Below are 57,671 nucleotides of genomic sequence, written 5' to 3' on the forward strand. Positions count from 1 at the left end.
GAAAAAGACATTTGTAATGGTGATCATAGCTTTGGTTGCCGTAAGTTTTTCATCCATGGCACAACGAGTGGATCGGACAAATTTTAAAGCAGGAGTTCATTTAGGGATTCCATTTGGAGATATTTCTGATCTTTCAAATTTTGAACTGGGCCTGGATTTAGGATATCATTGGGGAGTTTCGGAACTCATTGATGCAGGTATCGCCACAGGATTTATGAATGCCTTTATAAACAACGATACGGCAGATTTTGGCCCTGTGGTGGTGGAGGGTAACTTTCCCAATATCCAATATGTTCCTGTAGCGGGTGCTTTTAGAATATACCCCACCTACGATTTTAAGATCGGTGCCGATGTAGGATATGCTGTTGGAATAAATGATGGTAATACAGGAGGGCTTTATGTAAGGCCCATTATTGGTGCCAATCTGAATAGCACCACCGAAATAAACATTTCTTACGTAAAAATAAGTGATGATTACGATTTCTCGATGGCGGCATTGGGAATTTTGTTTTTGTTTTAAAAAGAAAAAGTAACTGTTTTAACCCCAAATCTTGCAGTTTAAACTATGAATATTAACCACTAATTACACTTAACAAATGAAAAAATTACTTTTAGTTTTTGCATTATTTATGCTTGGTAACCTGGCCGTTAAGGCCCAAACAAATTACAGGGCTGCCTTGGGGTTGGGCATTGACCTTTATGATGAGGCTACCTTTTTTGGAGCTACCGGGAAATATTTTTTTTCCGATAATCATGTAGGCCAAGCGGATTTGGGTTTCGAGGACAATGCCACCATTGCCACCTTTCTGTATTCTTTCCACAAAGGATTTTTTAGGGCACCCGGCTTACGCTGGTATGCAGGGGTTGGACCGAGTATTATTTTTATTAAAAACTCGGACAACATTTTTGCGCTACGCCCTCATTTGGGACTCGATTTTAAGATAGATGGAGTTCCTTTTGTGCTTAATTTTGATTGGCGGCCATCGGTTGTACTCAGTAATGTAGGTGAAAATGAAGTCGCAGCTTTTGGTTTTGGGCTTCAATTTGCCATTGAATGATGATTTCTTGAAAAAACACCTAATTAAATAAACATTTTATTTTTTTAAGCTGAAAAAATGACATTGCTATATTTGTAACCTTAACTAAAATTAAACCTTTAATTATGAAAAAAGTATTTGTATTAACAGTTCTTTTTGTTGGTCTTGCTATTATGAACTCCTATGGACAGGAAGGTTTTGCAGCTAAAGCAGGATTCAATAACGTATCTATGAGTTTTGACTCAGGTGATGAGTTTTTTGGAGATGTAAGCGACAGTGAATTGGGATTTTATCTCGGAGGAGGCTATAATTTCTACCTCTCTGAAGAATTCGACATTGAACCTTCTTTGCTTTTGAGTTTTGTAAATGATTTGACATCATTATATGTTCCCGTAATGTTCAAATATAAGGTTGCCGACAAGTTTAACATTCAAGCAGGTCCGCAAATCAATTATTTGTTGGAAGACGTGCCAGACGGTGAATTTGGACTTGACGTAGCTTTTGGAGGTGGTTATCAAATCGATGACAATTGGTTTGTTGAAGCCAGATACGGCCTTCAAATAAGCAGAGGCGGTGATTTTGGGGATGTTGTAGATATCAACACCCTTACAGTCGGTGCTGGATACAGGTTCAACTAATTATCTGGATAACCAAAAATATAAAAAGCGAAAGGGATGCCCTTTCGCTTTTTTTTGTGCTTGAAAAAATACCATATTTTTACAGCTATGAAACTAATGATCATTAACGGCCCCAACCTTAATCTTTTGGGAAAGCGTGAACCCGAGGTTTATGGGAGCACCTCATTTGAAGACTACTTTGAACAACTTCAAGAAAAATTTCCACAAGTGGAATTGGAATACTATCAATCCAATATCGAAGGGGAACTGATTGGTAAAATACAGGAAGTGGGTTTTAATTATGACGGTATTATTCTAAATGCAGCTGCCTATACGCATACTTCTGTAGGCATTGGTGATGCGGTGAAAGCTGTGGAAACTCCGGTAATCGAAGTACATATCTCCAATACGCACCAGCGTGAGGAATATCGGCATGTGTCTTACATATCACCAGGAGCCAAAGGTGTTATCCTAGGATTTGGGCTCCAAAGCTATGATTTGGCCATCCAGAGTTTTCTAGGCTAAATTCTTCAAGTATTTTTTATCGGCGTAAAAGGTGCCGAAGGGCAGGAGCGATGCTACAAAAAGAATAATGAACCTTTTCAATTTCCATTTTCTTTCCCAGCAAAAAACTATGGCCACCACTACATATAGAATAAACAATATTCCATGTGCCATTCCAACAACTTGGTTTGGTTCAGGAATATCTGCCCAATGCTTTAACGGCATGGTCATTCCGAAAAGGAGTAGATAGGAAATACCTTCTAAAATAGCAGTGGCCCTAAAAATTTTAAGCATAGTTTATAGGTGGATTACTTCATCATAAGCATCGGCAACGGCTTCCATTACCGCTTCGCTCATGGTGGGATGCGGGTGTACCGCTTTAAGTACTTCGTGACCTGTGGTCTCCAATTTTCTGGCAACTACGGCCTCAGCGATCATATCGGTTACACCAACACCGATCATGTGGCAACCTAGCCACTCACCGTATTTGGCATCAAAAATAACCTTTACAAAACCATCTGGAGTGCCTGCAGCTTTTGCTTTGCCACTTGCGGAGAAAGGAAACTTGCCAATTTTAAGGTCGTATCCTTTTTCTTTGGCCTGTTTTTCCGTCATTCCAACAGAGGCTACCTCTGGGATACAGTAAGTACAGCCTGGAATGTTTCCGTAATCCAAGGCTTCTACATGCATTCCGGCCAATTTTTCTACACAAAGGATTCCTTCTGCGGAGGCAACGTGAGCCAAGGCTTGGCCTGGAGTAACATCACCAATGGCATAGTAACCCGGAATGTTGGTCTGGTAGTAATCGTTCACCAATATTTTATCTCTGTCCGTTGCAATTCCAACATCTTCCAGACCGATGTTTTCAATGTTGGTTTTGATTCCAACAGCGGAAAGAACAATATCGGCCTCGATAACTTCTTCCCCTTTTTTGGTTTTTACGGTGGCTTTTACACCATCACCAGATGTATCAACTTTGGTGACCTCGGCAGAGGTTTTGATTTTTACGCCTGATTTTTTGAAGCTACGCTCCAATTGCTTGGAAATATCTTCGTCCTCAACAGGAACAACGTTCGGCATATATTCCACAACAGTAACTTCTGTGCCCATGGAGTGATAGAAATAAGCGAACTCCATACCAATGGCACCACTGCCCACCACGATCATTTTCTTGGGTTGCTTTTTCAAGGACATAGCCTCGCGATAACCGATTACCTTTTCACCATCCTGTGGAAGACTTGGTAGCTCACGGCTACGCGCTCCTGTTGCGATTATGATATTATCGGCAGAATATTCGGTAGTTTCTCCGTTTTCGGCCTTTACTTCCACTTTTTTGCCCGGTTTTACCTTTCCAAATCCATTAATGACCTCAATCTTGTTTTTCTTCATCAAGAATTGAACTCCCTTGCTCATTCCATCGGCAACTCCACGGCTTCTTTTTACAACGGCATCAAAATCATAACTTACATTTTCAGCACTCAAACCGTAGTCTTCGGCGTGCTTTAAATATTCGAATACCTGAGCAGATTTTAGAAGGGCCTTGGTCGGGATACACCCCCAGTTAAGACATACACCTCCCAAACTTTCTTTTTCTACAATGGCTGTTTTGAAACCCAATTGTGACGCCCTGATTGCAGTAACATATCCACCAGGACCACTTCCCAAAACAATTATATCGAACTTGCTCATTAGATTTTGATTTTAGTTGTTAGATTAGAACCCTGCCTTTGATCGGCAGGTGCAAAAGTACGGAAATCCATCCCCATTTCCCAAGTTGAAAAAACGCAAATATGGGTTTGTTTGTGAAATCAAGGTTTGCCTGTCCCGAACATCTTTTTATTGAAGTCTTTGGACGCTCCTTTTGGTATGGACAACGATTTCCAATCGTGGCCTTTTATCATTTTGCCCACGAATACAATTTGACCCACATGACTTGCGTAATGTGCCAATTGCCGGTTGATGGCCTCCACAATGGAGTGTTCTTCGTTCCTGATTTTAACTTTGCTTTGGAAATTGGACGGGTTAATACTGCCCAGGGCCTCAAAAAGGCATTTCCACCCTTTTTCCCAGGCAGTTATCATTTCTGATTTTGAGGTATAGGGCTCTTCAAATTCCATGTCGCGGTTACGCCAGGATTTTTCTCCGTCTTCGGATAAAAAATTGGTCCAACGGCTCATCATGTTGCCTACAATATGTTTTACAATGATGGCAATGGAATTATCGGAATCGTTGTGTTTCCAATGAATATCGGCATCTGAAATTTGGACAAAAGTTTTGTCCCCCATGGTTTTGTACCGTTGGAACTCAAATTTTACGCTAGCTATATAATTCTCTTGGAAGTCCATCTATTCTTCAGGGTCAAAATCAATGCTCACCGAGTTGATGCAGTACCGCTGACCGGTCGTTTCTTTGGGACCATCGTTAAAAACATGTCCTAAATGACTTCCGCAATTGGCGCAGACCGTCTCGGTACGGACCATTCCATGGGAGGTGTCCCGAATGTATTCGATGGCGCCTTCAACGGCTTGGTCAAAAGAAGGCCATCCGCAACCACTTTCAAACTTGTGTTCGCTTTCAAATAATTTGGCATTGCATGCTTTGCAATGGTAGTCGCCATTTTCAAAATGAAGGTCGAACTTGCCCGTGTAGGGGCGTTCGGTCCCCTTTTGTCGTAAAACATAATATTCTTCGGGAGATAGTTGTTGTTTCCACTCCTCTTCGGTTTTGTTTAGGCCGTATTTTTTGTCCATATAGTTTTTAAAACGTTTAGTTGTTGTCAGGTATAAAATCAAGTGCAGCTCCGTTGATACAATGTCTTTTCCCTGTGGTGTTGCTTGGCCCATCATTAAAGACATGCCCTAAATGACCTCCACATACTGCACAATGTTCTTCGGTACGGGCAACGCCAATTTTATAGTCGGTATCAAAAGCTACGTTTCCTTTGATTTCCCTATCAAAACTGGGCCATCCGGTTCCGGATTTAAACTTATGTTCACTTTTGAAAAGGGGAGTTCCACAACCTGCACAAACATAGGTGCCTTTTTGCTTGTTATCCAAAAGTTCGCTGGAAAAAGCATTTTCCGTAGCAGCTTTTCGGAGCACGTAATACTCCATATCGGTAAGTTCCGCCCGCCACTCGGCATCGGTTTTGTTTACTTTGAAGTCAGTTTCCTTGGTAGTTTCTTTTTTCTCTTCCTGCGATGTTCCCTTGCATCCAAAAAATATGACTAGAGCAAGTAATAGCAATCTTTTTCCCATGATTCGTTTTTTATGTAATTGGACGGATTTGGATAGGAATCCTTTCAAAAAAATCCAATAAAAAAGTCCCATTGATTTCCAATGAGACTTAAGATACTATTTTTATGGGACTTAGTTGATGTCCAACTTTGTCACCTGTTCTTCGCCAATATTTAAGGCGGACATTACGTTTTCAATATTTGAGGTGTCCAGTTTTGAAGCTTCTGCAAACTCGCTGGGCAGGATAACGATTCTAAAGATTTGGTCATCCGTAAAATCGGTGCTTATACCTGACAGGTCGAAATTACCATCAATAAAAAGTTCCAGATCCACAAAAGTGTGGGCAAATACATATTGAATGGTACCTCCCTGCAAAAAGTAATTCTGTGGAATTTGGGTCCAAGCATCTGCGGTAGAACCATCGCTCAAGTCAATTAAACCATCATGTCGGTAGACCAATACGGCATCAGATTCAAATACTTCGAAATCGGTTACATCGGAAAATGTAATCAATGTACTAAAAAGGTTAGCCTCGCCATCGTAACCAAAATTTACGCCTTCCACTTCAACAACCTGTCCTTGGATACCGTCAAGACCATCTTGCCCATCTAAACCATCAAGACCGTCAAAACCCGGAGGACCTTGAGGACCTTCGCATGCTGCGAAAACAAAAACAATAACAACGCCTAAAATTGTACTAAATTTATTCATGATTTTGGATTTTTTGATTTGTGTTCAATTTATCTGTTGTTGCAATGAAATCAAAAAGCGTTCCATTTTTAAAAAAATGTTGTTTCTATTGTCAAACCTGTTGTCATAATCGTATTCTTGCTTAAAGATGCTTATTATTGTACAGCACTAAACCCTCTAAATATGTCCAAGGTAGTTCCTCATAGTTTTTTTACTGATTTTGATATCAACCTTTTTAAAGGAGGGAAACATTTTCGGCTTTACAATAAATTGGGGTCGCACCTTACCGAGGTCGATGGTGTAAAGGGCACTTATTTTGCTGTTTGGGCCCCTAGTGCAAAATCGGTAAGCGTTATCGGTGATTTTAATTATTGGACTGCCGGGGAACATCAATTGAATGTTCGATGGGACGGCAGCGGTATTTGGGAAGGATTTATTCCAGGAGTGGACAAGGGAAGCAAGTACAAGTACAAGATACATTCCAACAACAACGACATCTGGACCGAAAAGGCGGATCCGTTTGCGCGCTTTTGCGAGCAACCGCCGCAAACAGCGTCCTTGGTTTGGGATGATACCTACAATTGGAAGGACAAGAACTGGATGGTTGCCCGTGAAGAAAAGAACGGGTTGGACAGGCCGTATTCCGTCTACGAAGTGCATTTGGCCTCATGGAAGAAAAAAAATGGCTGGGAGTCGCTCAGCTATCTGGAGATGGCAGAAGAACTTGCCGACTATGTGGAGGAGATGGGCTTTACCCATGTGGAGCTGATGCCCGTAATGGAACACCCTTATGACCCCTCTTGGGGCTATCAAATAACCGGGTATTTTGCGCCTACTTCCCGTTTTGGCAAACCAGAGGACTTTAAGGTACTGGTAGATGCTTTGCACCAACGCGGTATCGGTGTCATTTTGGATTGGGTGCCGTCGCACTTTCCAGAAGATGCCCATGGACTCGGTTATTTTGATGGGTCACATCTATATGAACACCCGGATAGAAGAAGAGGGTATCACCCCGATTGGAAAAGCCTCATTTTTAATTACGGAAGAAACGAAGTACGGGCCTTTTTGATAAGCAATGCCATTTTTTGGCTCGATCAATACCACGTGGATGGATTACGGGTCGATGCCGTGGCATCTATGCTTTATTTGGACTATTCTCGCGAAGATGGTGAATGGGAGCCCAACATGTATGGCAATAACGAGAATTTGGAAGCTATGTCCTTTTTGCGGGAGATGAACCAAGAAGTTTATGCCAGTTTTAAAGGGGTGCAGACCATTGCAGAGGAATCCACAGCCTTTACAGGTGTTACAAAACCAGTGCATTATGGCGGATTGGGCTTTGGTATGAAATGGATGATGGGCTGGATGCATGATACCTTGGAGTTTTTTAAAAAAGACCCCATTCACCGATCGTATGATTTAAATGCCATTAGCTTTAGCCTTACCTATGCCTTTACCGAGAACTTTATGTTGCCTTTTTCGCACGACGAGGTGGTATATGGCAAACAATCCTTATTGTATCGAATGCCTGGGGACGAATGGCAACGTTTTGCCAATCTGAGATTGCTCTTCGGTTATATGTTTACCCATCCAGGAGGCAATCTTTTGTTTATGGGGGGCGAGTTTGGGCAGTCCTCTGAATGGAACTTCCAAGAGGGCTTGGAATGGCACTTGACACAATACGATTTCCATTCAGGTGTACAAGAAGTCATCAAGGATTTAAACAAAATGTACAAGGGCCAACCAGCGCTTTATGAAAAGCAGTTTAAGCCAGAGGGCTTCCAATGGATTGAGTACAATGACCAAGAAAACACGGTCATATCATACATTAGAAAAGGAGCAGACCCCAAAGATGATTTGATCATTGTTTGCAATTTTACCCCTGTGCCTCGGGAAAACTATAGGTTGGGCATTCCAAAGATTTCGACCTTAAAATTGCTCTTTAATAGCGATGATAAAAAATACTCGGGCAGCGGAATGGGCAAAAAAACAGTAAAGCCTTCCAAAACCGCATGGAATGGGTACGAGCAATCCGTTTTGATGAACCTTCCTCCCTTGGGCGTGGTCGTATATCGATAAAAAAGCAACTAAAACGTTATAGTTGATTGCTTTTCAAAACATATTTTTAATTATTCAGGCTTTTGTAGTTCTTTTGCTAGCCTCAACTGATTACAGATGATAACCAATACAGAAGTTGCAAAAAGAGGGAATCAACACCCCGATCACATAGTCGATTTTAGACAAGAAAACGACAAAATGTATTTTACCACCCAAAACGGTGTTATTCTACAAGTTACCATTCTAAGGGATAGTGTGGTCCGCTTCAGGTATGCCACGGAATATGTTTTTGAACCAGACTTCTCCTATGCCATAAGTGAAGATGTCAACCTTGGGTACAATGAACTTACCGTAGAAGAGGAAATACCGGAATATGTGATAATCACGTCCAAAATCAAAATATATATCAACAAGGCCAATCTTAAGGTTCAGATTGTTGATATGGATGATGTGATCCTTACCGAGGACGAACTCGGTTTCCATTGGGAAGAGAACTTTGACTTTGGCGGGAACGTGGTAAAAATGAGCAAGGTGTGCCATTCCGGCGAAAGCTATTATGGAATGGGGGATAAGGCATCGCACACCAACCTAAAAGGGAAAAGGGTGAACAATTGGGTAACGGATTCCTACGCCTATGGCAAGGATCAGGAACCATTGTACAAGTCCATTCCTTTCTATATTGGGCTAAAAGAAAACATAGCTTACGGTATATTTTTCGACAATTCGTTCAGTACGTATTTTGATTTTGCTGCCGAAAAACGAAATGTCACCAGTTTTTGGGCCGATGGGGGCGAAATGAACTATTACTTTTTCTACGGCCCCAGAATGCAGGAGGTCGTGGAATCTTATACCGATTTGACCGGTGTTCCAGAACTTCCGCCACTTTGGGCCTTGGGTTTCCACCAATCCAAATGGAGTTATTACCCGGAGCAAAAGGTAAAAGATATAGCCTCGAAATTTAGGAAATTGAACATACCCTGCGATGCCATCTATCTGGATATTGATTATATGGATGGGTTCCGGTGCTTTACCTGGAACAAGCAATATTTCCCCAATCCCAAAAAAATGATCGAGGAAATGGAGGATGATGGCTTTAAGGTCATCACCATGATAGATCCCGGAATCAAGATAGATCGCGATTATTGGGTATATCAACAGGCCATGGACAATGGATTCTTTTGTAGAAGGGCGGATGGCCCCCATTTTAAAGGCAAAGTATGGCCAGGTGAATGTAAATTTCCGGATTTTACCAATCCCCGAGTTCGAGAGTGGTGGGCGGACCTGTATAAAGAAATGATTGCGGACCTGGGCGCGAGCGGGGTTTGGAACGACATGAACGAACCCGCTGTAATGGAAGTTCCCTCAAAAACCGCCAATTTGGATGTGAGGCACGATTATGATGGTCACCCTTGTAGCCATAGAAAAGCACATAATGTATATGGAATGCAAATGGTACGTGCCACCTATGAAGGTGTCAAAAAATTTATGTTCCCCCGCAGGCCTTTTGTGCTTACCAGGGCAGCGTATGCCGGTACACAGCGCTATTGTGCCACTTGGACAGGCGATAATGTAGCCACATGGGAACACCTATGGATTGCCAATGTACAGATGCAACGTTTGTGCATGAGCGGATATTCCTTTGCAGGTTCCGATATTGGTGGATTTGCCGAACAGCCCAATGGCGAATTGTTTGCACGTTGGATGCAGCTGGCCGTTTTTCATCCATTTTGTAGGGTGCACTCAAGTGGTGACCACGGAGATCAAGAACCTTGGTCGTTCGGTGATGAAATCACGAACATAGTTAGAGAGTTTATCGAGCTGAGGTACCAACTAATGCCTTACCTCTACACCATGTTCTATAATTACATCAAAGAAGGTTTTCCGATGCTTCAATCCTTGGTTTTTTATGATCAAGAAGATTATCAGACCCATTTCCGTACCGATGAGTTTATATTTGGAAAACAAATGTTGGTATGTCCCGTGCAAGAGCCCAATGCACAGGGTAGGAGAATGTATTTCCCTAAAGGAAAGTGGTACAATTACTGGACCGATGAATTAGTAGAGGGAGGTGTTGAACGTTGGGTGTCTGCAGAAATCCACCGCATTCCATTGTTCGTTAAAGAAGGCGGCATGATCCCCAAATACCCGGTACAGCAATATGTAGGGGAAAAGGAAATTGAAAAGCTGGCCATTGATGTCTATTTCAAGGAAGGAACCGAAAGATCAGAGGTATACGAAGACCAACAAGAAGGTTACGATTACAAAAAAGGAAGGTATAGCTTAAGGCGGTTTAAATTGACGGGCAAGGAAAACGAATTGATCATTCAGCAGTTCAAGGATGGCAATTTCATTACACCGTACAACAAATTTAAAATGACCTTCCATGGACTTCCCTTTACCATTGAAACTGTGGAGCTGGACAATGAAGAAGTCGATTTAAACGATATTAAGTTGAATGGCAATAACTCGATAGAAGTTGGCAAGGATTTCACGGAGCTTCACATCTTCGGAAAATAAAATTTTGTAATTTTCATAATACAAAAACGATTTTACCTATGAAAAAGCTTAGTCTTACTTTTTTGGTGTTTCTGGCAGTGGTAGGATGCAAGACCAATCCATTTACAGGAAAGAGCACACTTAATTTTTATGACAACAGTCAAATGTTTCCCATGGCTTTCTCCCAATACGATCAGTTTTTGGAAGAAAACAAAGTGGTCAAAGGAACATCGGATGCCCAAATGATTACAAGGGTAGGGCAGCGAATTGCTTCAGCTGCGGAACGTTGGTTGGACGCTAACGGATATCCAGGTTACCTAAAGGACTATCAATGGGAATATAACTTAGTTGAGGACGAAACGGTAAATGCGTGGTGTATGCCGGGGGGCAAGATTGTGTTTTATACCGGAATTTTGCCCATAGCCCAGAACGAAACAGGTGTTGCAGTGGTCATGGGGCATGAGGTGGCACATGCATTGGCCGATCATGGTGCCCAGCGCATGAGTGCAGGTACACTCCAGCAAATTGGTGCTGTAGCTGGTAATGTGGCGATTAAGGACGATGAGACCAGAGGGCTGTTCAATCAAGCCTATGGTGTAGGCTCCCAGATTGGGGTAATGCTTCCCTTTAGTCGAAACCACGAAACCGAGGCAGATAGAATCGGTTTGCAAATTATGGCAATTGCCGGATACAATCCGGATGAGGCCGCTAAACTCTGGCAACGTATGAAAGCGGAATCGGGCGGACAGGCACCCCCGGAGTTTTTGAGCACACACCCGTCCAACGATACCAGAATCAACAATTTGACCCAATGGGCCCCTGCTGCAAAGCAAGAAGCACGTAAATTTGGGGTAACATCGTTCAAATAGATGTAAAGAATAATTAGTGAATGTCACTTCGAGCCAAACGGAAAATCCAGCAATACCAAAAAGGGTTTTTCAAAAAGATTCGAAGTGACATTTTTATGTAAACTACCTCGGGGCAAGCCTCGGAGCATTCAAATCTCGATTATCGAGTAAATAAAAATTATGGCACAGACACTGGCACTCAAAGGAAGCAAAAAACTGTTGAATGCTTGGGCATTTTACGATTGGGCCAATTCGGTGTACAGTTTGGTGATCTCCTCGGCCATTTTCCCGCTTTTTTATGGCCTATTGTTTAGGACCGCAGGCATAGAGCAGGTCACTATTTTTGGTGGTGAAATTGCTAGGGCGCCATTGATCAGTTATGTAACCTCTCTAGCCTTTGTTTTTATAGCCATTGTAACCCCTCTCGTCTCGGGCGTGGCGGATTATTTGGGCAACAAAAAAGTATTCCTCAAGTTCTTCTGCTATTTGGGAGCGACCTCGTGCATTGGATTATATTGGTTCTCTTTGGAGTACATTTATTTTGGCCTCGCCTGTTATTTCTTTGGGCTTGTCGGGTTTTGGGTGAGTTTTGCCATCAATAATTCCTATTTGCCCGATATCGCCTATCCGGAACAGCAGGATGGAATCAGTGCCAAAGGATTTTCTTTGGGATATATTGGCAGTGTTATATTATTGATATTTAATTTGGCTATGGTGATGGAACCCGATTTTTTCGGCATCACGGATAGTGGTGGTGAGGTTGCAGAAATCAAGGCCATGAAATATTCCTTTATCTCCGTCGGAATTTGGTGGATACTCTTTAGCCAATACACTTTTGCACATCTACCCAAAGGGTACAAACGTGAAGGAGAACGCCATCACATCATCCTGAATGGTTTTAAGGAATTAAAGCAGGTCTGGCACCAACTCGGTGAAAATAGAAAGTTAAAACGTTACCTAGGTGCATTTTTCACCTATAGTATGGCGGTACAGACCATTATGTTGATCGCCACATATTTTGGGGAAGAGGAAATTGTATGGGGCTCCGATAGTGAGCGTACTACAGGATTGATCGTAAGTATTCTTTTGATTCAGATTGTGGCCATTTTAGGGGCAACGGTTACGGCAAGGGCCTCCAAGGTTTTTGGAAATATCCGAACGCTTATCGTCATTAACGTAATTTGGACATTGCTTTGTGTGTATGCCTATTTCCTACAAACCCCCATGGACTTTTACATTGCCGCTGGATTGGTCGGAATAGTCATGGGAGGGATTCAAGCCCTGTCCCGTTCCACGTATTCCAAGTTTTTGCCCGAGACTACCGATACCACATCGTTTTTCAGTTTTTATGATGTTGCGGAAAAAATAGGCATCATCATCGGAACACTTATGTACGGAATGGTGGCACAACTTACGGGAAGTATGCGTAACAGCACTATATTCTTGGCCATATTCTTTTTAATCGGTATCTTTTTGCTGACTCGCGTCAATAAAAAGGACTAGACACATGAAAAACTTCTTATTAATTGCCCTCTCAATTTTGTTGACAGGAATGGGGCTCCATGCCCAAAAAAGTCTCCAGGAACGACTTGGATTCTCTGCGGAGACCAAACTTTTGATCATTCATGCGGATGATCTTGGAGTGGTCCATAGCGTGAACAAAGCTACATTCAATGCCCTGGAAGAAGGCTCCGTGAACAGCGCCAGTATTATGGTGCCCACACCATGGTTCCCCGAAGTAGCCCAATATGCAAAAGCAAACCCTGACCATGATCTGGGCATACACTTGACCTTGACCAGCGAATGGAAACTGTTACGATGGGGACCTGTGGCATCCCGCTCCGAAGTAGCAAGCCTAGTGGACACCAATGGATATTTTTATAGCGATTGTAACAAACTTTGGGAAAATGCCAAGATAGAGGAGGTCGAAATTGAACTACGTGCACAGATTGATAAGGCGATTGCTATGGGAATCAATCCAACTCATTTGGATAGTCACATGGGGTGTTTGTTCGCAACAGATCCCCGCTACTATAAATTGTACACAAAATTGGGGAGGGAATATGGTATTCCGACCATGGTCAACCATCAAATAAAACAATTGGGAGGAGAAGGTGCTCCCGAACCCATGGAGGTGATCAATCAAATTTTTGGGGCTGCTACCCAAGACTATGATAAGGATGCCATGTCAAAATATTATGCCGATACGCTTAAGGCCTTGGAGCCTGGAGTTCATGTAATGATCATACATTGCGCTTATTATAATCTGGAGAGTCAAGGTATGTCTTTTGAACATCCATACTGGGGAGCCAAATGGCGCCAAAACGATTACGATTTTTTTACCAGTGAGGAATGCGCCAAGATTTTGGAGGAAGAAAACATAAAGTTGGTCACTTGGAAAGAAATAGGTGAATCAATGCAAGAATAGATGCAAGACAAGTTGCATAAAAAAGCCCTGAATTCAGGGCTTTTTCATTTTTTGATTGATGATAAACTCGGTCTTATCCTTTGGATATATCTCCCGAACCGGAAGCTTTTGATTTTATTTTTTTTGGATTTCCCCGGTAATGGATGTCACCCGAACCGGACACTCTGGCATCAATGGATTGGTGGGCGGTAACTTTAATGTCAGCAGAACCGGAAACCGTTGCTTTCACAAAATCGGCCTCTAGGTCGTAGGCTTTAATATCTCCTGAGCCCGAAACCGACACGGTAAAGTTTGTTGCCCTACCGGACAAGTTTATATCTCCCGAGCCTGAAAGTGCAGCTTCTACTTCTTCTGCTTCCACCATAAGACTAACATCGCCCGAGCCCGACATGCTTGCATTAAAACGGTTGGACTTGATCATGGTTTTGCCCACAACGTCGCCAGAGCCTGATAGACTCACAAATTCAATGGACTCCACCGGTACGGTAATATGAATGCCCTTGTTCCAACTGGATGGCTTGAGATTCATGCCCTTTTCCGCTTTAATGACCAATTTTCCATCTTTAACCTCTGTTTTAATGTGCTCCAATAGGTTGGATTCTCCTTCGAGGATAATTTCTCCCTCATTCCCCGATACCAGGTCTACATCAAACCAACCTGCAAGGGCGACACCGTCATAGTTGCCGACGGAGCGTTCAATGGTAACATAATTGCCATTTCCTTTAACTCGTTTTCCCCATTGGGCACTGGTACAGGCCATCATTCCCAATGCAAGCGTAAGTGTGATAAGTTTTCTCATGATTTTGTGTTTAAAATTGTTTTTGATTTGATGTTAATTTTGATAAAATGAGATTCCACCGTAGTCACTGGTAATACTTACCCTGTTTCCGGAATTTGCTTTTCCGTAGTAACCACTATAATATTTCTCGGTAGATTTTTCTTTACTGATGTTGATTTCAAAATCCTCCTTACCACTTACACCGGCATATTCGGTAGAAATCTCAAAATCGAAATGGTATCCTGGGTCATACCCTATTTTAATGCCTGTGTAATCGGTCCGTATTTCCACGTTTCCGGCATCTGGGGCCAAACGCTCTATTTTTAACGACCCATAATCACCGTTTATGGAAACATTGCCGTGCACATTGCCCAGTTTTACACCAATATAGTCTCCGCTGCCAGTTACATTTTCTACGTTGTTCACTTCAATGGAGCCATAATCGCTGGTGTATTCCAGATTTTTCATATCTTCAACAACAGCATTGGTATAATCGGCTCTTATGTTTAGGTTACCAGCTTTTTTGATGGTAAACCCGGAATAGTCCGCTACGATTTCGGCACTGTTCACATAATCAAAAGTAGATCGAGAGGTGTAGTCGAACTTAAGCTCGTTGTTACGGCCACGAAGCTCCCCAATTTCCAACTTTCCGTAGTCACAACTTATTTTGGCATGCCCGTCAATACGGTCCAAAATAATGCTACCGTAGTCGTTGCTCAGGTTAACACTGTTTTTTACGGGCAGTTTAATGGTGTAATTTACCTGTACGCTCACTTTTTTGCGTTTTCCCCAGCTCCACCCCCAGCTATTGCTACGGTCTCCAAATTGTGTTCTGGCAGAAACCATGCTAGAGCTGTTTTCAAAATCCACATCAATTTCGTTTAACCGTTCTTGCACGCGCTCCTCGTCATTGCCATTGGTTTTAATGTGGACTTCTATCACAATACGGTTTTCGTTCCAAGAAGTTATGTTGAGGTTCCCGTAACTATTGTTGACCTTCAAGAGGGCATCGGAATTAACGTTGTACTCTCTTTTTATGGTTTTCTCCTTGGTGTACCTACCGTTCAACTTTTCATTGTCCACATGAGCAATTGCAACAAGTGGAATCAAAGCCAAGGCGAAAAAAATGTATTTAAATGGTAAAGCTTTCATCATTTTGTGATTTTAAGTTCTTAATATTTTCTATTTGGCTCAAAACTTCTTTTAAAAGGTTAATTCGCGTTTGGAAATTGGTGATCATGGCGCTCAAGATAATTTTACTGTCACCACCGTTTACCAAATCCTGCTCAAGGGTTTCATAGTCTTTGTCCAGTTTTTCCAGTTGTGCCAAGGTGTCGTCCACCAATTGCGCGGTCTCCGGCGTTTTTACTTCTTTGAGTTCCTCTACTTGCTCTTCAATGAGGTTGGCAAAGTAGAATTCGGTTTGGGAAACTTCGGGAGCAATTTTTGTCACCTGTTGCTTAATGCTAGGTTGTGGGCCAAAGGCTTGGTAGCCCAAGAGTGCCACTAGGGCAATGGATGCAGCTATGGACAAAGGTTTCCACCAAGATGTTTTCTCGTTTAGGGCAATAGTGCCCTGATCTTTGTTCAGTTTTTCCAAAAACCTTTCTTGGTGCCCGCTTTGCGGCTCCGCTACATCAAACTCCCCGTGGAGTTTCTCAAACAACCTATCTAAATTATCTTTGTTCATAACTACACATTTACGGTCAACTTTTTTCTCAGGCTTTGTTTGGCCCTCGAAATCGTGGTTCTACAATTAGCATAGCTAATGTTCATTATTTCACTTATTTCTTCGTAATCATACCCTTCAATTAAATGTAAGGTCAAAGAAACTCTGTAATTGTCTTTCAAACTTTTCATGGTTTCCATCACTTTTTGAGCCTTCAGTTCTGTGTAACCATTCTGATCCGAAGCAACTCCATCATTATCTTCGACCTTGTACATTACATCATCCAAGTCTGCAGCGCGTTTTTTCTGCTGCTTTTTGTAATGATAAATACTGTTATTGATCACAATCCGCTTTAACCATGCCCCGAAGGTGACGTCCCCCTTAAAGGTGTGCAGTTTGGTAAATGCGCTCAGGAACGATTCCTGCATCACATCCTCAGCCTCAGCCGTGTGTTTTACAATCCTAAAAGCGGTGTTGTACATTGCTTTGTAATAGCGGTTGTAAACCTCTAGCTGTGCACTTTGCTTCCCCTGCATGCACAATTCGAGCAGTGTGTCAATATGTTCATTTTGTTGGCTCAAAAAATGATTGGTTTGTCTTATAGATTACCCAATTTACCATTTGTTACACTTTTTTCTTAAAATTTGATTTTTAATGGCACAAGAATTGCCAATTAATGGGTGATAATAAGCTTGTGAGTCGCTATAAACACTGATTTTGAGTGATTTGTACAAGTTTTAATGTTGAATAAAAATGTTGGTTGTTTGTTTGTTATGACAAAATGACCGAAAAAGATGATATGGGAGAGATGAAAATTACCAATTTTGACAATATAGATCTGCAAGGGTTGGACGAAGATGCGGAATTGATACCGTTGTTGACCCCTGAGGATGAAGAACAGATGAACAGGGAGAGCTTGCCGGAAACCTTACCGGTACTTCCCCTTCGAAACACGGTGCTGTTTCCAGGTGTCGTGATTCCGATCACTGCGGGCAGGGACAAATCCATCAATTTGATTAAGGATGCCAACAATGGATCCAAAACCATTGGTGTGGTATCCCAGAAAGACGAGAGTGTCGAAAACCCCGGTCTCGAAGACATCAACACGGTCGGGACCGTTGCCCGTATCTTGAGGGTACTTCAAATGCCGGATGGAAACACTACCGTGATTATTCAAGGGAAAAAAAGATTCAAGATAGATGCCGTACTTACCGAAAAGCCCTATTTGACGGCCAAGGTGAGCGAGGCCGCGGAGGTGCGTCCCGATGAAAAAGGAAGTGAATTTGAAGCGATTATCGATTCCATCAAGGAATTGGCCTTCAAAATCATCAAGGACAACCCAAATATTCCCAGCGAAGCCACTTTTGCCATCAAGAACATTCAAAGCAATTCGTTCCTGATCAATTTTGTGTCTTCCAACCTGAATCTGGGCGTAAAAGAAAAACAGCAACTTTTGGAAATTGCCAACCTTCAGGAAAGGGCGTTGGCTACCTTGAAGTATATGAACATGGAGCTTCAAAAGCTGGAATTGCGCAACGACATCCAAAGCAAGGTCCGTAGCGATATGGACCAACAGCAACGCGAATACTTCCTTCACCAACAAATGAAGACCATCCAAGAGGAACTAGGTGGACTATCCTATGAGGAAGAGGTGGATGAAATGAGCGAAAATGCCAAAAAGAAGAAGTGGGGCAAAAAAGTGAAGGAGCATTTTGAGAAAGAACTCTCCAAACTGCAACGTATGAACCCACAAGTGGCCGAGTACTCCATCCAACGCAATTATTTGGACCTGCTGCTGGACTTGCCGTGGAACGAATATTCCAAGGATAAATTCGATCTAAAGCGTGCCCAAAAGATTTTGGACAGAGATCACTACGGCTTGGAAGATGTAAAACGCCGAATTATTGAATACTTGGCAGTCTTGAAACTGCGAAACGATATGAAATCGCCAATTCTTTGTTTGTACGGACCTCCCGGAGTGGGTAAAACATCGTTAGGAAAATCCGTAGCAGAGGCATTGGGCAGGGAATATGTACGTATGTCCTTGGGCGGACTGCGAGATGAAGCCGAAATTCGAGGACACCGAAAAACCTACATTGGTGCCATGCCAGGTCGTATTATTCAAAGTTTGAAGAAAGCTGGAACTTCCAACCCCGTGTTTATTTTGGACGAAATCGATAAACTGGCAAGCAGTCACCAAGGGGACCCGTCTTCAGCGATGTTGGAGGTATTGGACCCTGAACAGAATAGCGAGTTCCACGATAATTTCCTGGAAATGGGGTACGATTTGTCCAAAGTAATGTTTATTGCCACGGCGAACAACCTGTCCACCATACAGCCTGCCTTGCGCGACCGAATGGAAATTATCAACGTAACGGGCTATACTATCGAGGAAAAGGTGGAGATTGCAAAGCGACATTTGTTGCCCAAGCAGCTGAAAGAGCATGGACTTACCAAAAAGGATGTAAAAATCGGTAAGCGTCAATTGGAGAAGATTGTGGAAGGCTACACCCGTGAATCCGGAGTGCGTAGTTTGGAAAAACAGATAGCCAAAGTGGTACGTTATGCTGCAAAATCCATTGCTATGGAGGAGGCGTACAATGTTACCTTGACCAACGAAAATATTGAGGAAATCCTCGGCCCGGCCCGTTTGGAACGCGACAAGTACGAAAACAATGATGTGGCCGGGGTGGTCACAGGCTTGGCGTGGACCAGTGTAGGTGGCGATATTCTGTTTATCGAATCCATTCTTTCCAAAGGAAAGGGTGCCATGAACATTACCGGTAACCTCGGTAAGGTGATGAAGGAGTCCGCCACCATTGCCATGGAATACATAAAATCCAACGCAGAAACCTATGGGGTCGACCCAGAGGTGTTCGATAAATACAATGTGCACATTCACGTGCCCGAAGGTGCCACGCCAAAAGACGGCCCTAGTGCGGGTATCACTATGCTGACCTCGCTGGTATCCCTCTTTACACAGCGTAAGGTGAAGAAGAGCTTGGCAATGACGGGCGAGATTACGCTCAGGGGCAAGGTTTTGCCCGTGGGAGGGATCAAAGAAAAGATTTTGGCCGCTAAAAGGGCGCGCATTAAGGAAATCATTCTGTGTACGGATAACAAAAAAGATATTGAGGAAATCAAGGACGAATACCTGAAAGGGCTTACGTTCCATTATGTAACGGACATGAGCGAGGTTATCGACATTGCGATTACCAAGCAAAAGGTTAAGAATGCAAAAAAACTCTAGTCTCAACTACATTTGATATATTCCAACTTCAAAGGCCCAAAGGACTTTTTGTAAAGGAATTCCCCCCTAAAGGCGACTTTAGGGGTGTTATCCCTATTTTTGTTTCGATGAGAAAAATAACAATAGCAATAGATGGATATTCCTCCACGGGAAAAAGTACCATTGCCAAAAGGTTGGCTTCTGCCTTAAATTATATTTATGTGGATACGGGTGCCATGTACCGAGCGGTGACCCTTTTTGCTTTGCAAGAGGGCATCATCAACGATAAAGGGGAGTTGGATAAGGCTGCTTTGGTTGATAAACTATCGGAAATACACCTCAAATTTCTGCCCAATAAGCAAACGGGGCGTTCCGAAATGTTTTTGAACGATGAAAATGTGGAGCAGGAAATAAGATCTATGCGGGTGTCCGGTTTTGTAAGTCCCGTTGCCGCAATTAAGGAAGTCCGTGAAAAATTGGTGAAGATCCAACAAGCAATGGGCAAGGATAAAGGCATCGTGATGGACGGCCGTGATATCGGTACCGTTGTTTTTCCAGACGCGGAACTAAAACTTTTTATGACCGCATCTCCCGAGACCCGAGCGGCTCGCCGCTACAAGGAATTGCTGGAAAAAGGGGAGAAGGTCTCCTATCCCGAAGTGCTTAAAAATGTGGAGGAACGCGACCGAATAGACTCTACCCGTACCATTTCCCCATTGACCCAAGCCAAGGATGCCATTGAGTTTGATAACAGCGATATGGGCTTGGAAGAGCAGTTTGAGCGGATTTATGATTACTCCCAACGGGTGATTGCAAAGCTGGGTTGATGTGTTGGTGTTTTAGATGATTGGCGATATACGGTTCTGCCGTTTTTTAATAATCCTGAACCAAGACTTCAGTTGGAATATGAAGCGCGGTGTTTAGTTTTCGAATCATTCCCAAAGTCAACTTTCGTTTTTTATTCAAAATTTCGCTGACCCTACTTTTAAACCCCACAACTTCTGCCAAGTCTTTCTGTTTCATTCCCATTTGTTCCATTCGGAATTTGATGGCTTCAATTGGGTCTGGCATATCGATTGGGAAATTTTCATTCTCGAAACGATCGATTAAAATCGAAAGGATTTCCAGTTCGTCTCCTTCTTCCGTTCCTTTTTTTGCATCAAAAATATCCTCAAGCCTGTTGAGGGCATTTTGATAATCTTTTTCGTTTCTGATTGGTACTATATTCATTTGTCAGATGTTGTTTGCGTCAATCTTGTCATATTCCGCGTGGGTTCCAATAAAACGTATCCAGCATATTTGATATTCAAAGTTGAACTTTACAATCAACCGATAGTTGTTTCCTTTGATGTTGTAAACAATTCTGTTGTCCTTTAGAATACTTGCGCTTGGATAATCATTTTTTAGTTCGTTTATGTTTTTCCATTCGGACTTTTCGGTTTCCCTGAACCACGCCTTTAATTGATCCTCGCTGTCGGCGTGTTTCTCCCAGAAATTCCGTAATGTGCGTTTGGCTATTACCCTCACATTATGATTGTTTGTCGCAAATGTAGCAAAAAGTTACCGAATTGGTAATTATTTTTGATTTATTCAGATTTAGGTTCCAAGTGAGTTCTTGCTCTTTTTTGTAAAAACCGCAAGTACTCCCAACGGGTGATTGCGAAGCAGGGCTTAGAATAGTTTCTGATTTTGGAGTTGCTCTTATACAACTTGTTGTAGCCAGTAGTTCTTCATTACTTCAAAATCAGGTTCGCTCTTTTTTCCAAATCGTCAAGGTCATTTTTTTCTTTTATTGTTTCTTTTCCTAATCGCAACACCATCTCAACATGATTGATTATCGCCATTTTGTGACCTTCTCGTTTGGTGAAATTTTGGATGGTTATCAATGCTTCCAAAAGCCTTATGATTACCGAGGTGCTTCCTGCTGAAAATTGTCTGATTTGATTAAATGCGGCATTTAATACACCTTCAAAATCCAATACATCTGCAATAACCCTAAGATTTCCGTCTTCATCAACACGATACTTTGAAGGGAATTTGGCTTGTGCCAAGTAGCACATAGTCGCTGTTAGGTTGTCAATACATGCAATTGCGGTATATGGGTCGTTTACCCCTGGAGATAATGCCCTGGCCGCAATCTCTACCATTTGATGGATTGAAAATTCCAAATCCTGCTGGGAGGTTTTTATTTTTCCAAAAACAAATTGGTGTAGTAGTTTATCTATGGATTCTGCTTGCCAATCCATGTTTGAATAAATTACGCCGATTTCTTGGTCTTTCACTAAAAAGCTACCCGGTCTGTGCTTTAATTCAAACAAGGAATCATTATCAGTTATTATCTTTGATATTACTTCGCTGTCCAAATATTGCAGATAACCATTTTTGGGGGATTTGATACGTGTTTGTTTTTGATAGTTGGAAATAGCAGCATCTTCATCAAAATCTTTATTGTCCTTGAGTTCATCCCCTATTTTTTCCGGGAAAAGCGTTTCTACTTGTTCCAAAATAAGGTCTGATATATCAGAAATAACCTTGTCGGCTTGGATACTTACTGCAATTTGGTGTATAAATACGATAAGCAAAGTAATATTTGCTACGGCCATTAAAATGGCAACAAAAATGGAAATGGATGGAATGAAAGTATATCCATTTCCTTCCTTTATAGCATTTAAAACCAAGAGGCAATATAGGTACGTGGCAATGTATGAACCCAAAACTACTTGGTTGAGGCGTACGTACATAAAGTTTTTTATCAGTCTAGGGCCAAATTGAGAGGAGGCAAGTGTCAAAGCAACCAATGTTACTGAAAAAACTGTTCCTGCAACACCGATCATGGCACCTGAAATAGTAGATAAAATGCTTCTTGCAGAATCGGAGCTGTTCACCGAGAAAAAGCGAATCCAACCTTCTTGTGGAATGGTTATCATATTATCCAATGAAACCAAGCTTACTGACAATACTACTGCTAAACCAATAATTATAACAGGTACAAACCAGAACGTGGCAAGCAATTCTTTCCAGAAAAAGAGCAGTTTTTTCATTTTATCAAATAAAAGAACAGGGCCTGTAAATCATCTACAGGCCCTGTTGGTTAATCAAGAGAACAAGCCTTTCAACTTGTCAAATCCTTCCTTAAAAGAGTCTGAAGCGGATGAAAACGCATCTTTTGCTTCATCCCACTTTTCTTCGGATGCATTTTTAAGGTCGGCATATTTACTTTCCAAGTCCGATCGTTTTGACTCCAAATCCCTGATTGCTTTGTCATACTTAGATTTTGCGTCCCCACTGGCAGATTCTTTTTTTGCCTTCAACTCGTGGATTTTAGCCGAAACCCCGTCAATGGTTTGGTTCGCCTTGGCCTTGAATTCTTTTTTGTTCATTTTTAAAAAATTAAATGTGAATAATTGTGCCTGCCAGTAGGGATTTATGGATATCGTCCCTTTAAAATGCAAGGTCATCCAATTTGTAATGGGGTCGTTCTCCCATGGGGTACAGCGTCAAAAGATATGAATCGTTTTAATGATTTATATCGACCGATAAGTGAAGTTAGCATTTTTATGTTTAAAATTCCAGTATGGATTGATGGAGGCCTTAGCTGAGTCGGCACTACACGGTTGTGCCCAAACGTGGAAATCCCCAAAAACCAAAAAAACGCCCAAAGGGCGCTTTTTCTTATTCTGTCAATGTGGCAATTCCTTACAAATTCGGAATCACCAACACCTGATCGGGGTGGATCACGTTCGGATCCTTTAAAACATTGGTGTTCGCATCAAAAATTTTGGTGTACTTCATCGGGTCGCCGTAATAATGCTTCGCAATCTTGCTCAAGGATTCCCCGCTCTTCACCGTATGTCTGTGGTAAACGGATTCATCTTCCACAGTAATATTGGCCTTAATGTCCGATGGCTTTTCCCCACCAATTTCCTTGATCTTGTCCCACAATAGGTTTTTTTCGTATTGGGTCTTGGTCATCCCTTTTATTTTTAAGATATCGCCTTCAACTTTCACATCCCCGTTTTTTACTTCCAATTTCTCGCCCAGGTCTAATACAGGTTGATATTTTGCTTTTACACTCATAATTCGATTTTTTACAGTTAACAATTAGAATTCTCAAGATAGTTAATATGCTCAAATTTTGCTATTAAATAATGGTAATACTTTTTTTGCTGAAACCTTGCTTATAGGCTTTGTATATCAAGAATTTAATTGTATTTTTGCACCCCTTTTGGCAAGGAGGCAAGAGAAAAAGGGAATTTTAGAAAATCATTTTAAAAACCACTTCCGCGGTAATTGTTCAACTCTTGTAAAACGTGGAATACAAATTTTAATCAGCAGCATGGCTGAAGAAAAACAAAACGTTGAGGTAGAAGAAACTGCCGCAGCACCAGAAGTAAAAGAAACAGAACCCAAGCAAGATCCTCAGGAGTTTCTTGAAAATTTTGATTGGGACAAGTACGAAGAAGGAATTGAGCGCGTAGATGATACCAAGCTCAAGGAATTCGAGACACTTGTAGAGGAAAACTTTGTGGACACTGCCGATGAGGAAGTAGTGGAAGGAAAAGTGGTTCACATGACAGACCGTGAGGCGATCATTGATATCAATGCCAAGTCCGAAGGTGTAATTTCCTTGAATGAGTTCCGCTACAATCCCGATCTCAAAGTTGGTGATAAAGTTGAGGTACTTATAGATATCCGTGAGGACAAGACCGGTCAATTGGTGTTGTCTCACCGTAAAGCAAGAACCATCAAGGCGTGGGAGCGTGTTAACAACGCACACGACAAAGAAGAGATTGTTACTGGATTCGTTAAATGTCGTACCAAAGGTGGTATGATCGTGGACGTATTCGGCATCGAGGCATTCTTGCCGGGTTCCCAAATCGATGTGAAGCCTATCCGCGATTACGATCAGTACGTAGGCAAGACCATGGAGTTCAAAGTAGTGAAGATCAACCACGAGTTCAAGAACGTAGTGGTTTCCCACAAAGCTTTGATTGAAGCGGATATCGAAGAGCAGAAAAAAGAGATCATTGGCCAATTGGAAAAAGGTCAAGTATTGGAAGGTATCGTGAAGAACATTACATCTTACGGGGTATTTATCGACCTTGGAGGTGTGGATGGATTGGTTCACATTACCGACCTATCCTGGAGCAGGATCAACCACCCGAACGAAGTTGTGGACCTAGATCAGAAATTGAACGTTGTTATCCTTGATTTTGATGATAACAAGTCAAGAATCCAGTTGGGTCTTAAGCAATTGGAGAAACATCCATGGGATGCCTTGGGTGATGAGATCAAAGTTGGCGACAAAGTAAAAGGTAAAGTGGTTGTAATTGCCGATTACGGTGCATTTATCGAAGTTGCCGATGGCGTTGAAGGTTTGATCCACGTTTCAGAAATGTCGTGGAGTACGCACCTAAGATCCGCCCAAGACTTTGTGAACGTGGGAGACGAAGTTGAAGCTGTTGTATTGACCTTGGATAGGGAAGATCGTAAAATGTCGTTGGGTATTAAGCAATTAACGCCAGACCCATGGACCGATATTACTTCCAAATATCCTGTTGGATCAAGGCACAAGGGAATCGTTAGAAACTTTACCAATTTTGGGGTATTCGTAGAGTTGGAAGAAGGAATCGACGGTTTGATCTATATCTCCGATCTTTCTTGGACCAAGAAGATCAAGCATCCATCCGAGTTTGTTGCCGTAGGCGACACCTTGGAGGTGGAAGTATTGGAATTGGACGTAGAAGGCCGCAAATTGAGCCTTGGACACAAACAGACCACAGAGAACCCTTGGGACAAGTACTCCGAAGAGTTTGCTGAAGGTACCGTGCACAAAGCTGCAATTGCAGAGGTTGTTGACAAAGGAGCTACCATTGACTTCAACGAGGATATCGTTGGATTTGTTCCACAACGCCACATGGAAAAAGAAGACGGCAAGAAACTTGTAAAAGGAGAAGAGGCCGAATTCAAGATCATCGAGTTCAATAAGGATTTCAAGAGAGTGGTGGCAAGCCATACTGCAATCTTTAGAGAGCAAGAAGACAGAAATGTGAAAGCTGCAGCCAAGAAAAGAGCCGCATCATCCGATGAAGCTGCTCCGACCCTTGGAGATGCCAACTCCGCATTGCAAGCATTGAAAGACAAAATGGAAGCCGATTCCAAGAAAAAATAATCGGACTTTTCAATGATACGAAGCCCCGCTGGAAACAGTCGGGGCTTTTTTATGTCCCGAACATTTTAAAGAATTGCTTACTTTTGTATTCAACCGAGTTGGTCGCACATAGCATATGAGTCAAAAAGTTCTGCTTACTTCAAAGGAAATCAACATCATACTGCACCGGTTGGCCTGTCAGCTAATGGAAAACCATTTGGATTTTACCGATACCGCATTGATCGGTATCCAGCCCAGAGGCGTTTTTTTGGCAGAAAGGTTGGTAAAGATTCTCAAAAAAGAATACAAGATCAAACATATTGACCTTGGTTTCTTGGACATCACATTTTTTAGGGACGATTTTGGACGGGGAGAAATCCTAAAAGCCAATTCTACACAAATGGATTTTTTGGTGGAGGATAAAAAAGTGGTGTTCATTGATGATGTGCTCTATACCGGAAGAAGCATCAGGGCGGCACTAACGGCCATCCAATCCTTTGGAAGACCAAGCAACATCGAACTATTGACATTGATAGATAGGCGTTTTAGCAGACATTTGCCCATACAACCAACGTATAGGGGCAGGCAGGTGGATGCCATCAATAAAGAAAAAGTAAAGGTGATGTGGGAAGAGAACGACGGTGAGGATAAAGTATATTTAGTAAGCAAATAAAAGGGAATGAGCGAATTAAGTGTAAACCATTTGTTGGGAATCAAATATCTGAACAAAAAGGATATATCGCTCATATTTGAAACGGCCGATCATTTTAAGGAAGTGATCAATCGTTCCATTAAAAAAGTGCCCACACTTCGTGATATTACCATAGCCAACATCTTTTTTGAGAACAGTACCCGTACAAAACTATCTTTTGAGCTGGCCGAAAAGCGACTTTCTGCCGATGTGGTCAATTTTTCCGCAGGACAATCATCCGTAAAAAAAGGGGAGACCCTCATCGATACCGTTAATAACATCCTGTCCATGAAAGTGGATATGGTAGTGATGCGGCACCCCAATCCAGGAGCGGGCATTTTCTTGTCAAAACACGTAAAAGCGGCTATCGTAAATGCTGGTGATGGTGCCCACGAGCACCCCACGCAAGCACTCTTGGATTCTTATTCCATCCGCGAAAAGTTAGGTGATGTGGGAGGTAAAAATGTGGTAATAGTTGGTGATATCCTTCACTCAAGGGTAGCGTTGTCCAATATTTTTGCCTTAAAACTACAAGGGGCCAACGTAAAAGTCTGTGGACCAAAAACACTTATTCCCAAACATATAGAATCTCTGGGAGTAGAGGTGGAGACCAACCTAAAAAAGGCCTTGGAATGGTGCGATGTGGCCAATATGCTCCGTGTTCAGAACGAACGTATGGATATCAGTTATTTCCCATCCACTCGTGAATACACACAACAATTCGGGGTCAATAAGGGACTGTTGGACAGTTTGGACAAACAAATTGTGATCATGCATCCCGGCCCTATAAACCGCGGTGTGGAAATAACCAGTGATGTAGCGGACTCCGACCAATCCATTATTTTACATCAGGTAGAAAACGGAGTGGCAGTGCGTATGGCAGTACTCTACCTATTGGCATCAAAAATTAAGTAAAAGATGATTTTCGACAAAGACGGAACAACAACGATTGTTTTTCAGGAAAAGACCACCCTAAGCGGTTTTTTGGAAAACCTAAACAAAGCATACCCAAAACTCAAGCACGACAATATTGTTGTCAACCTTTTTTCTTTCAATACCTTAGAAATTGGCGATTTATTGGAGTTTTTGGACATGTCGAACACCCACAAAGGTGCTGGCAGGTCATTTGTTTTGGTGACCGATAAGTTAAACTACGACGAGATTCCTGAAGAGATAAGCGTGGTGCCTACACTGCAAGAGGCCAAGGACCTTATCGAAATGGAAGAAATAGAACGCGACCTGGGTATATGAAATTGACCGTACTTGGGTGCTATGCCGCTACGCCACGAACATTTACCAACCCTACTTCGCAGGTACTCGAAATAAAGAACCATCTGTTTTTGATCGATTGCGGTGAGGGAACCCAAGTGCAGTTGAGAAAATACAAGGTCAAGTTTTCCAGGATCAACCATATTTTTATATCGCATCTCCATGGGGACCATTTTTTTGGCCTTCCCGGTTTGATTTCAACCTTTAGGTTGTTGGGCAGGGAAAAGGAACTGCACATATACGGCCCCAAAGGAATCAAACAGGCTATCACCCTATTTCTAAAATTGGGTGATTCTTGGACCGATTACCCGTTGATATTCCACGAATTGGAATCCAAAGAATCTGAACTGGTTTTTGAGGATGAAAAAGTCAACGTCCGAACAGTTCCGTTGATTCATAGGGTATACACCAATGGTTTTTTGTTTCAAGAGAAGGAATCCCCGAGGACCCTCAACATTGAAGCGGCCAGAAAGTACGGCATAGATAAGAGTCAGTTCAACAATATTAAAAAAGGAAAGGATGGTATTGATGCATCGGGCAATCTGGTGTCCAATAAAAAACTCACTTTGGACCCACCGGAACCCAAAAGCTACGCTTTTTGTAGCGATACGGTCTATAATGAGGCCATTGTGCCCATTATTAAAGATGTGACGGTGCTGTATCACGAATCCACTTTTTTGGAATCCGAGGAACACCTTTGCGAAAAAACAAAACATAGCACATCCAAGCAAGCTGCACAAATCGCCAAAAAGGCCAATGCCAAATTGCTGATATTGGGCCATTATTCCACGCGCTACAAATCCATCGAACTATTTAAAAAAGAAGCCGAGGATGTTTTTCCAGTGGTGGACCTAGCCGATGATGGTAAAGTTTTTGACTTCAAATAATCTGTTTGTGCCGTGTCGAGCGAGCGAAGCGACGAGAAATCCATTTTTTGTGGTTGTTCCTAGTTAATTGTAAATCGAAATGTAATTCCAAGCTTTGCAATCAAGGTAAATTTCCCGAACTTCACGTCATGCAAAAAGACCTTGGTGATTATAGAAAAACTTACGAAAAAAGTGAGCTGACCGAAGCTTCCATAAAGGAAAACCCGTTGGAGCAATTTCAGAAGTGGTTTTATGAGGTAGAAGCTTCAGAAGGGGTAGACGAACCAAATGCCATGACGATTTCTACCATTGGACTGGATGGATTTCCGAAAAGCAGGGTGGTTTTAATGAAAAAATTCACCTTTGAAGGTTTCATTTTTTATAGCAATTACCAAAGTGAAAAAGGAAGGGCCATTACAGCAGACCCGTCGGTTTGCCTGTCTTTTTTTTGGCCAAATATGGAACGTCAGGTCATCATAAAGGGTACTGCAGAAAAAATAGCCGAAAATCTTTCCGATGGATACTTTGAATCCCGACCTCATGGCAGCAAGCTAGGCGCTATTGTTTCTGATCAAAGCGAGGTAGTTCCGTCCCGTGAATATTTGGAGGATAAGTTGAAAAAACTCCAACAGAAATATGAAAGCAAGGAAGTGCCCAGGCCTGAGTATTGGGGAGGGTATTTGGTTCGCCCCGTATCCATGGAATTTTGGCAGGGTCGTCCCAACCGATTGCACGATAGAATACGATACTCCCTACAGGAAGATTTTGATTGGAAAATAGAGCGATTGGCCCCCTAACCCCTACAAGATGAAACAACTTATATTAATGAGACATGGGAAATCCTCATGGGATTACGATGTTTCCGACAAGGACAGACCCTTAAAGCAAAGAGGAATAAACGACGCCCATTTGGTTTCCAAAACCTTTGGGCTGCATGCCCTTTCAATAGATTTTATATATTCCAGCCCTGCCAACCGGGCCTTGCATACCAGTATGATTTTTGTAAGAAATCTGGATTTTGACTTATCAAAATATAGCGTAAACAACGCGCTCTACGATTTTTCGGGCAACAGTGTTCAGCAATTTGTTCAGCAATTGGACAATAATTTGGATACCGTGGCAATCTTTGGCCATAATTATGCCTTTACGTCACTTGCAAATACATGGGGAGATCAGTATATTGAGAACGTTCCCACGGCCGGACTGGTTCACATTACATTTGGTGCGAATGATTGGTCCAAAATATCAGAGGGAACCACTAAGCAAATGGTCTTTCCAAAACACTTAAAAAAATAGATGGTAAAAACAAAGAACGAATATATAAATAGGGAAATCAGTTGGTTGCAATTTAATGCCAGAGTATTGCAAGAGAGTAAAGACCACAGGGTTCCACTGATTGACCGATTACGATTTTTAGGGATTTTCAGCAACAACCTAGATGAATTTTTTAAGGTACGTTATGCCACTGTAAAACGCATTGTAGATGCTGGAAAAACAGGTAAAAGTGTTTTGGGCGGTGAAAGAGCTAATGATTTGCTGGAAGAGATTACCAAAATTGTGATTGATCAGCAGACCCGCAGTCTTGAAATTTTCCAACAAATTGATAGGGAACTTCGTGAGGAAAATATTTTTATCATTAGGGAAACCGAAGTGAACGAAAGTCAGGCAGAGTTCATTCGGGATTACTTTTTTAAAAAGGTAAACCAGGAGTTGATGACCATTATCCTGAACGACCTTACCGAGTTTCCGCTCCTGAAAGATACCGCTGCCTATTTGGCTGTTAAGGTGGTTATGAAGAACGGTTCGAGCAAAGGGAAACACAATCGATATGCCTTGATAGAGATTCCGAAGGGAATCGACCGTTTTGTGGTATTGCCGAAAGAGGGCGATAAGAACTACGTTATCATATTGGATGATTTGATTCGTTTTTGCTTGGACAGCGTGTTTACGATGTTTGAGTTTGAATCCATTTCGGCCCACATGATCAAGATTACCCGTGATGCAGAATTGGATATAGACAACGATCTGAGTAAAAGTTTTATTGAAAAGATTTCTTCCAGCGTAGAGCACCGAAAAATAAGTGATCCTGTCCGCTTTGTATATGACAAGAGCATAGACAAAGACACGCTCCAGTTCCTAAAGGAAAAAATGGACATTATGGGCACCGATAGTGTGATTCCCGGCGGCCGTTACCATAACAGGAGGGATTATATGGGCTTTCCCAGTTTGGGGAGGCACGACCTTATGTACGATAAGATAGAGCCATTGCCTGTAAAAGGCTTGAGCATGAAAGGGAGTTTGTTGGATATGATTGCCCACAAGGATTATATGATCTACGCTCCCTACCATACCTTTAGCTATGTGACCAAATTTTTAAGGGAAGCCGCAATGGATCCACAGGTGCGCAGCATAAAAATCACTATATACCGATTGGCCAGTGACAGTCAGATTGCAAATGCTTTGGTCAACGCCGTTAAGAACGGAAAACAGGTGACCGTACAGATAGAGTTGCAGGCCCGGTTCGATGAGCAGAACAATATTGAATACGCCAACTTTTTGCAAGATGAAGGCGTAAAATTGATCTTTGGCGTACCCGGACTAAAAGTGCACAGCAAAATCTGCCTTGTGGAGCGCGAAGAAGATGGGGGCATCAAAAGGTACGGCTTCATTAGCACCGGTAACTTTAACGAGTCCACAGCGAAAATTTATACTGATTATACCTTGTTTACGGCCCATCAAGGTATTTTGAAGGATATGAACAAAGTATTCGGCTTCTTCGAGACCAATTATAAAATCAATAAATACAAGCATCTTATTGTATCGCCCCATTACACCAAGTCATCTTTCATGAAGATGATCGATAAGGAAATCGCTTTTGCCAAGGCAGGAAAGGAGGCCTATATCAAAATAAAGATGAACAGCCTTACTTCATACAAGATGGTGGACAAACTATATGAGGCCAGTAGGGCAGGGGTTAAGATACAGATGATTGTTCGGGGAATATGCTGTCTTATTCCCGGTGTGGAGGGTATGAGCGAAAATATAGAGGCCATAAGTGTGGTGGACAAGTTTTTGGAGCACCCCAGATTGTTCATTTTTGGCAATGATGGCGACCCGAAAATCTATATTTCATCAGCAGATTGGATGACGCGCAACTTGGACTTTAGGGTAGAGGTGGGTTGCCCCATTTACGACCCCGATATTAGACAGGAGTTATTGGATACGTTCGATATTTCGTGGAGAGATAACTCCAAAGCACGAGTGTTTTCCGCAAAACAGGATAATGCCTATAGAAAACGAACCAAAGGGGAAACTGAACTGCGATCGCAGGTTGAAATGTACAATTATTACAAAAGGAAATTGGAATCCTAACCGTGCATGGTTTCCTTTTTGCCGAGGTCTTTCATAAGTTGGGCCTCGTACTCCAAGAGGTCTTCCCATTTTTGGTCCACCTCCTCTTTTTTGCCGTATTTGCGGGCAAACTTTAGGAACATGGTGTAGTGGTTGGCCTCGCTTACCATAAGGTTCCGGTAGAACTCGGATAGCTCTTCGTCGTCTATTTCTTCAGAAAGCAATCTAAAACGTTCACAGCTTCTTGCCTCGATAAGGGCTGCATATAAAAGTTTGTGGACCAAATGGGTTTCACGACTACCTCCTTTTGGGAAGAATTTCATCAACTCGATAACGTATTCATCCTTGCGTTCGCGGCCCAAGACCCAGCCACGTTTTACTATTTTATCGTGTACCATGTTAAAATGACCCATTTCTTCACGGGCAAGAGCGGTCATTTCTTTCACTAATTCCGACTTTTCCGGAAAACCGATAATCAACGAAATAGCCGTGCTTGCCGCTTTTTGCTCACAGTACGCATGATCCGTCAAAATTTCTTCAATGTTTTTTTCAACAATGTTCACCCACCTTGGGTCCGTAGGTAATTTTAGGCCTAACATGGTAATCAATTTTGCACAAAGATAATCTGATAGGATTAAATAAATTCGCTGAACCCTCGTTATATTTGTAAAACCAACAGATTCTAGTCTATATCTTATGACCAAAACCTCTAAAGATTATCTCTCCGATATTCTAAAATTAAATTTAAGCGAACCTGAATTCCATTGGTTGACAAGTGCCGTAGCGCAAATCTCGAACACCAAAAGCAGGAAAGATCTATACATAACCTATAGTCTGTGCACTTCCAAAATCGACGATAGGCCCATAACTGATTTTGGTTCTCAGGATTTTGAATGGAAAGACTATTTGGAAATACAAAAGGCGTCGACCTTGGAGGTTTCCAGAATTTTTATACTCTCTTCCGTGCTCGAAGCTGGAGAAGAATTTTTAAAGCCGGTACAGCAATTGATTCAGGTTGCTGATAAAACCGAATTGGAAACTTTTCTAAAATATTTGGTTTTGTTACCAGAGCCAAAGAATTTCAAGTTTGCTGCCGTTGAGGCGCTAAGAACCAACATTGCTACGGTTTTTAATGCCATTTCCCAATACAATCCATATCCATCTGAATATTTTACCACCGCCGAGTGGAACCAAATGTACCTTAAGGCTGCTTTTATGCAGCAAGATTTGAAAAAGATACCTGAAATAGGGAAAATGGCCAACAAGGATTTGGCGCGCATCATTTCCGATTATGCACATGAGAGATGGGCGGCATCAAGAGATGTGGACCCTATGTTTTGGAGACCGGTATCCAATTTTTTGGAAGATAACTTGGTTGATGATATAGAAAGCTTGTTCAAAAGTGAGGAAGAACGGGAGCAAAAGGCAGCCACTTTGGTTTGTTTTCACTCCACCTCCGTTGAAGCGAAAAAATTACTTGATACATACCACACCCATCTGCAAAATGTGGAGCAGGGAGATATAACTTGGAAAAATTTATAATAGCATGGATGATAAACTAATGATAATAGACCCACATGTTCACATGACATCCAGAACCACGGATGACTATGAAGCTATGGCGGCAGCTGGGGTTGTAGCTCTGATAGAACCATCATTCTGGTTGGGACAACCAAGAACCCAAGTAGGTTCCTTTCAAGACTATTTTAGCAGTCTTGTGGGGTGGGAGCCGTTTAGGGCATCGCAATTTGGGATACAGCATTACTGCACCATTGGACTTAACTCAAAAGAAGCCAACAACGTGCCATTGGCCGAAGAGGTGATGGAATTGTTGCCACTATATTTACATAAAGAGAACGTTGTGGCCATTGGCGAGATTGGTTACGATGACCAAACCGAGGCAGAAGACCGTTTTTTCAGGGAGCAATTGGAACTGGCCAAAACCTTTAACATGATGGTTCAAGTACATACCCCGCACAGGGACAAAAAGGCAGGAACCATTAAAAGTATGGAAGTCTGTTTGGAGCATGGTATTGATCCAGGAATGGTGGTGATAGATCATAATAACGAAGAAACCGTAAAAGAAGTTTTGGATCGAGGATTTATTGCTGCATTTACGATTTACCCAAAAACCAAAATGGGCAACCAACGAATGGTGGAAGTGGTAAAAAAGTTCGGTAGTGACAATATTATAGTGGACAGCTCTGCCGATTGGGGCGTTAGCGATCCATTAGCCGTTCCAAAAACAGCAAATTTGATGTTGCAAAATGGAGTTGCCCGTGAAGACGTAGTAAAAACATGCTATCAAAATGCTTTGGACTTTTTCGGTAGATCTGGAAAAATGAAAGAGGAACACTGGTTGACCCCAGAAGCTATCGATCAGCGAAAACTATTTAATGACAATAGTGTACTTCGTGGTCAGGAGCCAAAGGTAGAGGATAACAAAATCGTTTAATGGGGCCACGAGTAAAGGCATATCTCCAACTGTGTAGGCCTCCCAATTTACCTACCGCTGCAGCCGATATTTTGGCAGGCATATCCATATCGGGCCTATTTGCTGGAATAGGGACATTTGCAATACCAACTGTGGATATGTTTCCATTTTTGATGTTGATATTGGCCTCCGTGTTTTTATATGCGGGCGGTGTTGTTCTCAACGATGTTTTTGATATTGCAATTGATAAAGTGGAGCGCCCCGAAAGGCCAATTCCAAGTGGGATAGTTCCTTTGGGCAAAGCAAGGTCATTTGGCTTTGGTTTGCTTTTGGTGGGGATTTACTTTGCTTTTTTAGTCAACAGCAATAGTGGTATCATTTCCATTTTTTTGGCTATGGCCATATTGTCCTACAACAAATTTGCAAAGCACCATGCTTTCTTTGGACCCCTCAATATGGGTATTTGTAGGGGACTCAACCTCTTAATGGGTATTTCTTTGCTCAATACTATGGAAAACTGGCCTTATGTCCTTGTTCCCATCGTATTCATATTTGCTGTGACCATGATCAGCAGGGGAGAGGTGCACGGAAAAAACAAGGGCAATATACTGCTGGCGGGTTTGTTATACGTGGCAGTACTGTCAGGCGTGTTTTATTTGCATCAAGTGTATGCCAATGGCGACCTTTGGTATCTATTGTTTTTGGCACTTTTTGCTTTTATGGTTTTTAAACCTTTGATCAAGGCATATCAAAATAATACACCAGAAAATATAAAGAGGGCTGTAAAATCAGGAGTGTTGTCCATAATATTTCTGGATACCGCCATGGCGGTCGCACACGCCAATTTAATTATAGGATTGTTAATGCTCTTACTTTTGCCATTATCCATGTATTTGGCCAAACAATTTGCAGTTACCTAGCTTATGAATAAAAATACATTACCTACGATTCGGCAAGCGTTTCAAGTAAGGTATACATATCAGTTGCTTTTTACCAGACATATCTTTGCGGTAGAGAACCCTTTGTTCAAAAATGTACTGGCAGAATATCGTCCAGGCCATGCTATCAAATGTCTTTTTGTGATAGATCAAGGAGTGTTGGACCACCATCCGAAGCTAGGTCAGCAAATAGAAGAATATTGTAATCAATTCAAGGATCAAATCCAATTTACTGATCTTATTGCGGTCCCGGGTGGGGAACAGAGCAAAAAGGACCAATCCAGTGTTAACAAATGTCTTGATGCCATCAATGAAAATGCCATTTGTAGACATTCATTTGTGGTAGCTATTGGAGGTGGTGCCGTGGTTGATATGGTCGGTTATGCGGCTACCATTGCCCATAGAGGCGTGAAGCTTATTCGAATCCCGACTACCGTGTTGGCTCAAAATGATGCTGCCGTTGGTGTAAAGAACAGCGTAAATGCTTTTGATAAGAAAAATTTTCTGGGCACCTTTTCGGTTCCTCATGCCATTATAAATGATTTGGAATTTTTGAAGACCTTGGAACAACGTGACTGGGTGGCGGGGATAGCTGAAGCTATTAAAGTGGCTCTAATAAAGGACGAACAATTCTTTGAATACATCGAATCCAATGCAGAAGCGCTGGCCAACAGGGAAATGGAACCCATGGCTTACTTGATTCATCGTTGTGCAGAATTACACATGGATCATATTGCCGAGGGCGGAGACCCTTTTGAAAGCGGCTCTTCCAGACCTTTGGATTTTGGACATTGGTCGGCCCATAAATTGGAGTATATGACGGGTTATAGCCTAAGGCACGGTGAAGCTGTGGCGATAGGAATGGCCATAGATATGGTTTACGCTAGTTTAATCGGTGTGTTGCAAGATGATCTTGAGCGTGTGCTTTCCGTCATCAAAAAAGTAGGCTTCCATTTGGAAGTGCCCTTTGAAGGGGATGGGAAAATCAAAGAATTACTCAACGGAATCGAAGAGTTTCGGGAGCACTTGGGAGGTGAGCTTACCATTCCGCTGATTCCCAAGATAGGAACCAAAACAGATGTCCACAGTATCGACTATTCATTAATGGAAAAAGCAGTGCGAAGCTTTATGTATAAACCGCAAAACTCTTTATGAGGATCAAGGACAAATATCACCTGACCTATTGCACCAATATTCACGCAGGCGGAGATTGGGAAGAAACCTTTACCAGCTTAAAGCAGAATTTGCCAAAAATCAAGAATAGCGTTTCGCCCAATGAAGCGTTTGGTCTGGGACTCAGACTCAGTAACACGGCCAGTTTGGAACTGGATGACGGACAACTTCAAGATTTCAAACATTGGCTATCCAAAAAGGACTGCTACGTTTTTACCATGAACGGATTTCCCTATGGGAACTTTCACGGGGAACCCGTAAAAGACCTGGTTCACGTGCCCGATTGGACCACTGGTGATCGGCTGGATTATACCTTACGCTTGTTCAAGCAATTGGATTTCTTGGCACCGGAAGGTATGGAATGCGGTATTTCTACATCACCTGTTTCCTACAAACATTGGTTTGATGGTGAGGCACAAAAGGAGCGGGCCTTTGCCAAAGGAGCAGTAAATATGGTCAAGGTGGCGTTGGAACTCTACAAAATAGAAAAAGCATCGGGCAGGTATATGCATTTGGATGTGGAGCCAGAGCCCGATGGATTTTTGGAGAACACCCAAGAAGTACTTGATTACTACAAAGATTATTTGGTTCCCAAGGCCATCAAAGCTTTTGAACCGTTTCAATTAAGTGAGGAAAAAACGGAGGAGCTACTCAAAAGATATATTACGATATGCTATGATGTTTGTCATTTCGCCTTGGCCTACGAAGCTCCGAATTTGACTTTTAAAAAGTTCAAGGCGGCTAACATTAATGTAGGTAAGATTCAAGTAAGTGCTGCTCTCAAAATTATGTATAACAGCGATAAGCAAGAGGAGTTGTGGAGTACTTTGGCCCAATTCAACGAGCCCGTGTATCTGCATCAGGTTACTGAAATGGTGAATGGAAAGGTGAAAACGTATAACGATTTGCCGATTGTTTTGGAAAAAAAGGCACCTTTTAAAGAGTTGCGTTCCCATTTTCACGTCCCCATATTTTTAAAGGATTATGGATTGCTTCAATCCACCCAAGACCAGATTGTGAAAGTGCTAGACTATTTGGAGGACAATTTTGTGAGCCATCACATAGAAGTGGAAACCTATACTTGGGATGTTTTGCCCAATGAACTCAAAGTGCCGATTACAGAGTCCATTGCAAGGGAGCTGGACTGGATGAAATCAAGATTAAAATGAAGAAGACCGTTGTAATCAACATTGTAGGGCTTACCAATCGATTGATAGGAGAGCACACACCATTTATAAAATCATTTTTGGAAAAGGGAAAAGGCGGTGTGGTAAAGCCTGTTTTGCCTGCCGTAACCTGTTCGGCCCAAAGTACTTACCTCACGGGCAAGTGGCCGACCGAGCACGGCATTGTTGGCAATGGATGGTTCTTCAAAGATGAATTGGAGGTGAAGTTTTGGCGGCAGGGAAATCCCTTGGTGCAGTCCAATAAGATTTGGGACGAGTTGAAAGCATTGGATTCAAATTTCACTTGCGCCAATATGTTCTGGTGGTACAATATGTACAGCACTGTGGATTTTAGCGCCACACCGCGACCCAATTATCTGGCGGACGGTAGAAAAATTCCGGACATTTATACCTATCCAGCAGAATTGCGAGACAAGTTACAGGGGAAATTGGGAACATTCCCGTTGTTCAAATTCTGGGGACCCAAAACATCCATAGCATCCAGTAGATGGATTGCTGATGCCACGATGGAAATGGACAAGGAAAACAATCCGACCTTGACATTGGTGTATTTGCCCCATTTGGATTACAACACCCAACGCTACGGATTGGATTTTGATGTTCTACAAAAGGATTTGAACGAAATTGATGCCGTGGTCAAGGATTTGGTCGTGCATTATGAAGCACAATCGGCCAATATTGTTTTATTGTCCGAGTATGGCATTACCAATGTATCCAACCCTATCCACATTAACCGACATTTACGAAAAGAAGGATATTTGGGTATTAGAGTTGAGCGGGGATTGGAACTTTTGGATGCTGGGGCAAGTGATGCTTTTGCGGTAGCCGACCATCAAATAGCGCATGTTTATGCAAAAGAATCCACAGATTACGAAAAACTGCATGAATATCTAAAGACAATCCCAGGCGTGGAAAAAGTCATTCCGAAGGACGAACGGGAAGTCAATCACTTAAATCACGAACGTGCAGGTGACTTTGTACTTGTAGCGGATAAGGATAGTTGGTTTACTTATTATTTTTGGGAAGATGATGCCGTAGCGCCCGATTATGCCAGAATGGTGGACATACACAAAAAACCGGGTTACGACCCCGTTGAAATGTTTACAGATCCCTCGGATAAACTCGTTATATTTAAAGTGCTGTGGAAACTCCTAAAAAAGAAGCTGGGCTTTAGAACGGTATTGGACATTATTCCTTTAAAAGCTGAATTGGTGAAAGGATCTCATGGAAGAATACCCGAAAATAAGGAGGATTGGCCCATTCTAGTGACCAATAGCGAAAGCAATTTGCCAAAGCAAGAACTGCTAGCCACGGAGGTTTATCAAGTGCTTAAAAATCATATAATTCAATAAATATGGAAACGTTTTTTAAAATTTTCGCAATTGTTTTTACGCTTTTGTTTGGCTATGCCATCGTGGTGCAATTCAATGACCCTGATGCGCTTAAATGGATTTTGATTTATTTGGCTGCTGCTGTGGCTTCGATACTATTTATCCTTAAAAAACTGAAATCAAGTATCTATTTCTTGCTTACGATTTTCTTTTTGGTGTTGTTCTTTATGTATTGGCCAGAGACCTACGAAGGTGTTCAACTTGATCATGGTATGAAAACCGTAAATATTGAAGAAGGAAGGGAATCCTTGGGGTCGTTGATTGCTGCGATAGTGATGTTGGTATATGGATTGAGAACGCGGTTTTTGAACAAATCAAAAGTCTAGATCGAACTCCTGACGGAGTAAATCCAAATTTGGATTTTTCTCCCGTAACTTTTCATATTTCTCTTCGGGAGTAAAGGCGAACTTTTTGGCCACCTCTTCGTTCACGGTAATGTAAAGCGAAATGGAATAGTTGTTCAATTTTTGTTTCAGGTAGTCGAGCATCAAACTTTGTTCGCGCTCTATTTCCTTTTTCATTGTACCGTTGGGAAGCTCTATCCAAATGGTGTTTTCGTTCTTAAGTTTGGGCACATCACTTTGTAGATTGCTCGCCAATATTTTTCTGCCCTGCTTTTCCAATTGATGTACAAAATCATCCCAATGCTTTTGCATCTCTTTTTCTTCAAAGGCATCTTTGGGCAAGTCCTTTTCGTCTATGCCTGGGGATTTTGTGTTCTCGTGTGCCTTTTTAACCTTGATGCTCGATAACGAAAGCCCCGAGACCCGTTTTTCTGAAGTTTTAATTTCAATTTTTTTAGGCTGATATGGCTCTTTGGGTTCGCTTAGCTGTTCCTTTACCGCTTCTTTTGGTTCAGGAGTATTATTTATGGGTTCTTTTAGGGTGGGCTGCTCGGTTGCTCGGTTGTCTTCTTTTGGTGGGGTAGGAGTGCCATTACTTTGAGGTGGCTTTGTACCGTTGGATGTAATTTTTTTCCCTGCAAAATAAGAAGCAGGAATTATGAAATCAGCGTTTTTTTTTTCTCCATCAAAAGTGATAGAGGCTAACTTCATTAGGGTAAGCTCAACGAGCAGCCGCTGATTTTTACTGGTCTTGTACTTTAAATCACAATCGTTCGCCAGATCTATGGCCTTGACAAGAAATTCCTTTGATGTCTTTTTTGCCTGGTCTTGATACTGATGCTTCACATCGTCACCCACTTCCAACAGATTTAAGGTCTCTGGATGTTGACAGACCATCAAATCCCTGAAATGTGAGGCCAACCCAGTGATGAAGTGATGCCCATCGAACCCGAGGGACAAGGTTTTGTTGAACAGCACCAGGAGTTCTGGGATATTGTTTGCGAGAATCAAATCCGTGGCAGAAAAATAAATGTCGTAATCGAGAACGTTGAGGTTTTCCGTTACGGCCTTTCGGGTCAATTCTTTTCCGGAAAAGCTTACCACACGATCAAAGATTGATAAGGCATCACGCATAGCTCCATCTGCCTTTTGTGCAATAATGTGCAAGGCGCTCTCTTCAGCTTCAATCCCTTGCTGCTCCGCAATATGTTTTAGGTATTCCGAGGCATCCTTTACCGTGATGCGCTTAAAGTCAAAAATTTGGCATCGGGATAGAATCGTCGGGATTATTTTGTGCTTCTCCGTGGTTGCCAAGATAAATATGGCGTGTTTTGGTGGTTCTTCCAAGGTCTTCAAAAATGCATTGAAGGCTGATTGGGAGAGCATGTGTACCTCATCAATAATATACACCTTGTACTTTCCGGTTTGCGGAGGAATGCGCACTTGGTCTATCAAACTACGAATGTCGTCCACAGAGTTGTTGGAGGCGGCATCCAGTTCAAAAATATTGAAGGCAAAATCCTCATCTTCCCTTTCCGTACCATCTTGATTGATTTTCTTGGCCAAAATACGGGCACAAGTGGTCTTCCCAACACCTCTTGGACCACAGAACAAAAGGGCTTGTGCCAAGTGGTTGTGTTCAATGGCATTCATCAAGGTATTGGTAATGGACGATTGGCCCACAACATCCTTGAATGTCTGAGGTCTATATTTTCTAGCTGATACTATAAATGGTTCCAATGCTGGGAAAAATACAATTACTACAAATATAAAAATAGGAACGGGCAAAGTTGCCTACATGTGCACAGTTAAACCGTTTTTTATTAACAATTGGATTACCTTTGCAAATAGCAGGCCACCTTATCGCTGCAAGTATGGGTAACCTTACTTGAAGAGGAAAGTCCGGACACCATAGTGCGGCATAGCGGGTAACGCCCGTCCGCCGTGAGGCGAGGACCAGTGCAACAGAAAGCAAGTACAGTTCGGCTGTAGTGAAATCGGCAAACTCTATGCGGTGAAACGTCATGTAAACCAATGTTTGAGGGCTGCACGCCCGAGTTGGAGGGTAGGCGGTTGGAACACTTGGGCAACCATTTGTCTAGATAAATGATAAGGGTATACAGAATCCGGCTTATGGCCTGCTTTTATTCTACTTCAAAAAAGCTGAAGATACTACCCCCATATTTTCTCCTCTCCGAAAATTTTGGATGTTCGGATAGGTCGGTCTGGTCGGAATGTTCAATGACTAAAAGCCCGTCATCCAACAATAACTCTTGTTCAAAAACCAGATTGGCAATGTTCAAAAATTGTTCGGTATCAAAATCATAAGGTGGGTCAGCAAAAATAAGGTCGAACTTATCCGGCGTTCCTTGTAAAAACTTGAACACGTCAGATTTTACCGTGTCGATGGAAAAATCCAGCTCCTGTGCTATTTTAGAAATGTAACGCACACAAGCTTGGTGACCATCTACCGCTGTTATCCTTTCCGTACCCCGCGAAGCAAACTCAAAACTAATGTTCCCTGTTCCTGAGAATAGGTCCAGCACTTTGAGTTCGTCAAAATAAAAGCGATTGTTCAAGATATTGAACAAAGCTTCCTTGGCCATGTCAGTTGTGGGACGTACTGGTAACTTTTTGGGGGCAGTCAGTCTTTTGCCCTTGTATTTTCCTGAAATAATGCGCATTAAAGGGAGCTTAAAATGGAAAAGTCTATGCTCTCGTTTTCCAATTGTTCCATAGGGAAGGAAGGATTGCTGGGCGCAAAAACAGAAACGTTTTTAATGTATTGGTAGCAAAGTTTGTAGATAGGGTCTCCTTCCTCAATAGCTCCGAAGAGTTTAAGTTGAATTTTCTCCAAATCCATTTGTAATTGTTCCAGACTGAACAACAGATAGTAAAGGAAATCTTCTTTGTTCTTGTACTCAAACTGGTTGTAGAAGAGCAATTTTTTATCGGACATCACCATCATTTCCATCTCTCGCCCAGATACTTGCACATAGCAAACCGGTTCCGAAGCAGTCCTGTTTTGGTTCAACAAGGTGTTGATGAGAACGGTACCGCTATGCTTAAATTCAAACTCCCCAAAAAGTTCAAAAATATAGTTGTTTACATTGGTGTAGGGAATGTAAACGTTCATAATTTCTTGGTTGGGAACCTCATCGTAAGCAATAAGGTCGTTTGCCATGATCTTGGCGTTGAATTTTAGGTAGTTGGGCAGCTCTTCCTTATTAAAAAGAGGTTTGGGAACCAACCCGAACATATTGTTCTTGTGAATGACCATTACTTCGGAAAAGTTCCTTCCGATCCCGCCCTGCTTGCTTAGCTTTTCTTTTAACTCCTTTAACACCAGGTAGGGGGTGAGCTGTGTTTGGAAATTCACTCTTTCAAAAGCCAGAACCTTATTGGTAATGGTGTCCAGTGCACAAAAAGAAAGTCCATTCAAGCCAGCTTGAATGGACAGTTTTCTATAGGTGCTATTTGTATCGTTCGGTGCTATAGCTAATTTATCTTTTTCCTATCGTAGATAGGTGGCCAGTTTCCGTTTGTACTAACATCGGTCAAGGAACCAACCTTTATTTCTGAACCATTAACTTCTTCAACACTCTGGTAAGAATTTTCCTTTTCGACCAAGTCTTGTGGCTGATCGTAAAGCACAACATTTTTCTTAACCTTGGCTTCGAACACTGGGGCTTTATATCCGCTTTTGTCGATAATGTCGGCCTTCATTTCAAACTTTTCATTGTTCTGGGCGTAGGGAACGTTCATCATGGTTTTGTAACGGTCATCTGCTCCAAAAAGGGAGTCCTTTACCTTGACAGTCCCCAAAGTGTCAATAATAATGGTGTCCTGTTGCATTTCAATTTGATATACCCTGTCGTATCTCATAAAGGAGGAGTCGCGCTGTGTGGTAATGGTATAGTTGCCGGTGTCGACGAATTTGATCAAACTCTCAAAGTCGTTGGCGTATTTTCCGTTTACTGTTTTATAAGCTTCTTGTGAATCTCTAATGTCCTTTAACTTGTTGATTACTTTAGTGAATCTTTCATTTCTTACCTTGTTAAACTCAATAGGAGCGTTTATGGAATGATATATTTTATAGCCAAGGTAAATGCTCAGAATCCCAAATAGAATTATTAAAACGGGCTTTACTTTTTGAGGTAAAAATCTATCAATAACGAAAACAAGCCCTATGGTCACAAGGCATATTAATACAACAATAAGAATTAAGTTTAACATATCTGATACTGTCTTTCAAAGTTAATTTAGTGGTTACAGACAAATCTACAATATTTTTTTTATTGGGAAACTTTTTGCTTTAAAAAAGACCACTATATTTAGCACTCATGAAGGATTTTGACGCACCCGCTTTTTTAAAGATTTTAACTGAAAAATTCCCGCACGCACCTACCCAAAAACAAGGGGTTGCACTTAATAAGCTGGCTAACTTTGTTTTAGAGGGCAAAAAGGACAATGTGTTCCTGTTGAAAGGATTCGCTGGAACGGGGAAAACGACATTGGTGGCCACATTGGTGAGCAGTCTTTGGAAAGTAAAAATGATCGCTGTTTTAATGGCACCGACCGGAAGGGCAGCAAAAGTAATGTCCGTTTATTCCGGAAATAAAGCCTTAACCATACACAAAAAGATATACTTTCCTAAAAAGCAATCGGGTGGTGGCATCCAGTTTGTATTGGCCCCCAACAAACACCGGAACACCGTTTTTATAGTGGACGAAGCATCCATGATTCCAGATACACCTGCAGATTCCAAACTGTTCGAAAATGGTTCGCTTTTGGATGACCTTATGTATTATGTACACTCTGGGCATAACTGTAAATTGATATTGATCGGAGATACCGCCCAATTACCGCCCGTAAAATTGGATTTGAGCCCTGCACTCGACGAAAACCGCTTGTCCTTAAATTATGATAAGGAAGTGGAATGTTTGGAGCTGGACGAGGTAATGCGGCAATCGGATGATTCGGGCATCCTTTATAATGCAACCAATCTTAGGGAACAGTTGCAATCAGAATTTTTCGAGGATTTTAAGTTTGAACTTAATAATTATAAAGATATTGTGAGGTTAATAGATGGTAACGAAATACAGGAAGCCATTGATTCATCTTATGGTGAAAATGGAAAGGAGCAGACGGCCATCATTGTACGATCCAACAAAAGGGCCAATCTGTACAATCAGAATATTCGTGAACGCATTCTCTTTTTGGATAACGAAATTGCCGTAGGCGATTATATGATGGTCGTAAAGAACAATTACTTCTGGCTAAAACCCAATTCCGAAGCTGGTTTTATTGCCAATGGCGACATTATAGAGGTGCTGGAACTCTTTGCCATCAAAGAATTGTATGGGTTTAAGTTTGCGGAGGTAAAGGTTAAGATGGTGGATTACCCCAATCAAAAACCATTCGAGACCGTTCTTTTGTTGGATACCATTACCACGGTGACGCCTTCCCTTTCGTATGAAGATGGCAACAAACTCTACCAAGAGGTGATGAAGGACTACGCCCACGAAAAATCCAAATACCGAAAGTTTTTGGGGGTGAAGAACAATCGATTTTTTAACGCACTGCAAGTCAAGTTTTCCTATGCGATTACTTGTCATAAATCCCAAGGGGGACAATGGGACACTGTTTTTGTAGAGCAGCCTTACCTGCCCAACGGTGTGGATAAAGATTACTTAAGATGGCTTTATACAGCCGTGACAAGGGCGGAGCGCCAACTCTATTTAATAGGTTTCAAGGATGATTTTTTTCTTGACTAGGAAAAACCTATTTTAGACATCAGCATGAATATTGAACCAGATACCATAATAAGTTTGTTCCTCGGAATTGGATTGGCAGCTTCCGTAGGCTTCCGTATTTTTCTACCCCTTTTTGCCCTTAGTTTTGCCGCATATTTAGGGGTTTGGGAACTCAATGATAGCTGGCAATGGATTGGAAGTTTAACCGCACTCATTACTTTGGGCGTGGCAACCATTGTGGAAATTTTTGCCTATTTCATCCCTTGGGTGGACAATGTATTGGATAGTATCGCCATTCCCTTGGCCGGAATTGCAGGTACCGCCGTAGTGGTGTCCACAGCAGCTAATTTGGATCCCGTGGTCACCTGGTCTTTGGCCATTATTGCAGGGGGAGGAACGGCAACGGCCATAAAAGGGGCCAATGCAGCAGGTAGGTTAACATCCACTGGAACCACTGGAGGATTGGTCAATCCATTGGTGTCGACGGTGGAAACGGGGGCTGCCGTAGCGGTGAGTACAGCATCCATCTTGGTACCGCCCATTGCAGCCATTCTGGTAATCATCATTTTGTTGATCATATTCAGGATTTATAGAAAGATCAGACCCAAAAAATAACATTCATTCAAGCAATAGATATAAAGTGAATATAATTTCCATGATTCCCGCCCGCTATCAAGCCTCTAGGTTTCCCGCTAAACTGATGCAGGACCTTGGTGGGAAACCCGTGATTGTCAGAACCTACGAAGCAGCCGTAAACACAGGGCTTTTTAGCGAAGTGTACGTGGTTACCGATAGCCCAATAATCTCCGATGTGATCAAAGAGATAGGAGGTAATGTGATCATGAGCAAAACAGCACACGAAAGCGGAAGCGATAGGATTGCCGAGGCTGTTGAGGATATGGATGTGGATATTGTGATCAATGTTCAAGGTGATGAGCCTTTTATTGATGCCGAAAGCTTGGAAAAAATTATCAAAGTATTCAAAAATGATACAGCGAAAGAAATTGATCTGGGGTCATTGATGACACCGATTACCGACTGGGATGAAATATCCAACCCCAACACGGTAAAGGTTATCGTGGACAATCAAGGTTTTGCCCTTTATTTTTCACGTTCCCCGATTCCTTATCCAAGGGATAAAGAAGTAGAGGCAACCTATTACAAACACAAAGGAGTTTATGTTTTCAGAAAACGGGCACTCATGGATTTTAAAAAATTGCCCATGTTGCCACTGGAGGCCAAGGAAAAAATAGAGGCCATCCGGTTTTTGGAGTATGGTAGGAAAATAAAAATGGTGGAAACCCACGTCACAGGCATCGAAATTGATACCCCAGAAGATTTAGATCGTGCTAGAAAAATATGGAAGTAGATTTCTCCAACATAAAAACAATCGGTTTTGATGCAGACGATACCCTTTGGGTAAACGAGACCTATTTTAGGGATACCGAGGAAAAGTTCGCGGAACTCTTGGAAGGCTACGAAACCAAGAACAAGATAGATCAAGAGCTGTTTAAAATAGAAATGGCCAACTTGGATATTTACGGATATGGTATAAAAGGATTTGTGCTCTCCATGATAGAATCTGCGCTGGACCTTTCCAATAATAAGGTTTCGCAAGAAACCATTGGGGAAATATTGAACCTGGGCAAGAAAATGATATCCCATCCCGTGGAATTGCTCGATGGGGTGGAGGAAGTCCTATCAAAATTGATGGGAAAATATAGGTTGATCGTTCTGACCAAGGGGGATCTTTTGGACCAAGAGCGGAAGTTGGAAAAATCCGGACTTACCAAATACTTTCACCATGTAGAAGTTTTGAGCGATAAAAAAGAGAGTAACTATAAAAATTTGCTCGAGCATTTAAATATAGATGTGAGCGAGTTTCTGATGATAGGCAATTCCTTAAAATCGGATATATTGCCCATCTTAAATATTGGGGCCCAAGCTGTTCACGTTCCATTTCACACCACATGGGCACACGAAATGGTTTCTGAGGACGAGCTGGTGAACAACCATCTAAAACTTAGTGGCCTCAAAGAAATTTTGAAGTATTTGAATAACTAATGAAGATAGAAAGCAATTTGAAAAAACATAAAGCAAACCCTACAAATAAAACCACCTACCGAAACTTTCCCATGGTACCCAAAGTTATTTTTGGATCGGGAAGTTTTTCACAATTGGGAGATATTTTGTTGCCGATGCGAAAAAACTCGGAGGCCCCTTTTATTTTTATGGTCGACGATTTTTTTGAAAACCAACAGTTCTTGGCACAGGTTCCCTTGATGTTCAATGATGAGGTTATTTTTATCTCCGCAGAAGAGGAGCCCAAAACAGCACAAGTAGATGCGCTTGTTGCCCAGATTAGGGAAAAATACAGCGAGCTTCCATCAGGTATTATCGGTATTGGGGGAGGAACGCTATTGGATTTGGCCAAGGCCGTATCCATTTTATTGAACAATAAAGGACTCGCCAAAGACTACCAAGGATGGGATTTGGTAAACAAGCCGGCATTGTATCATGTTGGAATCCCCACCATTAGTGGAACAGGGGCCGAGGTATCCCGAACCACAGTGCTGTTGGGGCCTGAAAAAAAATTGGGGATCAATTCGGATTTTACACCTTTTGACCAGGTACTTTTGGATCCTGATTTTTCAAAAACTGTTCCCAAAGACCAATGGTTCTATACAGGAATGGATTGCTTTATCCATTGTGTGGAATCGTTAACGGGCACCTACCTGAATGCTTTTAGCCAGAGTTATGGGGAAAAGGCCATGGAACTTTGCCAAGAGGTGTTTCTTGGAGATATTCCTGTAGAAGATTCCAGGGACAAATTGATGATGGCATCTTGGCACGGGGGAATGAGCATCGCTTATTCACAGGTTGGGGTGGCACACGCCATGAGCTATGGTTTATCTTACCTTTTGGGGATAAAACACGGAATAGGCAATTGTTTGGTGTTTCAACATTTGGAAGAATTTTATCCCAAGGGCGTAGCATTGTTCAACAAAATGATGGACAAGCACAATATTCAATTGCCTAAAGGTGTCTGTGCCGATCTAACCCAAAACGATTTTGATGTAATGGTAAACATCTCATTGGGCTTGGAACCTTTATGGGAAAATGCTTTGGGCAAGGATTGGAAAACCATTATGACCCCAGAACGTCTACAGGTACTGTACGAAAAAATATAGGGATTGTTCTATTTGGAACAATAATCACAATAAATGCGTAAACTGGCCAAGTTTATTTACTTCAAGTTGTTGGGATGGAAACTCATCGGCTCTTTTCCCGATGTGGACAAGTGTGTTATCATCGTAGTTCCCCATACCCATTGGTTGGATTTTTTCCTAGGCCTCTTGATCAGGAAGGTAATCAACCAAGAAATCAACTACATTGGCAAAAAGAGCCTTTTTAAGCCCCCGTTCGGATGGTTTTTTAGGTGGACTGGCGGTGCGCCCGTAGATCGTTCCAAAAATTCCAATACGGTAGATACTATTGTCCAGATTTTCAATACCAGAAAAATATTTCGTCTAGCATTGGCCCCAGAGGGCACCCGTAAAAAAGTGGAACAGCTCAGAACGGGATTTTACCACATTGCCAAAAAGGCCAATGTTCCTATTGTTACGGTAGCATTCGATTTTGGCAAAAAAGAAATCAAAATAGGAAAGCCTTTTTACACTACGGATGACCAAGAAAGCGACTTTGAGAAAATTCAAGACTTCTATAAAGGGGTAAAGGGCAAGGTGCCTCAATATAGCTACCCCTGAATTCGCTTGCCTTCCGACGTCACTCACTTTTTTTATAAAACCAAACCGACCTCAAGCTATTTCCGTAAATACTATACAATGTCAAGTGATCCTTGTCTAAGGAAAGCTTTCGAATAGATTCAATCCATATAAAGTCTTGGAGGAAGAGTTTATCGATAAACATTGTTTTAGGTTAGGTTAATTAGGTGTCTTAGAGGTCTAAAAAGTATTGAAACACGTCATTCTGAACCTGCCTACCGGCCAGGCAGGTTTATTTCAGAATCTCATCATACTGATAAACAAATCACTATGAGAACCTGAATCAAGTTCAGGTTGACGAAAATCGACTTTTTAGACCTTTAGTTTGCAAGTGTATTATATTTAAAATCAGAAAATCTGTTATGGTAACAACTTAGGATTAAAAAATAGTACCATTAGGCCATTTAGGGGTTAATTAATTTAAAAACCTTTAAATTAAAACCTTATTAACTAACAAACTACAGATGAAATTCTCAACCTACCAATTCATTGCAAAAGTTACACCTTGTTGCTTTTTATTCTTTTCTTTCGTTTTTACCACCAATGCCCAAGAACCAAAAAAAAGACTGCCCATTATTGACGTGCATGTGCACGCGATGGGAGGAAACCCCAATGCCTCGCCCTTATGCCCATGGTTTTTAAAGGATATGCCGGGCAGTGGCCCTAACCAGGAGCCACCATCTTTTATAAATAACGATTGTATTTCCCCATTACAGCCTGCCAGAAGCGATGCCGAAATGGATGCGGCCATTCTTAGGGCCAATAAAGAATTGAACGTAACCATGGTGGTGAGTGGGGATGCCAAGGTTATCCATAGATGGCACAAAGCTGCTCCCGACCATATAATTCCATCTCTGGGAATCAGCAACGCCAATGAGATGACAGTTGAAGCATTTAGAGATTCATTGTCCACAGGCTTTTACAAAGTAATGGGCGAGGTGGCACCACAATACCAAGGAATGTCTCCAAGCGATATGTCGCTGGATGAATACTTTGGTGTGGCCGAAGAATTGGGTATCCCTGTTGGAATACACATGGGAACAGGGGGCAATGGAATGGCCAATATTACCCGACCTAAGTACAGGGCTTCTCTGGGACAACCCTTTTTGTTGGAAGATATGTTGGCAAGACACCCTAAACTGAAAATTTGGGTAATGCATGCGGGTTATCCTATGGCGGACCAAATGATTGCACTCATGGGCGCCAATGCTTATGTTTATGTGGATTTGGCCGGTTTTATTTGGTCGTATCCGTTGGAGGAAATCCATGCGTATTTAAAGCGCTTGGTACAGGCAGGTTTTGCCAAAAGAATTATGTACGGAACGGATTTAATGATGTGGCCGGAATTGCTCGAAACTTCCATTGAAGTGATTGAAAGTGCCAACTATCTTTCCGAAGAGCAAAAACGAGATATATTCTTTAACAATGCGGTACGATTTTTTAATTTGGATGCTTCCAAATTTGAATGATCACTAAATAAGGAATAAACAAAAGGGGCTTGCCAATTGGCAAGCCCCTTTTGTTTATAATAAAGGAAATTTCTATTCTTTCATACTATGAAAAACGTTCTGCACATCATCGTCCTCTTCGATTTTTTCCAGAAGTTTTTCTACATCGGCCACTTCTTCTTCATTGAGTTCTTTGGTTACTTGTGGAATGCGGTCAAAACCAGAGGAAACGATTTCAATCTCTCTCGATTCCAATTCTTTTTGAATGGCACCAAAATTTTCAAAAGGCGCATAAATATGGATGCCGTCTTCATCCACAAATACTTCTTCGGCACCAAAATCAATCATTTCCAGTTCCAGTTCTTCGGGGTCGATGCCTTCTCCGTTAATGGTAAAGTTGCAGGTATGGTCGAACATAAATTCAACAGAGCCCGATGTGCCTAAGCTCCCGTTACATTTGTTAAAATAACTACGAATGTTGGCCACGGTCCGTGTGTTGTTGTCGGTGGCCGTTTCAATTAAGATAGCAATGCCGTGGGGTGCGTAGCCTTCAAAAAGTACTTCTTTGTAATCGCCCTGATTTTTGTCCGAAGCCCTTTTAATGGCACGCTCAATATTGTCCTTTGGCATGTTTACGGACTTGGCATTCTGAATTACGGCACGTAGCTTGGAATTGGCATCGGGGTCGGGACCACCTTCTTTAACGGCCATCACAATATCCTTTCCAATTCTGGTAAACGCTTTGGACATGGCTGCCCAACGCTTCATTTTTCGTGCTTTTCTAAATTCGAATGCTCTTCCCATATAGTCTTAAATTCTGGATGACAGCAAATTTAGCAAAAAAAGCCCCTTTGTCAAGTTGAATATTGGTTGTGCTACCCAACTATTTCATCTATGGATTTGGCCAGGTCGACATCCTTTTGGGTAACCCCATCCGCATCGTGTGTACTTAGTTTGATCGTGAGGCTGTTGTAGACATTTTCCCAGTTGGGATGATGGTTTTGCTTTTCACATTCAAAGGCAATGTGCGTCATTGTGGCGAAAGCCTCCTTAAAGTCCCCAAAAGTGAAGGTTTTCTCGATCATATCATCTTTTAAGGCCCAACCCGATAGGTTTTTCAAGGCTTCTGTAATTTCATTGGTGGTCAACTTCTTCATACATCTTCATTTTTCTAGAAGATAACCAATTAAGTGATGAAAAGAAAACTATACGGGGAGATGGTGCTCTATAATTTCTTGGCAACTGATGCGCAGGTTCTTTGGCAAGACATTGTCCTTGGGCAGAGCGGCCAAATATCTATCCTCGTTGGTGGTGTAGACCCTTTTATAAATCGGATGATAATTTCCCAAATGTTCAATGACCTCTTTGATAAATTCCTCATGCTGGATAAGATCGTTACTGCCCAAATGATAAATGCCTGTTTTGTTTCTATTGATGAGGTAGTGGATTTGTTGTGTAAGCCTATCATCGTTGGTCACGTTAATGATAAGGTTCGGGAATACCTCAATAGGTTCTTTGTTCGCTATGTTTTCCTTTATTTCTTTGATTCGGGGCGAAGCATTTCCAAAAACCATAGGTACACGAAGTATTGCGGTTTTACCTTTAGGCAAACGCATCATCATGTTTTCGATTTTTATTTTGAGGCGTCCATAGACACTTAACGATAGGGTTTTGTCATGCTCGTAGGATGGAAACTTGCTGTAGGCATCAAAAACATTGGCAGATGAAATAAAGTACAATTTTGTATCTGTTTGCATCAAGTACTCCATCAAATGTTGATGGGCCTGAATCTGTGCGGGAAAATTTCCCCGGAGCGATGATACAATTACATCTGGCTTAACCTTTTCAAGAACCTTAAAAATATCATCTTCCTCAATATCGTAGCGTAAAAACTGTTTGTTCTTGGCAAAAGAACGATTGGAGCAGTAAGTACCGTAAGTATCAAAATAGGAGCAGAGTTCTTTGTATATGGCATTGCCCACAAATCCACTCGCTCCCAATATCAATATCTTTTTTTTATCCAAATGTTAGTTAGGTGTTTTTGTAGAATGGCAATTTTACAATGCTTGCCAAAACAGTATTTTTTCGTATCTGAATATGGATAGGGGTATCAACTTTTGAAAATTCAGTGGTAACATATCCAAGGCCAATTCCTTTGGATAGGGATGGCGACATGGTTCCTGATGTTACTTTGCCTATCTCGTTGCCATCGGCATCCAAAATAGGGTATCCGGACCTGGGAATTCCCCGCTCTTCCATTTGAAAAGCAATCAGTTTTCTTTTGGGACCTTCTTCTTTTTGTTTGGCAAGGGCTTCACTGTTCACAAATTCCTTGGTGAATTTGGTAATCCAACCCAAGCCAGCTTCAAACGGAGAGGTGGTGTCGTCGATGTCGTTTCCGTAAAGACAATAGCCCATTTCCAAGCGAAGGGTGTCACGAGCGGCCAAACCAATAGGCTTAATGCCAAAATCGGCACCGGCCTCCAATACCTTGTCCCATACTTGCTGTACTTCGGAATTCTTACAGTAGATTTCGAACCCACCGGAACCGGTATATCCCGTAGCAGATATGATGACATGCTCAATTCCTGCAAAATCGTCAACAACAAAGTTGTAGAACTTAATGGCGGATAAATCCACAGAAGTGATGGATTGCATAGCCTCTACCGCCTTGGGCCCTTGGATGGCCAATAAGGAATAATCATCCGAAATATTCCGCATAGTGGCATCAACATCTTTATTGTATTTAGAGATATGCTCCCAATCCTTTTCAATATTGGATGCATTTACCACCAAAAGATAGGTCTCGTCTTTTACCCTATAAACAATTAGATCGTCCACGATTCCGCCCGTTTCGTTGGGCAAACAACTATACTGCGCTTTTCCTACGGTCAGTTTGGAAGCGTCATTTGTCGTCACTTTTTGGATCAGTTCCAAAGCCTTTGGACCCTCGATCAAAAACTCGCCCATGTGCGAAACGTCGAACACACCTACCCCCTTGCGAACGGTTTCGTGTTCAATATTTACACCTTCATAGGAAACAGGCATATTATAGCCCGCAAAAGGTACCATTTTAGCTCCCAATGCCTCATGCGTTTTGGTAAGTGCAGTATTTTTCATCCATTTTGGTTTTGCAGCAAATTTATTGATTTCAACGCAGATGCACCTTCATCCAAAAGAATGTTTTAAACAACACTTTGTTAAAATTGCCAAGTGTTTGACTAATTATCGAGCAAATAGGATTTTAGATTTTCGTATTCAGAAATTTGATGCGACTTTTTTTGTTTGTGCATTACCTTCATGATTTGTGGGGGAATCTCTGGACTTAACCCTAAAGTTTCTTCAACTACGTCCAAGAATTTAACGGGATGGGCAGTTTCCAAGAAAATACCATAGGTATCCGGATGGGATTTTTGATATTCCTTTAGTCCAAGGTACCCAACGGCACCATGCGGGTCCATAACGTACCCTGTTTTGGAATATACTTCTTTCATGATTGCTCTGGTGGCTTCATCCGTAAAAGCGTAGGAGGAAAGATGCTTTTGAAGTATAGCCAAATCATCTTGGTGCAAATGCCTGATGCGGACAAAATTGCTCGGGTCACCCACATCCATAGCATTAGAAATTGTTGCGACGGAAGGCATGGGTTCATAAATTCCGTTTTTCATGAATTTGGGCACCACATCATTTACATTGGTGGATGCCACAAAATGTTTGACGGGCATACCCAATTTTTGGGCGACCATCCCTGCACAAATATTTCCAAAATTGCCTGATGGTACCGAAAACACAATTTCTTTCCCTTTGGATTTTGCCTGTTTGTAGGCAAACAAAAAATAGAACAATTGGGGCAACCATCTGGCCACGTTGATACTATTTGCCGAAGTCAATTTTTTGTGCTCCGTGATTTCCGAATCCAAAAAAGCTGTTTTTACCATGCGTTGGCAATCGTCAAAAGTGCCATCAACCTCCATGGCCTCAATATTTTGACCCAATGTGGTCAATTGCTTTTCTTGTATCTCGCTCACTTTTCCGCTAGGGTAGAGGATAACGACCTTTACACCATCAACACCTAAAAAGCCATTGGCAACGGCACCACCGGTATCTCCCGAAGTGGCCACCAAAACGGTGACGTCTTGTTTTTCGCCTTGGGAAAAGTATCCAAGGCAGTTGGCCATAAAACGCGCGCCTACATCTTTGAAAGCCATAGTAGGGCCATGAAAAAGTTCCAAAGTGGCTACACCATCTTCAATATCGACTACGGGAAAATCAAAATCCAAAGTGTTGGCAATGATTTCCTTCAAAGCTTCATCTGGTATATCTTCACTCACAAATTGATGGATAGCCTTGAACGCTATCTCGTGATTGGAAAGCCCCTCAATGTTCTCAAAAAAATCAGCAGGAAGGGGAGTGATGCTTTCTGGAAAATAAAGCCCTTTATCGGGTGCTATTCCCGCAATGACCGCATCCTTGAAAGAAACTTGTATGTTTTGGTTGTTTAAACTGTAGAATTTCATGGAATTAAGTAATTTTCTTTACGCCTTGGCTGTTTACTTTGGAAATGTGAATATCAAAATCCACTCCAATGTTTTGATAGGTTTCTTTCATGGACTCGGCCACCTGTTGGGCAATTTCTTCTCCTTTGCTCAGTGCAAAAATGGATGGGCCAGATCCTGAGATTCCACTTCCTAGTGCTCCCACTTTTAAAGCGTTTGCTTTGATATCGTCAAAAGCGGGAATTAAAATGGAACGGATGGGCTCTACAATATGATCGTGCAAAGACCGCCCGATGAGGTCGTAATCATTTTGGAAAAGCCCGGCAATCAGTCCGCCCAAATTCCCCCATTGTTGAATGCCTTGTTGCATGGAAATCGTGGTCTTCAAAATTTTACGGGAATCTGAGGTTTTTATCTCAATCTGTGGGTGAATCACGGTAGCGAACAATTCCGATGGTGTTGGTATGGGAATTATGTCTAGTGGATTATAGCTTCGCACCAGCGTGAACCCGCCATAAATGGCTGGGGCCACATTATCGGCATGGGCCACATCACTGGCCAATTTTTCACCTTGCATGGCAAATTTTACCAATTCAAGATTTGAAAAAGGTTTGCCCAACAATTCGTTTATGCCCCAAACGGCCCCTGTAGAACTTGCGGCACTACTGCCGATTCCACTTCCTGGTTTTATGCGTTTATCGATTTCAATTTCAAAACCACCATCGTAATCGCTCTTTTCCATAAGGGCCAAAGCAGCTACGCCGGCTACATTTTTATCAGTTTCCAAAGGAAGGTCTTGCCCGATTATTTTGGTGATTCGAATGCCTTTTTCGGAAGTTTTTCGAATGGTCATTTCATCACCGACCGAGTCGAGTGCCAAACCAAGGACATCAAATCCGCAGGATACATTGGCTATGGTTGCCGGGCAAAATACTTTAATCTCTTCCATTTTTTAAAAGTTACCGATTCGAACAATATCCGCAAAGATACCCGATGCAGTAACATCGGCACCCGCTCCAGCACCTTTTATGATCAAAGGCTGGTCCACATAGCGGTCGGTAAAGAACAGTACAATGTTGTCACTGCCTTCCAAGTTGTAAAAATCGTGTCCTTTTGGAATTTGCTGTAAGCCCACTTTGGCGTTTCCGCCCTCAAACTGGGCGACATACTTTAGTTTGCAATCGGCATCGGCCGCTTCCTTATACAGTTTTTGAAAATCTTCCTCATATTTCTTCAAACTTTCAAAAAATGCTTCGTTGGAGTCGGTCTCTAGACTTGCTTTGGGCAGAAATGCCTCGTTTTTGATTTCATCAATATCCAATTGATAACCGCTTTCTCGTGCTAAAATCAAGATTTTTCGCATCACGTCGACACCACTTAAATCGATGGTAGGGTCGGGTTCGGTATAGCCTTGTTTTTGTGCTTGCTTTACCACGTCGTGGAACGTAGTGGAGTCATCAAAGGTGTTGAAGACAAAATTTAAACTGCCGGATAACACCGCCTGTATTTTTCTGACTTTGTCCCCCGAAGCGATCAAGTGCTTAAGGGTGTCAATAATCGGTAAGCCTGCCCCCACATTGGTCTCGAATAAATAAGGGGCATTGTATTCCTTGGCCAAGTGTTTTAGTTCCCTGTAATACTCGTAATCCGAAGAGGATGCAATTTTATTGCAAGTGACCACGGAAATACTGTTTTTGAGATAGCTGGAATAGCTTTTGGAAACCTCGTCACTAGCTGTGTTGTCCACAAAAATACTGTTGCGATAGTTCAGTGTATTGATGCGGTCAAAAAATGCTTCTTTATCGGCAGGTTCTCCCTGATCAAGGATATTTTCCCAGTTTTTGAGAGAAATTCCACCTTCATCAAAAGCCATTTTTCTGGAATTGCTGATGCCAATGACACGAACGTTGAGCTTTAGCTCGTCCTTTAAATATTTTTTCTGTTGATGGATTTGTGCCAAGAATTTGGCCCCAACATTACCAACGCCCATGACAAACAGGTTGAGCTGCTTGATATTTTCCTCGAAAAAGGTTTCGTGCAACGAGTTGAGTGCTTTTTTTACATCTTCTTTTTTGATGACCGCAGAGATGTTTCGTTCCGAAGCGCCTTGGGCGATTGCTCTAATATTTACATTATTTTTGCCCAAAGTGCTGAACATTTTACCGCTCAATCCTTGGTGACTTTTCATGTTGTCACCGACCAGGGCCACAATGGTCAGGTCTTTTTCAACTATTACCGGTTTTATCTTTTTGGTGGCAATCTCGTATTCAAAGGTCTCGTTGACCGCTTCGGCTGCCATGTCCACATCTTCATCGGCAATCCCCACACAGATGGAGTGCTCGGAAGATGCTTGGGTAATCAGAACGATACTGATATTTTTTATGGAAAGCGTTTCAAAAAACCGCTTGGAGATACCAGGGATACCGATCATGCCCGGGCCTTCCAAAGAAAGTAGGCTTATGTTGCCTACATGACTGATACCGCGCACCGTTTTGCCATTTCCGTTGTTGTTCTTGGCAATATGGGTGCCAGGACTTTCCGGGTCAAAGGTGTTTTTTATTGCAATGGGAATGGCTTTTCCCAAAACGGGTTGAATTGTTGGGGGATATAGTACTTTGGCGCCAAAATGGGACAGCTCCATAGCTTCTTCGTAACTGATGTTGGAAACACATTTTGCCTGTTTAACCAATTTTGGATTCGCGGTGTACATGCCGCTCACATCTGTCCAAACTTCTAGAATATTGGCATTTACCGCAGCAGCGATAATGGCAGCGGTATAGTCGGAGCCGCCTCTGCCCAA

At 42.1% G+C, this 57,671-nt stretch carries 60 protein-coding genes and 1 other RNA gene (2 of these 61 only partly in view); 34 read left to right on the top strand and 27 right to left on the bottom strand.

Features of this window, described 5'->3' with window-relative positions; all coding sequences use genetic code 11:
• The 4 genes from MURRU_RS11845 to aroQ all read left to right on the top strand — a co-directional run.
• Nucleotides 1-520 carry the 3' portion of a hypothetical protein gene (locus MURRU_RS11845; RefSeq protein ID WP_014033706.1) on the top strand. It extends 5 nt beyond the left edge of the window, so the window shows 520 of its 525 coding nt (coding positions 6-525); its start codon lies beyond the left edge, outside the window; it ends in the stop codon at nt 518-520.
• 76 nt (nt 521-596) lie between these two features.
• A complete protein-coding gene (locus MURRU_RS11850; RefSeq protein ID WP_014033707.1) occupies nt 597-1,058 on the top strand; it encodes a hypothetical protein in 462 nt (153 codons plus the stop codon).
• A 104-nt stretch (nt 1,059-1,162) separates the two neighbouring features.
• Nucleotides 1,163-1,675, top strand: coding sequence for an outer membrane beta-barrel protein (locus MURRU_RS11855; RefSeq protein ID WP_014033708.1), 513 nt, complete (start codon nt 1,163-1,165; stop codon nt 1,673-1,675).
• Nucleotides 1,676-1,762: 87 nt separating this feature from the next.
• On the top strand, nt 1,763-2,179 hold the full coding sequence (gene aroQ / locus MURRU_RS11860; protein ID WP_041801497.1) for a type II 3-dehydroquinate dehydratase: 417 nt from the start codon (nt 1,763-1,765) through the stop codon (nt 2,177-2,179).
• Here the strand turns inward: aroQ and MURRU_RS11865 are convergent.
• From MURRU_RS11865 to MURRU_RS11890, 6 genes are all read right to left on the bottom strand, one after another.
• Complete coding sequence (locus MURRU_RS11865) at nt 2,171-2,452, bottom strand: DUF3817 domain-containing protein (protein WP_014033710.1); 282 nt, start codon at nt 2,450-2,452, stop codon at nt 2,171-2,173. The two genes, aroQ and MURRU_RS11865, sit on opposite strands and share 9 nt — an antisense overlap.
• 3 nt (nt 2,453-2,455) lie before the next feature.
• Complete coding sequence (gene lpdA, locus MURRU_RS11870) at nt 2,456-3,847, bottom strand: dihydrolipoyl dehydrogenase (protein ID WP_014033711.1); 1,392 nt, start codon at nt 3,845-3,847, stop codon at nt 2,456-2,458.
• A gap of 119 nt (nt 3,848-3,966) precedes the next feature.
• The gene (locus MURRU_RS11875; RefSeq protein WP_014033712.1) at nt 3,967-4,503 is read right to left on the bottom strand and encodes a DUF1572 family protein; all 537 of its coding nucleotides are present in this window, start codon (nt 4,501-4,503) and stop codon (nt 3,967-3,969) included.
• Complete coding sequence (gene msrB / locus MURRU_RS11880) at nt 4,504-4,908, bottom strand: peptide-methionine (R)-S-oxide reductase MsrB (protein ID WP_014033713.1); 405 nt, start codon at nt 4,906-4,908, stop codon at nt 4,504-4,506.
• Between the two features lie 16 nt (nt 4,909-4,924).
• On the bottom strand, nt 4,925-5,416 hold the full coding sequence (gene msrB / locus MURRU_RS11885) for a peptide-methionine (R)-S-oxide reductase MsrB (RefSeq protein WP_014033714.1): 492 nt from the start codon (nt 5,414-5,416) through the stop codon (nt 4,925-4,927).
• Between the two features lie 111 nt (nt 5,417-5,527).
• Nucleotides 5,528-6,106, bottom strand: a complete 579-nt coding sequence (locus tag MURRU_RS11890) for a collagen-like triple helix repeat-containing protein (protein ID WP_014033715.1) — start codon at nt 6,104-6,106, stop codon at nt 5,528-5,530.
• Nucleotides 6,107-6,268: 162 nt separating this feature from the next.
• On the opposite strand from MURRU_RS11890, the gene glgB reads away from it, so the two are divergent.
• From glgB to MURRU_RS11915, 5 genes are all read left to right on the top strand, one after another.
• Entirely contained in the window at nt 6,269-8,164 is a 1,896-nt protein-coding gene (gene glgB / locus MURRU_RS11895) for a 1,4-alpha-glucan branching protein GlgB (RefSeq protein WP_014033716.1), read from the top strand.
• Between the two features lie 96 nt (nt 8,165-8,260).
• Complete coding sequence (locus MURRU_RS11900; RefSeq protein WP_014033717.1) at nt 8,261-10,660, top strand: glycoside hydrolase family 31 protein; 2,400 nt, start codon at nt 8,261-8,263, stop codon at nt 10,658-10,660.
• Nucleotides 10,661-10,698: 38 nt separating this feature from the next.
• Nucleotides 10,699-11,508, top strand: a complete 810-nt coding sequence (locus MURRU_RS11905) for a M48 family metallopeptidase (RefSeq protein ID WP_014033718.1) — start codon at nt 10,699-10,701, stop codon at nt 11,506-11,508.
• A 159-nt stretch (nt 11,509-11,667) separates the two neighbouring features.
• Nucleotides 11,668-12,990, top strand: coding sequence for an MFS transporter (locus MURRU_RS11910; RefSeq protein ID WP_014033719.1), 1,323 nt, complete (start codon nt 11,668-11,670; stop codon nt 12,988-12,990).
• Nucleotides 12,991-12,994: 4 nt separating this feature from the next.
• Complete coding sequence (locus MURRU_RS11915) at nt 12,995-13,915, top strand: polysaccharide deacetylase family protein (protein ID WP_014033720.1); 921 nt, start codon at nt 12,995-12,997, stop codon at nt 13,913-13,915.
• 73 nt (nt 13,916-13,988) lie between these two features.
• Here the strand turns inward: MURRU_RS11915 and MURRU_RS11920 are convergent, their stop codons facing one another.
• The 4 genes from MURRU_RS11920 to MURRU_RS11935 are packed head-to-tail and all read right to left on the bottom strand — an operon-like array spanning nt 13,989 to nt 16,943.
• A complete protein-coding gene (locus tag MURRU_RS11920) occupies nt 13,989-14,714 on the bottom strand; it encodes a head GIN domain-containing protein (protein WP_014033721.1) in 726 nt (241 codons plus the stop codon).
• Nucleotides 14,715-14,747: 33 nt separating this feature from the next.
• Nucleotides 14,748-15,845 carry a DUF4097 family beta strand repeat-containing protein gene (locus MURRU_RS11925; protein WP_014033722.1) on the bottom strand — a complete coding sequence of 366 codons (1,098 nt, stop codon included), beginning with the start codon at nt 15,843-15,845 and terminating at the stop codon, nt 14,748-14,750.
• On the bottom strand, nt 15,826-16,383 hold the full coding sequence (locus MURRU_RS11930) for a hypothetical protein (RefSeq protein ID WP_014033723.1): 558 nt from the start codon (nt 16,381-16,383) through the stop codon (nt 15,826-15,828). The genes MURRU_RS11925 and MURRU_RS11930 overlap by 20 nt, the downstream gene beginning before the upstream one ends.
• Before the next feature lie 2 nt (nt 16,384-16,385).
• Nucleotides 16,386-16,943: an RNA polymerase sigma factor gene (locus tag MURRU_RS11935; RefSeq protein ID WP_014033724.1), complete on the bottom strand. Its 558-nt coding sequence runs from the start codon at nt 16,941-16,943 to the stop codon at nt 16,386-16,388.
• A gap of 218 nt (nt 16,944-17,161) precedes the next feature.
• On the opposite strand from MURRU_RS11935, the gene lon reads away from it, so the two are divergent.
• Nucleotides 17,162-19,612: an endopeptidase La gene (lon, locus tag MURRU_RS11940; RefSeq protein WP_041801972.1), complete on the top strand. Its 2,451-nt coding sequence runs from the start codon at nt 17,162-17,164 to the stop codon at nt 19,610-19,612.
• Between the two features lie 107 nt (nt 19,613-19,719).
• The gene (gene cmk, locus MURRU_RS11945; protein ID WP_014033726.1) at nt 19,720-20,418 is read left to right on the top strand and encodes a (d)CMP kinase; all 699 of its coding nucleotides are present in this window, start codon (nt 19,720-19,722) and stop codon (nt 20,416-20,418) included.
• 46 nt (nt 20,419-20,464) lie between these two features.
• Here cmk and MURRU_RS11950 read toward each other — a convergent pair whose 3' ends face one another.
• The 5 genes from MURRU_RS11950 to MURRU_RS11970 all read right to left on the bottom strand — a co-directional run bounded on the left by MURRU_RS11950 (nt 20,465) and on the right by MURRU_RS11970 (nt 23,668).
• Nucleotides 20,465-20,821, bottom strand: a complete 357-nt coding sequence (locus MURRU_RS11950; RefSeq protein ID WP_014033727.1) for a helix-turn-helix domain-containing protein — start codon at nt 20,819-20,821, stop codon at nt 20,465-20,467.
• A 3-nt stretch (nt 20,822-20,824) separates the two neighbouring features.
• On the bottom strand, nt 20,825-21,118 hold the full coding sequence (locus MURRU_RS11955) for a type II toxin-antitoxin system HigB family toxin (protein WP_014033728.1): 294 nt from the start codon (nt 21,116-21,118) through the stop codon (nt 20,825-20,827).
• Between the two features lie 206 nt (nt 21,119-21,324).
• A complete protein-coding gene (locus tag MURRU_RS11960) occupies nt 21,325-22,632 on the bottom strand; it encodes a DUF2254 domain-containing protein (protein WP_014033729.1) in 1,308 nt (435 codons plus the stop codon).
• A gap of 54 nt (nt 22,633-22,686) precedes the next feature.
• Nucleotides 22,687-22,971: a sll1863 family stress response protein gene (locus MURRU_RS11965; RefSeq protein ID WP_014033730.1), complete on the bottom strand. Its 285-nt coding sequence runs from the start codon at nt 22,969-22,971 to the stop codon at nt 22,687-22,689.
• A gap of 316 nt (nt 22,972-23,287) precedes the next feature.
• Nucleotides 23,288-23,668: a LysM peptidoglycan-binding domain-containing protein gene (locus MURRU_RS11970; protein WP_014033731.1), complete on the bottom strand. Its 381-nt coding sequence runs from the start codon at nt 23,666-23,668 to the stop codon at nt 23,288-23,290.
• 259 nt (nt 23,669-23,927) lie between these two features.
• Between MURRU_RS11970 and rpsA the strand changes: the two genes are divergently transcribed.
• From rpsA to ppk1, 8 genes are all read left to right on the top strand, one after another.
• A complete protein-coding gene (gene rpsA / locus MURRU_RS11975; protein ID WP_041801974.1) occupies nt 23,928-25,763 on the top strand; it encodes a 30S ribosomal protein S1 in 1,836 nt (611 codons plus the stop codon).
• Between the two features lie 115 nt (nt 25,764-25,878).
• Nucleotides 25,879-26,415, top strand: a complete 537-nt coding sequence (gene pyrR, locus MURRU_RS11980; RefSeq protein ID WP_014033733.1) for a bifunctional pyr operon transcriptional regulator/uracil phosphoribosyltransferase PyrR — start codon at nt 25,879-25,881, stop codon at nt 26,413-26,415.
• Nucleotides 26,416-26,421: 6 nt separating this feature from the next.
• The gene (locus tag MURRU_RS11985) at nt 26,422-27,348 is read left to right on the top strand and encodes an aspartate carbamoyltransferase catalytic subunit (protein WP_014033734.1); all 927 of its coding nucleotides are present in this window, start codon (nt 26,422-26,424) and stop codon (nt 27,346-27,348) included.
• 3 nt (nt 27,349-27,351) lie between these two features.
• Nucleotides 27,352-27,684, top strand: a complete 333-nt coding sequence (locus tag MURRU_RS11990; RefSeq protein ID WP_014033735.1) for a hypothetical protein — start codon at nt 27,352-27,354, stop codon at nt 27,682-27,684.
• Complete coding sequence (locus tag MURRU_RS11995) at nt 27,681-28,589, top strand: ribonuclease Z (protein WP_014033736.1); 909 nt, start codon at nt 27,681-27,683, stop codon at nt 28,587-28,589. Before MURRU_RS11990 ends, MURRU_RS11995 begins: the two co-directional genes overlap by 4 nt.
• Before the next feature lie 128 nt (nt 28,590-28,717).
• The gene (gene pdxH, locus MURRU_RS12000; RefSeq protein WP_014033737.1) at nt 28,718-29,365 is read left to right on the top strand and encodes a pyridoxamine 5'-phosphate oxidase; all 648 of its coding nucleotides are present in this window, start codon (nt 28,718-28,720) and stop codon (nt 29,363-29,365) included.
• A gap of 10 nt (nt 29,366-29,375) precedes the next feature.
• Nucleotides 29,376-29,864, top strand: coding sequence for a SixA phosphatase family protein (locus MURRU_RS12005; RefSeq protein WP_014033738.1), 489 nt, complete (start codon nt 29,376-29,378; stop codon nt 29,862-29,864).
• On the top strand, nt 29,865-31,940 hold the full coding sequence (gene ppk1, locus MURRU_RS12010; protein ID WP_014033739.1) for a polyphosphate kinase 1: 2,076 nt from the start codon (nt 29,865-29,867) through the stop codon (nt 31,938-31,940).
• Here ppk1 and MURRU_RS12015 read toward each other — a convergent pair.
• Nucleotides 31,937-32,518, bottom strand: coding sequence for a MiaE family protein (locus tag MURRU_RS12015; RefSeq protein ID WP_014033740.1), 582 nt, complete (start codon nt 32,516-32,518; stop codon nt 31,937-31,939). The genes ppk1 and MURRU_RS12015 overlap by 4 nt on opposite strands.
• 97 nt (nt 32,519-32,615) lie before the next feature.
• Between MURRU_RS12015 and MURRU_RS12020 the strand changes: the two genes are divergently transcribed.
• Genes MURRU_RS12020 through MURRU_RS12050 form a run of 7 tightly spaced genes read left to right on the top strand, consistent with a single transcriptional unit; the run spans nt 32,616 to nt 39,368 of the window.
• The gene (locus MURRU_RS12020) at nt 32,616-33,461 is read left to right on the top strand and encodes an EboA domain-containing protein (RefSeq protein WP_014033741.1); all 846 of its coding nucleotides are present in this window, start codon (nt 32,616-32,618) and stop codon (nt 33,459-33,461) included.
• A 4-nt stretch (nt 33,462-33,465) separates the two neighbouring features.
• The gene (locus MURRU_RS12025) at nt 33,466-34,374 is read left to right on the top strand and encodes a TatD family hydrolase (RefSeq protein ID WP_014033742.1); all 909 of its coding nucleotides are present in this window, start codon (nt 33,466-33,468) and stop codon (nt 34,372-34,374) included.
• Nucleotides 34,374-35,273, top strand: a complete 900-nt coding sequence (gene eboC, locus MURRU_RS12030) for a UbiA-like protein EboC (RefSeq protein ID WP_014033743.1) — start codon at nt 34,374-34,376, stop codon at nt 35,271-35,273. The genes MURRU_RS12025 and eboC overlap by 1 nt, the downstream gene beginning before the upstream one ends.
• Nucleotides 35,274-35,276: 3 nt before the next feature.
• Nucleotides 35,277-36,446 (top strand): 3-dehydroquinate synthase, encoded by a 1,170-nt coding sequence (locus MURRU_RS12035; RefSeq protein ID WP_014033744.1) that lies wholly within the window; start codon nt 35,277-35,279, stop codon nt 36,444-36,446.
• Nucleotides 36,443-37,633, top strand: a complete 1,191-nt coding sequence (eboE, locus tag MURRU_RS12040; protein WP_014033745.1) for a metabolite traffic protein EboE — start codon at nt 36,443-36,445, stop codon at nt 37,631-37,633. The genes MURRU_RS12035 and eboE overlap by 4 nt, the downstream gene beginning before the upstream one ends.
• Nucleotides 37,630-39,003 (top strand): alkaline phosphatase family protein, encoded by a 1,374-nt coding sequence (locus MURRU_RS12045; RefSeq protein ID WP_014033746.1) that lies wholly within the window; start codon nt 37,630-37,632, stop codon nt 39,001-39,003. The genes eboE and MURRU_RS12045 overlap by 4 nt, the downstream gene beginning before the upstream one ends.
• A gap of 2 nt (nt 39,004-39,005) precedes the next feature.
• A complete protein-coding gene (locus MURRU_RS12050; protein ID WP_014033747.1) occupies nt 39,006-39,368 on the top strand; it encodes a transmembrane 220 family protein in 363 nt (120 codons plus the stop codon).
• Here MURRU_RS12050 and MURRU_RS12055 read toward each other — a convergent pair.
• Nucleotides 39,357-41,126, bottom strand: coding sequence for a DNA polymerase III subunit gamma/tau (locus MURRU_RS12055; RefSeq protein ID WP_041801975.1), 1,770 nt, complete (start codon nt 41,124-41,126; stop codon nt 39,357-39,359). The genes MURRU_RS12050 and MURRU_RS12055 overlap by 12 nt on opposite strands.
• 107 nt (nt 41,127-41,233) lie before the next feature.
• On the opposite strand from MURRU_RS12055, the gene rnpB reads away from it, so the two are divergent.
• Nucleotides 41,234-41,535: RNase P RNA component class A (rnpB, locus tag MURRU_RS17530), an RNA gene on the top strand.
• Here the strand turns inward: rnpB and MURRU_RS12060 are convergent.
• The 3 genes from MURRU_RS12060 to MURRU_RS12070 are packed head-to-tail and all read right to left on the bottom strand — an operon-like array spanning nt 41,531 to nt 43,622.
• A complete protein-coding gene (locus MURRU_RS12060) occupies nt 41,531-42,070 on the bottom strand; it encodes an RsmD family RNA methyltransferase (RefSeq protein ID WP_014033749.1) in 540 nt (179 codons plus the stop codon). The two genes, rnpB and MURRU_RS12060, sit on opposite strands and share 5 nt — an antisense overlap.
• On the bottom strand, nt 42,070-42,882 hold the full coding sequence (locus MURRU_RS12065) for a DUF3822 family protein (RefSeq protein ID WP_041801500.1): 813 nt from the start codon (nt 42,880-42,882) through the stop codon (nt 42,070-42,072). Before MURRU_RS12065 ends, MURRU_RS12060 begins: the two co-directional genes overlap by 1 nt.
• Nucleotides 42,883-42,884: 2 nt before the next feature.
• Complete coding sequence (locus MURRU_RS12070; RefSeq protein ID WP_014033751.1) at nt 42,885-43,622, bottom strand: hypothetical protein; 738 nt, start codon at nt 43,620-43,622, stop codon at nt 42,885-42,887.
• 107 nt (nt 43,623-43,729) lie between these two features.
• Between MURRU_RS12070 and MURRU_RS12075 the strand changes: the two genes are divergently transcribed.
• The 7 genes from MURRU_RS12075 (at nt 43,730) to MURRU_RS12105 (ending at nt 50,396) form a co-directional block, all read left to right on the top strand.
• Entirely contained in the window at nt 43,730-45,163 is a 1,434-nt protein-coding gene (locus tag MURRU_RS12075; protein WP_014033752.1) for an ATP-dependent DNA helicase, read from the top strand.
• A 24-nt stretch (nt 45,164-45,187) separates the two neighbouring features.
• Entirely contained in the window at nt 45,188-45,757 is a 570-nt protein-coding gene (locus MURRU_RS12080; protein ID WP_014033753.1) for a DUF4126 domain-containing protein, read from the top strand.
• A 40-nt stretch (nt 45,758-45,797) separates the two neighbouring features.
• Entirely contained in the window at nt 45,798-46,511 is a 714-nt protein-coding gene (kdsB, locus tag MURRU_RS12085; RefSeq protein WP_014033754.1) for a 3-deoxy-manno-octulosonate cytidylyltransferase, read from the top strand.
• Complete coding sequence (locus tag MURRU_RS12090; RefSeq protein WP_014033755.1) at nt 46,502-47,206, top strand: HAD family hydrolase; 705 nt, start codon at nt 46,502-46,504, stop codon at nt 47,204-47,206. Before kdsB ends, MURRU_RS12090 begins: the two co-directional genes overlap by 10 nt.
• The gene (locus MURRU_RS12095; RefSeq protein WP_014033756.1) at nt 47,206-48,333 is read left to right on the top strand and encodes an iron-containing alcohol dehydrogenase family protein; all 1,128 of its coding nucleotides are present in this window, start codon (nt 47,206-47,208) and stop codon (nt 48,331-48,333) included. The genes MURRU_RS12090 and MURRU_RS12095 overlap by 1 nt, the downstream gene beginning before the upstream one ends.
• A gap of 33 nt (nt 48,334-48,366) precedes the next feature.
• Nucleotides 48,367-48,909, top strand: a complete 543-nt coding sequence (locus tag MURRU_RS12100; RefSeq protein WP_014033757.1) for a lysophospholipid acyltransferase family protein — start codon at nt 48,367-48,369, stop codon at nt 48,907-48,909.
• Between the two features lie 482 nt (nt 48,910-49,391).
• The gene (locus MURRU_RS12105) at nt 49,392-50,396 is read left to right on the top strand and encodes an amidohydrolase family protein (RefSeq protein WP_014033759.1); all 1,005 of its coding nucleotides are present in this window, start codon (nt 49,392-49,394) and stop codon (nt 50,394-50,396) included.
• A 72-nt stretch (nt 50,397-50,468) separates the two neighbouring features.
• On the opposite strand, the gene MURRU_RS12110 is transcribed toward MURRU_RS12105, so the two are convergent.
• The 7 genes from MURRU_RS12110 to thrA form a co-directional block, all read right to left on the bottom strand.
• Nucleotides 50,469-51,179: a YebC/PmpR family DNA-binding transcriptional regulator gene (locus MURRU_RS12110; RefSeq protein WP_014033760.1), complete on the bottom strand. Its 711-nt coding sequence runs from the start codon at nt 51,177-51,179 to the stop codon at nt 50,469-50,471.
• A gap of 71 nt (nt 51,180-51,250) precedes the next feature.
• Nucleotides 51,251-51,532 (bottom strand): 4a-hydroxytetrahydrobiopterin dehydratase, encoded by a 282-nt coding sequence (locus tag MURRU_RS12115; RefSeq protein WP_014033761.1) that lies wholly within the window; start codon nt 51,530-51,532, stop codon nt 51,251-51,253.
• Between the two features lie 48 nt (nt 51,533-51,580).
• A complete protein-coding gene (locus tag MURRU_RS12120) occupies nt 51,581-52,399 on the bottom strand; it encodes a sugar nucleotide-binding protein (protein ID WP_014033762.1) in 819 nt (272 codons plus the stop codon).
• Nucleotides 52,400-52,406: 7 nt separating this feature from the next.
• Complete coding sequence (gcvT, locus tag MURRU_RS12125) at nt 52,407-53,495, bottom strand: glycine cleavage system aminomethyltransferase GcvT (protein ID WP_014033763.1); 1,089 nt, start codon at nt 53,493-53,495, stop codon at nt 52,407-52,409.
• Between the two features lie 101 nt (nt 53,496-53,596).
• The gene (gene thrC, locus MURRU_RS12130; protein WP_014033764.1) at nt 53,597-54,892 is read right to left on the bottom strand and encodes a threonine synthase; all 1,296 of its coding nucleotides are present in this window, start codon (nt 54,890-54,892) and stop codon (nt 53,597-53,599) included.
• A gap of 4 nt (nt 54,893-54,896) precedes the next feature.
• Nucleotides 54,897-55,820, bottom strand: coding sequence for a homoserine kinase (locus MURRU_RS12135; RefSeq protein WP_014033765.1), 924 nt, complete (start codon nt 55,818-55,820; stop codon nt 54,897-54,899).
• Between the two features lie 3 nt (nt 55,821-55,823).
• Nucleotides 55,824-57,671: the 3' portion of a bifunctional aspartate kinase/homoserine dehydrogenase I gene (gene thrA, locus MURRU_RS12140; protein WP_014033766.1), read on the bottom strand. Its footprint extends 597 nt past the window's final position; 1,848 of the gene's 2,445 nt are visible here — the last part of the coding sequence; its start codon lies off the right edge, out of view; its stop codon occupies nt 55,824-55,826.

It is taken from the genome of Allomuricauda ruestringensis DSM 13258, from assembly GCF_000224085.1.
GTDB lineage: Bacteria > Bacteroidota > Bacteroidia > Flavobacteriales > Flavobacteriaceae > Flagellimonas > Flagellimonas ruestringensis.

Coding starts and splice junctions, on each gene's coding strand:
- MURRU_RS11850 (WP_014033707.1), top strand. CDS start 597: ATGAAAAAATTACTTTTAGTTTTTGCATTATTTATGCTTGGTAACCTG.
- MURRU_RS11855 (WP_014033708.1), top strand. CDS start 1,163: ATGAAAAAAGTATTTGTATTAACAGTTCTTTTTGTTGGTCTTGCTATT.
- aroQ (WP_041801497.1), top strand. CDS start 1,763: ATGAAACTAATGATCATTAACGGCCCCAACCTTAATCTTTTGGGAAAG.
- MURRU_RS11865 (WP_014033710.1), bottom strand. CDS start 2,452: ATGCTTAAAATTTTTAGGGCCACTGCTATTTTAGAAGGTATTTCCTAT.
- lpdA (WP_014033711.1), bottom strand. CDS start 3,847: ATGAGCAAGTTCGATATAATTGTTTTGGGAAGTGGTCCTGGTGGATAT.
- MURRU_RS11875 (WP_014033712.1), bottom strand. CDS start 4,503: ATGGACTTCCAAGAGAATTATATAGCTAGCGTAAAATTTGAGTTCCAA.
- msrB (WP_014033713.1), bottom strand. CDS start 4,908: ATGGACAAAAAATACGGCCTAAACAAAACCGAAGAGGAGTGGAAACAA.
- msrB (WP_014033714.1), bottom strand. CDS start 5,416: ATGGGAAAAAGATTGCTATTACTTGCTCTAGTCATATTTTTTGGATGC.
- MURRU_RS11890 (WP_014033715.1), bottom strand. CDS start 6,106: ATGAATAAATTTAGTACAATTTTAGGCGTTGTTATTGTTTTTGTTTTC.
- glgB (WP_014033716.1), top strand. CDS start 6,269: ATGTCCAAGGTAGTTCCTCATAGTTTTTTTACTGATTTTGATATCAAC.
- MURRU_RS11900 (WP_014033717.1), top strand. CDS start 8,261: ATGATAACCAATACAGAAGTTGCAAAAAGAGGGAATCAACACCCCGAT.
- MURRU_RS11905 (WP_014033718.1), top strand. CDS start 10,699: ATGAAAAAGCTTAGTCTTACTTTTTTGGTGTTTCTGGCAGTGGTAGGA.
- MURRU_RS11910 (WP_014033719.1), top strand. CDS start 11,668: ATGGCACAGACACTGGCACTCAAAGGAAGCAAAAAACTGTTGAATGCT.
- MURRU_RS11915 (WP_014033720.1), top strand. CDS start 12,995: ATGAAAAACTTCTTATTAATTGCCCTCTCAATTTTGTTGACAGGAATG.
- MURRU_RS11920 (WP_014033721.1), bottom strand. CDS start 14,714: ATGAGAAAACTTATCACACTTACGCTTGCATTGGGAATGATGGCCTGT.
- MURRU_RS11925 (WP_014033722.1), bottom strand. CDS start 15,845: ATGAAAGCTTTACCATTTAAATACATTTTTTTCGCCTTGGCTTTGATT.
- MURRU_RS11930 (WP_014033723.1), bottom strand. CDS start 16,383: ATGAACAAAGATAATTTAGATAGGTTGTTTGAGAAACTCCACGGGGAG.
- lon (WP_041801972.1), top strand. CDS start 17,162: ATGGGAGAGATGAAAATTACCAATTTTGACAATATAGATCTGCAAGGG.
- cmk (WP_014033726.1), top strand. CDS start 19,720: ATGAGAAAAATAACAATAGCAATAGATGGATATTCCTCCACGGGAAAA.
- MURRU_RS11950 (WP_014033727.1), bottom strand. CDS start 20,821: ATGAATATAGTACCAATCAGAAACGAAAAAGATTATCAAAATGCCCTC.
- MURRU_RS11960 (WP_014033729.1), bottom strand. CDS start 22,632: ATGAAAAAACTGCTCTTTTTCTGGAAAGAATTGCTTGCCACGTTCTGG.
- MURRU_RS11965 (WP_014033730.1), bottom strand. CDS start 22,971: ATGAACAAAAAAGAATTCAAGGCCAAGGCGAACCAAACCATTGACGGG.
- MURRU_RS11970 (WP_014033731.1), bottom strand. CDS start 23,668: ATGAGTGTAAAAGCAAAATATCAACCTGTATTAGACCTGGGCGAGAAA.
- rpsA (WP_041801974.1), top strand. CDS start 23,928: ATGGCTGAAGAAAAACAAAACGTTGAGGTAGAAGAAACTGCCGCAGCA.
- pyrR (WP_014033733.1), top strand. CDS start 25,879: ATGAGTCAAAAAGTTCTGCTTACTTCAAAGGAAATCAACATCATACTG.
- MURRU_RS11985 (WP_014033734.1), top strand. CDS start 26,422: ATGAGCGAATTAAGTGTAAACCATTTGTTGGGAATCAAATATCTGAAC.
- MURRU_RS11990 (WP_014033735.1), top strand. CDS start 27,352: ATGATTTTCGACAAAGACGGAACAACAACGATTGTTTTTCAGGAAAAG.
- MURRU_RS11995 (WP_014033736.1), top strand. CDS start 27,681: ATGAAATTGACCGTACTTGGGTGCTATGCCGCTACGCCACGAACATTT.
- pdxH (WP_014033737.1), top strand. CDS start 28,718: ATGCAAAAAGACCTTGGTGATTATAGAAAAACTTACGAAAAAAGTGAG.
- MURRU_RS12005 (WP_014033738.1), top strand. CDS start 29,376: ATGAAACAACTTATATTAATGAGACATGGGAAATCCTCATGGGATTAC.
- ppk1 (WP_014033739.1), top strand. CDS start 29,865: ATGGTAAAAACAAAGAACGAATATATAAATAGGGAAATCAGTTGGTTG.
- MURRU_RS12015 (WP_014033740.1), bottom strand. CDS start 32,518: ATGTTAGGCCTAAAATTACCTACGGACCCAAGGTGGGTGAACATTGTT.
- MURRU_RS12020 (WP_014033741.1), top strand. CDS start 32,616: ATGACCAAAACCTCTAAAGATTATCTCTCCGATATTCTAAAATTAAAT.
- MURRU_RS12025 (WP_014033742.1), top strand. CDS start 33,466: ATGGATGATAAACTAATGATAATAGACCCACATGTTCACATGACATCC.
- eboC (WP_014033743.1), top strand. CDS start 34,374: ATGGGGCCACGAGTAAAGGCATATCTCCAACTGTGTAGGCCTCCCAAT.
- MURRU_RS12035 (WP_014033744.1), top strand. CDS start 35,277: ATGAATAAAAATACATTACCTACGATTCGGCAAGCGTTTCAAGTAAGG.
- eboE (WP_014033745.1), top strand. CDS start 36,443: ATGAGGATCAAGGACAAATATCACCTGACCTATTGCACCAATATTCAC.
- MURRU_RS12045 (WP_014033746.1), top strand. CDS start 37,630: ATGAAGAAGACCGTTGTAATCAACATTGTAGGGCTTACCAATCGATTG.
- MURRU_RS12050 (WP_014033747.1), top strand. CDS start 39,006: ATGGAAACGTTTTTTAAAATTTTCGCAATTGTTTTTACGCTTTTGTTT.
- MURRU_RS12060 (WP_014033749.1), bottom strand. CDS start 42,070: ATGCGCATTATTTCAGGAAAATACAAGGGCAAAAGACTGACTGCCCCC.
- MURRU_RS12070 (WP_014033751.1), bottom strand. CDS start 43,622: ATGTTAAACTTAATTCTTATTGTTGTATTAATATGCCTTGTGACCATA.
- MURRU_RS12075 (WP_014033752.1), top strand. CDS start 43,730: ATGAAGGATTTTGACGCACCCGCTTTTTTAAAGATTTTAACTGAAAAA.
- MURRU_RS12080 (WP_014033753.1), top strand. CDS start 45,188: ATGAATATTGAACCAGATACCATAATAAGTTTGTTCCTCGGAATTGGA.
- kdsB (WP_014033754.1), top strand. CDS start 45,798: ATGATTCCCGCCCGCTATCAAGCCTCTAGGTTTCCCGCTAAACTGATG.
- MURRU_RS12090 (WP_014033755.1), top strand. CDS start 46,502: ATGGAAGTAGATTTCTCCAACATAAAAACAATCGGTTTTGATGCAGAC.
- MURRU_RS12095 (WP_014033756.1), top strand. CDS start 47,206: ATGAAGATAGAAAGCAATTTGAAAAAACATAAAGCAAACCCTACAAAT.
- MURRU_RS12100 (WP_014033757.1), top strand. CDS start 48,367: ATGCGTAAACTGGCCAAGTTTATTTACTTCAAGTTGTTGGGATGGAAA.
- MURRU_RS12105 (WP_014033759.1), top strand. CDS start 49,392: ATGAAATTCTCAACCTACCAATTCATTGCAAAAGTTACACCTTGTTGC.
- MURRU_RS12110 (WP_014033760.1), bottom strand. CDS start 51,179: ATGGGAAGAGCATTCGAATTTAGAAAAGCACGAAAAATGAAGCGTTGG.
- MURRU_RS12115 (WP_014033761.1), bottom strand. CDS start 51,532: ATGAAGAAGTTGACCACCAATGAAATTACAGAAGCCTTGAAAAACCTA.
- gcvT (WP_014033763.1), bottom strand. CDS start 53,495: ATGAAAAATACTGCACTTACCAAAACGCATGAGGCATTGGGAGCTAAA.
- thrC (WP_014033764.1), bottom strand. CDS start 54,892: ATGAAATTCTACAGTTTAAACAACCAAAACATACAAGTTTCTTTCAAG.
- MURRU_RS12135 (WP_014033765.1), bottom strand. CDS start 55,820: ATGGAAGAGATTAAAGTATTTTGCCCGGCAACCATAGCCAATGTATCC.